At 74.8% G+C, this 51,125-nt stretch carries 49 protein-coding genes and 1 pseudogene; 26 read left to right on the plus strand and 24 right to left on the minus strand.

Annotated features, from left to right (window positions below):
* The coding region (locus tag IF73_RS0126385; protein ID WP_031012332.1) for a nitrate- and nitrite sensing domain-containing protein at nt 1-2,703 on the minus strand (2,703 nt) is incomplete at its 3' end.
* Nucleotides 2,704-2,856: 153 nt separating this feature from the next.
* A complete protein-coding gene (locus IF73_RS0126390; RefSeq protein ID WP_031012334.1) occupies nt 2,857-3,693 on the minus strand; it encodes an MHYT domain-containing protein in 837 nt (278 codons plus the stop codon).
* Between the two features lie 151 nt (nt 3,694-3,844).
* Between IF73_RS0126390 and IF73_RS0126395 the strand changes: the two genes are divergently transcribed.
* The 4 genes from IF73_RS0126395 to IF73_RS0126410 all read left to right on the plus strand — a co-directional run bounded on the left by IF73_RS0126395 (nt 3,845) and on the right by IF73_RS0126410 (nt 6,088).
* Nucleotides 3,845-4,453: a class I SAM-dependent methyltransferase gene (locus IF73_RS0126395; RefSeq protein WP_031012336.1), complete on the plus strand. Its 609-nt coding sequence runs from the start codon at nt 3,845-3,847 to the stop codon at nt 4,451-4,453.
* A gap of 41 nt (nt 4,454-4,494) precedes the next feature.
* On the plus strand, nt 4,495-4,644 hold the full coding sequence (locus IF73_RS42225; RefSeq protein WP_267883594.1) for an InlB B-repeat-containing protein: 150 nt from the start codon (nt 4,495-4,497) through the stop codon (nt 4,642-4,644).
* A 253-nt stretch (nt 4,645-4,897) separates the two neighbouring features.
* A complete protein-coding gene (locus IF73_RS0126405; RefSeq protein WP_234338346.1) occupies nt 4,898-5,191 on the plus strand; it encodes a hypothetical protein in 294 nt (97 codons plus the stop codon).
* Between the two features lie 90 nt (nt 5,192-5,281).
* Nucleotides 5,282-6,088, plus strand: coding sequence for a hypothetical protein (locus tag IF73_RS0126410; protein WP_031012339.1), 807 nt, complete (start codon nt 5,282-5,284; stop codon nt 6,086-6,088).
* Between the two features lie 18 nt (nt 6,089-6,106).
* On the opposite strand, the gene IF73_RS0126415 is transcribed toward IF73_RS0126410, so the two are convergent.
* Together IF73_RS0126415 and IF73_RS0126420 are read right to left on the minus strand one after the other, a co-directional pair.
* Nucleotides 6,107-6,652 carry an MOSC domain-containing protein gene (locus tag IF73_RS0126415; RefSeq protein WP_031012340.1) on the minus strand — a complete coding sequence of 182 codons (546 nt, stop codon included), beginning with the start codon at nt 6,650-6,652 and terminating at the stop codon, nt 6,107-6,109.
* 48 nt (nt 6,653-6,700) lie between these two features.
* Nucleotides 6,701-7,792, minus strand: coding sequence for a fatty acid desaturase family protein (locus tag IF73_RS0126420; RefSeq protein ID WP_031012342.1), 1,092 nt, complete (start codon nt 7,790-7,792; stop codon nt 6,701-6,703).
* A 324-nt stretch (nt 7,793-8,116) separates the two neighbouring features.
* Between IF73_RS0126420 and IF73_RS0126425 the strand changes: the two genes are divergently transcribed.
* From IF73_RS0126425 to IF73_RS0126455, 7 genes are all read left to right on the plus strand, one after another.
* On the plus strand, nt 8,117-11,017 hold the full coding sequence (locus IF73_RS0126425) for a DEAD/DEAH box helicase (RefSeq protein WP_031012345.1): 2,901 nt from the start codon (nt 8,117-8,119) through the stop codon (nt 11,015-11,017).
* Complete coding sequence (locus tag IF73_RS0126430) at nt 11,014-12,354, plus strand: SWF or SNF family helicase (RefSeq protein ID WP_051717317.1); 1,341 nt, start codon at nt 11,014-11,016, stop codon at nt 12,352-12,354. The genes IF73_RS0126425 and IF73_RS0126430 overlap by 4 nt, the downstream gene beginning before the upstream one ends.
* Nucleotides 12,355-12,807: 453 nt before the next feature.
* Complete coding sequence (locus IF73_RS0126435) at nt 12,808-14,319, plus strand: sensor histidine kinase (RefSeq protein WP_234338347.1); 1,512 nt, start codon at nt 12,808-12,810, stop codon at nt 14,317-14,319.
* Between the two features lies 1 nt (nt 14,320).
* Entirely contained in the window at nt 14,321-14,731 is a 411-nt protein-coding gene (locus IF73_RS0126440; protein ID WP_031012348.1) for a roadblock/LC7 domain-containing protein, read from the plus strand.
* A complete protein-coding gene (locus IF73_RS0126445) occupies nt 14,728-15,084 on the plus strand; it encodes a DUF742 domain-containing protein (RefSeq protein ID WP_031012350.1) in 357 nt (118 codons plus the stop codon). Before IF73_RS0126440 ends, IF73_RS0126445 begins: the two co-directional genes overlap by 4 nt.
* Nucleotides 15,065-15,685: a GTP-binding protein gene (locus IF73_RS0126450; protein ID WP_031012352.1), complete on the plus strand. Its 621-nt coding sequence runs from the start codon at nt 15,065-15,067 to the stop codon at nt 15,683-15,685. Before IF73_RS0126445 ends, IF73_RS0126450 begins: the two co-directional genes overlap by 20 nt.
* The gene (locus IF73_RS0126455) at nt 15,682-17,139 is read left to right on the plus strand and encodes a cytochrome P450 (RefSeq protein ID WP_051717321.1); all 1,458 of its coding nucleotides are present in this window, start codon (nt 15,682-15,684) and stop codon (nt 17,137-17,139) included. Before IF73_RS0126450 ends, IF73_RS0126455 begins: the two co-directional genes overlap by 4 nt.
* Nucleotides 17,140-17,144: 5 nt before the next feature.
* On the opposite strand, the gene IF73_RS0126460 is transcribed toward IF73_RS0126455, so the two are convergent.
* The 3 genes from IF73_RS0126460 to IF73_RS0126470 all read right to left on the minus strand — a co-directional run bounded on the left by IF73_RS0126460 (nt 17,145) and on the right by IF73_RS0126470 (nt 20,258).
* Complete coding sequence (locus IF73_RS0126460; protein WP_031012356.1) at nt 17,145-18,284, minus strand: terpene synthase family protein; 1,140 nt, start codon at nt 18,282-18,284, stop codon at nt 17,145-17,147.
* 332 nt (nt 18,285-18,616) lie between these two features.
* A complete protein-coding gene (locus IF73_RS0126465; RefSeq protein WP_031012358.1) occupies nt 18,617-19,264 on the minus strand; it encodes an alpha-ketoglutarate-dependent dioxygenase AlkB in 648 nt (215 codons plus the stop codon).
* A 61-nt stretch (nt 19,265-19,325) separates the two neighbouring features.
* Nucleotides 19,326-20,258 carry an LLM class F420-dependent oxidoreductase gene (locus IF73_RS0126470; RefSeq protein WP_031012360.1) on the minus strand — a complete coding sequence of 311 codons (933 nt, stop codon included), beginning with the start codon at nt 20,256-20,258 and terminating at the stop codon, nt 19,326-19,328.
* A gap of 116 nt (nt 20,259-20,374) precedes the next feature.
* On the opposite strand from IF73_RS0126470, the gene IF73_RS0126475 reads away from it, so the two are divergent.
* Nucleotides 20,375-20,887 (plus strand): HD domain-containing protein, encoded by a 513-nt coding sequence (locus IF73_RS0126475; RefSeq protein WP_031012362.1) that lies wholly within the window; start codon nt 20,375-20,377, stop codon nt 20,885-20,887.
* 162 nt (nt 20,888-21,049) lie between these two features.
* On the opposite strand, the gene IF73_RS0126480 is transcribed toward IF73_RS0126475, so the two are convergent.
* From IF73_RS0126480 to IF73_RS0126495, 4 genes are all read right to left on the minus strand, one after another.
* Nucleotides 21,050-21,409, minus strand: a complete 360-nt coding sequence (locus IF73_RS0126480) for an ArsR/SmtB family transcription factor (RefSeq protein ID WP_031012364.1) — start codon at nt 21,407-21,409, stop codon at nt 21,050-21,052.
* 7 nt (nt 21,410-21,416) lie between these two features.
* On the minus strand, nt 21,417-21,779 hold the full coding sequence (locus tag IF73_RS0126485; protein ID WP_031012366.1) for a zinc ribbon domain-containing protein YjdM: 363 nt from the start codon (nt 21,777-21,779) through the stop codon (nt 21,417-21,419).
* A gap of 69 nt (nt 21,780-21,848) precedes the next feature.
* The gene (locus IF73_RS0126490) at nt 21,849-23,708 is read right to left on the minus strand and encodes a CASTOR/POLLUX-related putative ion channel (RefSeq protein ID WP_078868268.1); all 1,860 of its coding nucleotides are present in this window, start codon (nt 23,706-23,708) and stop codon (nt 21,849-21,851) included.
* Nucleotides 23,709-23,841: 133 nt separating this feature from the next.
* Nucleotides 23,842-24,621: an SDR family NAD(P)-dependent oxidoreductase gene (locus tag IF73_RS0126495; RefSeq protein WP_031012370.1), complete on the minus strand. Its 780-nt coding sequence runs from the start codon at nt 24,619-24,621 to the stop codon at nt 23,842-23,844.
* Between the two features lie 237 nt (nt 24,622-24,858).
* Between IF73_RS0126495 and IF73_RS0126500 the strand changes: the two genes are divergently transcribed.
* The 5 genes from IF73_RS0126500 (at nt 24,859) to IF73_RS0126520 (ending at nt 28,748) form a co-directional block, all read left to right on the plus strand.
* Entirely contained in the window at nt 24,859-26,400 is a 1,542-nt protein-coding gene (locus IF73_RS0126500; RefSeq protein ID WP_063833484.1) for a sensor histidine kinase, read from the plus strand.
* Nucleotides 26,397-26,798: a roadblock/LC7 domain-containing protein gene (locus IF73_RS0126505; protein WP_031012374.1), complete on the plus strand. Its 402-nt coding sequence runs from the start codon at nt 26,397-26,399 to the stop codon at nt 26,796-26,798. The genes IF73_RS0126500 and IF73_RS0126505 overlap by 4 nt, the downstream gene beginning before the upstream one ends.
* Nucleotides 26,795-27,154: a DUF742 domain-containing protein gene (locus IF73_RS0126510; protein WP_031012376.1), complete on the plus strand. Its 360-nt coding sequence runs from the start codon at nt 26,795-26,797 to the stop codon at nt 27,152-27,154. Before IF73_RS0126505 ends, IF73_RS0126510 begins: the two co-directional genes overlap by 4 nt.
* Nucleotides 27,135-27,731 (plus strand): GTP-binding protein, encoded by a 597-nt coding sequence (locus IF73_RS0126515; RefSeq protein ID WP_031012378.1) that lies wholly within the window; start codon nt 27,135-27,137, stop codon nt 27,729-27,731. Before IF73_RS0126510 ends, IF73_RS0126515 begins: the two co-directional genes overlap by 20 nt.
* 105 nt (nt 27,732-27,836) lie before the next feature.
* Nucleotides 27,837-28,748 (plus strand): adenosine kinase, encoded by a 912-nt coding sequence (locus IF73_RS0126520; protein ID WP_031012381.1) that lies wholly within the window; start codon nt 27,837-27,839, stop codon nt 28,746-28,748.
* On the opposite strand, the gene IF73_RS0126525 is transcribed toward IF73_RS0126520, so the two are convergent.
* Together IF73_RS0126525 and IF73_RS0126530 are read right to left on the minus strand one after the other, a co-directional pair.
* On the minus strand, nt 28,741-29,427 hold the full coding sequence (locus IF73_RS0126525) for an adenosylcobinamide amidohydrolase (RefSeq protein WP_031012383.1): 687 nt from the start codon (nt 29,425-29,427) through the stop codon (nt 28,741-28,743). The genes IF73_RS0126520 and IF73_RS0126525 overlap by 8 nt on opposite strands.
* A 41-nt stretch (nt 29,428-29,468) precedes the next feature.
* Nucleotides 29,469-30,752 carry a threonine/serine exporter family protein gene (locus tag IF73_RS0126530; RefSeq protein ID WP_051717327.1) on the minus strand — a complete coding sequence of 428 codons (1,284 nt, stop codon included), beginning with the start codon at nt 30,750-30,752 and terminating at the stop codon, nt 29,469-29,471.
* Nucleotides 30,753-30,941: 189 nt separating this feature from the next.
* Between IF73_RS0126530 and IF73_RS0126535 the strand changes: the two genes are divergently transcribed.
* Together IF73_RS0126535 and IF73_RS0126540 are read left to right on the plus strand one after the other, a co-directional pair.
* Complete coding sequence (locus IF73_RS0126535; protein ID WP_031012385.1) at nt 30,942-32,408, plus strand: APC family permease; 1,467 nt, start codon at nt 30,942-30,944, stop codon at nt 32,406-32,408.
* A complete protein-coding gene (locus IF73_RS0126540) occupies nt 32,405-32,845 on the plus strand; it encodes a hypothetical protein (protein ID WP_031012386.1) in 441 nt (146 codons plus the stop codon). The genes IF73_RS0126535 and IF73_RS0126540 overlap by 4 nt, the downstream gene beginning before the upstream one ends.
* A gap of 21 nt (nt 32,846-32,866) precedes the next feature.
* On the opposite strand, the gene IF73_RS0126545 is transcribed toward IF73_RS0126540, so the two are convergent.
* Nucleotides 32,867-33,691: a polysaccharide deacetylase family protein gene (locus IF73_RS0126545; protein ID WP_037880516.1), complete on the minus strand. Its 825-nt coding sequence runs from the start codon at nt 33,689-33,691 to the stop codon at nt 32,867-32,869.
* A 221-nt stretch (nt 33,692-33,912) separates the two neighbouring features.
* On the opposite strand from IF73_RS0126545, the gene IF73_RS0126550 reads away from it, so the two are divergent.
* From IF73_RS0126550 to IF73_RS0126560, 3 genes are all read left to right on the plus strand, one after another.
* Nucleotides 33,913-35,715, plus strand: coding sequence for an ATP-binding SpoIIE family protein phosphatase (locus IF73_RS0126550; protein ID WP_037880519.1), 1,803 nt, complete (start codon nt 33,913-33,915; stop codon nt 35,713-35,715).
* Nucleotides 35,716-35,786: 71 nt separating this feature from the next.
* Complete coding sequence (locus IF73_RS41205; protein WP_031012392.1) at nt 35,787-36,185, plus strand: hypothetical protein; 399 nt, start codon at nt 35,787-35,789, stop codon at nt 36,183-36,185.
* 124 nt (nt 36,186-36,309) lie between these two features.
* Nucleotides 36,310-37,509 (plus strand): nitric oxide synthase oxygenase, encoded by a 1,200-nt coding sequence (locus tag IF73_RS0126560; RefSeq protein ID WP_031012394.1) that lies wholly within the window; start codon nt 36,310-36,312, stop codon nt 37,507-37,509.
* 18 nt (nt 37,510-37,527) lie between these two features.
* Here IF73_RS0126560 and IF73_RS0126565 read toward each other — a convergent pair whose 3' ends face one another.
* Nucleotides 37,528-38,082: a hypothetical protein gene (locus tag IF73_RS0126565; RefSeq protein WP_234338348.1), complete on the minus strand. Its 555-nt coding sequence runs from the start codon at nt 38,080-38,082 to the stop codon at nt 37,528-37,530.
* Nucleotides 38,083-38,189: 107 nt separating this feature from the next.
* Nucleotides 38,190-38,672, minus strand: coding sequence for a DUF1707 SHOCT-like domain-containing protein (locus IF73_RS0126570; protein WP_051717329.1), 483 nt, complete (start codon nt 38,670-38,672; stop codon nt 38,190-38,192).
* Between the two features lie 53 nt (nt 38,673-38,725).
* Between IF73_RS0126570 and IF73_RS0126575 the strand changes: the two genes are divergently transcribed.
* Nucleotides 38,726-39,295: a TetR/AcrR family transcriptional regulator gene (locus IF73_RS0126575; RefSeq protein ID WP_031012400.1), complete on the plus strand. Its 570-nt coding sequence runs from the start codon at nt 38,726-38,728 to the stop codon at nt 39,293-39,295.
* 19 nt (nt 39,296-39,314) lie between these two features.
* On the opposite strand, the gene IF73_RS0126580 is transcribed toward IF73_RS0126575, so the two are convergent.
* From IF73_RS0126580 to IF73_RS0126605, 6 genes are all read right to left on the minus strand, one after another.
* Nucleotides 39,315-39,932 (minus strand): TOPRIM nucleotidyl transferase/hydrolase domain-containing protein, encoded by a 618-nt coding sequence (locus IF73_RS0126580; protein ID WP_031012402.1) that lies wholly within the window; start codon nt 39,930-39,932, stop codon nt 39,315-39,317.
* Nucleotides 39,933-40,005: 73 nt separating this feature from the next.
* A complete protein-coding gene (locus IF73_RS0126585) occupies nt 40,006-40,494 on the minus strand; it encodes a hypothetical protein (protein ID WP_031012404.1) in 489 nt (162 codons plus the stop codon).
* An 80-nt stretch (nt 40,495-40,574) separates the two neighbouring features.
* Complete coding sequence (locus IF73_RS0126590; protein ID WP_031012406.1) at nt 40,575-41,546, minus strand: TIGR03557 family F420-dependent LLM class oxidoreductase; 972 nt, start codon at nt 41,544-41,546, stop codon at nt 40,575-40,577.
* 92 nt (nt 41,547-41,638) lie between these two features.
* Nucleotides 41,639-41,911 carry a hypothetical protein gene (locus IF73_RS0126595; RefSeq protein ID WP_031012408.1) on the minus strand — a complete coding sequence of 91 codons (273 nt, stop codon included), beginning with the start codon at nt 41,909-41,911 and terminating at the stop codon, nt 41,639-41,641.
* 186 nt (nt 41,912-42,097) lie between these two features.
* The gene (locus IF73_RS0126600; RefSeq protein ID WP_078868271.1) at nt 42,098-43,930 is read right to left on the minus strand and encodes an ABC transporter ATP-binding protein; all 1,833 of its coding nucleotides are present in this window, start codon (nt 43,928-43,930) and stop codon (nt 42,098-42,100) included.
* Between the two features lie 130 nt (nt 43,931-44,060).
* A complete protein-coding gene (locus IF73_RS0126605; RefSeq protein WP_031012414.1) occupies nt 44,061-44,873 on the minus strand; it encodes an alpha/beta fold hydrolase in 813 nt (270 codons plus the stop codon).
* Between the two features lie 280 nt (nt 44,874-45,153).
* Between IF73_RS0126605 and IF73_RS0126610 the strand changes: the two genes are divergently transcribed.
* Both IF73_RS0126610 and katG read left to right on the plus strand, forming a co-directional pair.
* A complete protein-coding gene (locus IF73_RS0126610; protein ID WP_078868274.1) occupies nt 45,154-46,194 on the plus strand; it encodes an amidinotransferase in 1,041 nt (346 codons plus the stop codon).
* 151 nt (nt 46,195-46,345) lie between these two features.
* Nucleotides 46,346-48,535, plus strand: coding sequence for a catalase/peroxidase HPI (gene katG / locus IF73_RS0126615; protein WP_031012417.1), 2,190 nt, complete (start codon nt 46,346-46,348; stop codon nt 48,533-48,535).
* Between the two features lie 105 nt (nt 48,536-48,640).
* On the opposite strand, the gene IF73_RS0126620 is transcribed toward katG, so the two are convergent.
* Nucleotides 48,641-48,940: a hypothetical protein gene (locus IF73_RS0126620; RefSeq protein WP_031012419.1), complete on the minus strand. Its 300-nt coding sequence runs from the start codon at nt 48,938-48,940 to the stop codon at nt 48,641-48,643.
* Nucleotides 48,941-49,096: 156 nt separating this feature from the next.
* Between IF73_RS0126620 and IF73_RS0126625 the strand changes: the two genes are divergently transcribed.
* Nucleotides 49,097-50,332, plus strand: coding sequence for an ROK family transcriptional regulator (locus IF73_RS0126625; RefSeq protein ID WP_051717331.1), 1,236 nt, complete (start codon nt 49,097-49,099; stop codon nt 50,330-50,332).
* Between the two features lie 7 nt (nt 50,333-50,339).
* On the opposite strand, the pseudogene IF73_RS0126630 reads toward IF73_RS0126625, so the two are convergent.
* A pseudogene (locus tag IF73_RS0126630) lies at nt 50,340-51,125 on the minus strand (resistance protein); the annotation flags it as partial.

Below are 51,125 nucleotides of genomic sequence, written 5' to 3' on the forward strand. Positions count from 1 at the left end.
GACGCCCGGAGCGGGGCCGCCGCCGCGCTGCCAGCCGTCGCGGTAGGCGGCCATCCGGTCGCGTACCTGCTCGGGCGTCCGCTCCGGCGCGCCGGGGGCGGGGGGCGCCGGGGCGGGGGCCGGGGCGGGCACCTCCCGCAGCTGCGGGACGAGGCTCGCCTGCCGGACGCGGCGGGGCAGTCCGGTGTCGGCGTCGACGCTTCGGGCGCGGTCGGGCGGCGACTGCGGCGGTACGGCGTGGCCTCCGCGCGGCCGCAGGGCGGTCACACCCGCCGGTACGGACTCCGGTACGGCCTCCGGTACGGGTACGGGCGCGGGCGCGGTGTCCGGAACGGGCGCGGGGACGGCCGCGGGGCGCGGCAGAGGCTGCGGTCTGCCCGGTGGCGGCGGGGTGAGGGGGGTACGCGCGGCCTCCGGTGCGGCGGCGGGGGCGCCGGCGAGGGCCTTCGGAGCGGTCGCGGGGGCACGGAGGGGGTCCGGTGGGCCGGCGAAGCGGCGTGCCTCCGCGCGGTGGGCCTCGGCCTGCTCGCGGGCGGCACGCTCCTCGCCCGGCGCGGCGGTCCCCGCGTCGGCGGTGTCCGCGACCGGCGGGAGGGCGCCCTGGAGGAGGTCGGTGGGCAGCAGGACGACGGCGGTGGTGCCGCCGTACGGGGAGGGCCGCAGATGGACCTTGATGCCGTGCCGGGAGGAGAGGCGGCTGACGACGAAGAGGCCGAGCCGGTCGCTGTCGAAGAGGTCGAGGGCCTCGGACCGGTCGATGCGGGCGTTGGCCTCGGCGAGGCTCTCCTTGCCCATGCCGAGTCCCCGGTCCTCGATCTCCAGGGCGTAGCCGTTGCCGACGGGTTCGCCGCTGACCCGGACCTTGGTGTGGGGCGGGGAGAACTGGGCGGCGTTCTCGATGAGTTCGGCGAGGAGGTGGGTGAGGTCGGCGACGGCGCCGCCCGCGACGGCGGTCTCAGGGAGCCGGCGCACCTCCACGCGCGTGTAGTCCTCGATCTCGGAGACGGCGGCGCGAACGACGTTGGTCAGCGGCACCGGCATGCGCCAGGCGCGTCCGGGGGCGGCGCCGGAGAGGATGATCAGGCTCTCAGCGTGCCGTCGCATCCGGGTGGTGAGGTGGTCGAGGCGGAAGAGGTCGCCGAGTTCGCCGGGGTCGTCGGCGCGCCGCTCCATGCTGTCCAGGAGGTTGAGCTGGCGGTGGACGAGGACCTGGCTGCGGCGGGCGAGGTTGACGAAGACGCCGGAGATGCCGCTGGCGAGTTCGGCGCGTTCGACGGCCGCGGAGAGGGCGGCCCGGTGGACGGTGGTGAGGGCTTCGCCGACCTGGCCGATCTCGTCCTGCGGCACGGGTCCCGGCGGGGCCTCGGCCTGGACGTCGATCTCCTCGCCCGCGCGGAGCCGGCTCATGGCGGCGGGGAGTTTGCGCCGGGCGATGCCGAGGGCGGTGTTGCGGAGGCTGACGAGTTCGACGACGAGGCCGCGGCCGATCCGGACCGAGATGACGAGGGAGGCGGCGACGGCGGCGAGGCCGAGGACGACGGCGGCGCCGGCCGGGCTGAGGATGCCGCCGGCGAAGGGGCCGGTGTCGTCGGCCGTGGCGGCGCGCGCGTCGCTCTCGACGGCGGCGAGCCCGGTGCGTACGGCGGCGAGGGCGGCGTCCCAGTCGGCGGAGGGCGCGGCCTGGGCGGCGGGCCGGCCGTCGGCGGCGGCGGCGACCCGGTCCTCGGCGGCGGTGAGCCGGGTGTGGTCGGTGCCGGCGGCGAGCCGGCGCCAGGCGTCCCGCCCGGCCGGCGGCAGGTCGGCCGTGGCGGAGGCGAGGAGGGTGCGGCGGGTCTCCACGGCGCCGGTGAAGGCGCGTTGGCGGGCGGCGGTCAGCCGGCCGGTGAGGTGGGCGGAGCCGAGGAGGGCGTCCTCGCGGGCGAGCATCTCGGAGGCGCGGGCGAGTTCGAGGAGCACGCGCGCGTGGGAGCCCTGGCCGGTGTCCTGGATGCCGCTGAGGGCTCCGCCGACGGCGAAGCCGGCCGAGACCGCGGTGGTGTACTCCGCGTAGACCCGGTCCCACTCACCGCGGCCGTCGGCGGCGGCAGTACGCATCCGGGTGAGGCCCTGCGCCTCGCGGACGAAGGCGCCGACGCGGTCGGCGACGTCGGGGGGCAGGTCTCCGGAGTCGCCGACGGTGTGGCCGTCGCCGAGCCGGAGCCGGGCGACGGCCTCGTCGGTGCGGCGGATCCGGTCCTTCAGTTCGGCGGCGCGGCCGGCGCCCGGGGCGGCGATCTGCCGCAGGGCGGCGCGGCGTTCCTCCTGGAGGGCGGCGACGGCGCCGGACACCGGACCGCGGATGTCGTCGTCGACGCGCTGGAGCTGGCGGATCCGGGCCATGTCCTGGGCGGTGGTGACGGTGGCGAAGCCCCAGAGGGCGAGGAGCGAGACGACGGGGACCATGAGGAGCGAGACGATCTTGGCGCGCACGGTACGGGGCCGCAGACCGCGTCGCCGGGAGCCCTCGGCGGGCGCGGCGCCGGTGTCGCTCCCGGGGTCCTCCGCCGGGGCGTCGGCGTCGGCGTCGGCCGGGGTGTCCGGTCCGGCGTCGGCGGGGCGCGGTTCCGGTTCGTCGGCGGGCGGCCCGGCGTGCGCGCGGCGCCCGCGTGCGGTCGCCGGCGGCGCGGGCGCCACGGCGTCCTGGTTCTTGCGGGGAGTTCGCATGGGCTCCTCGTTCCGGCTGGGTGGGGAGGGTCGGGGATCCGGAAGGCGGGTGGGGGGACGGAAGGGGGCGGCGGACGGGTGGTCAGGGGCCGGGTGGCCAAGGCCGGGTGGCCAAGGCGGGGCGGCCAGGGCCGGGTGGCCAGGGCGGAGTGGTCAGGGGGTCGGTGTGCGGAGGGGGTCCCGGCCGGCGCGGAAGCCGGGCGGGGCCACGTCGACCGCGCGCTCGTCCGGTTCGGTGAGGCGTTCGGCGGAGGCGTACGCGGCCCGTTCCCGGGCCGTCGGGGAGAGGGCCACGAAGGCCGAGGTGATGAAGAGGTACGAGCCGAGGCCGACGGCGAGCGGGAAGATGAACTGCATGACGGTGGCGCCGGGAAGGTCCGCCGAGGAGGGGACGACGTCGACGCGGACCGCGAACATGCCCGTGTAGTGCATGCTGCTGACGGCCGCTCCCATGACGAGGGAGGCGAGCGCGACCGCGATCGGGGCGTGGATGTTGAGGGCCGCCCAGAGGGCCGCGGTGGCCGCGACGACCGCGATGGCGACCGAGAGGGCGACGAGCAGGGGGTCGTAGTGGACGGTGCCGTGGAGACGGAGCGCGGCCATGCCCATGTAGTGCATGCTCGCGACGCCGATCCCGGTCGTCAGGCCGCCGATCAGAAGCGATCGCACGCGGTCGCGTCCGTACCCGACGGCGAACACGCCGACGCCCACGACGCCCATCGCGATGAGGAGGCTGAGGATGGTGAGCGGCACGTTGTAGCGGATGTCGGTGCCGGCGACGCCGAAGCCGAGCATCGCCACGAAGTGCATCGTCCAGATGCCGGTGCCGATCGCGGAGGCGGCGGTGAGCAGCCAGTTCCGACGCGACCGGCCGGTCGCGTCGAGCGCGCGCACGGTGCAGCGCAGCCCCAGGGCGGCGCCGATGCAGGCCATCGCGTACGACAGCACAGGTGTCAGCCAGCCGAAGGTGGCGTGGTCCAGGTGTCCCATGACCCGGGGACGCTAGTGCGCACGTGGGGGCGCACAGGGGGCGCATTTCGAAAGCTGCTGGAATATGACGGAGAGAAGTACCAGATCGATCGGACGACGTTCGAACGTGCACACAGAACGTTCACACCCCGGGGTGGGCGATCATGAGCGTATGAGCGATGACCCCACAGATGTCCGAGCGTTCTTCGCCACCCGCGCGGCCGACTGGGACAGCCGGTTCCCCGACGACGGCCCCGCCTACGCCGCCGCCGTCGCCGAGCTCGGGCTGCGCCCCGGCGACGCCGTGCTCGACGCGGGCTGCGGCACCGGCCGGGCGCTGCCCCCGCTGCGTACCGCCGTCGGCCCGTCGGGCACGGTCGTCGGCGCCGACCTCACCCCGGAGATGCTGGCCGAGGCGGTACGCGCCGGTCGGCGCGGCCCCGGGGGCGCCGGGGCCCTGCTCCTGGCCGACGTCGGCCGGCTGCCGCTCCGGGACGGCGGACTCGACGCGGTCTTCGGCGCGGGCCTCGTCTCCCACCTGGCCGACCCGGTCGCCGGCCTCCGCGAACTCGCCCGGGTGGTGCGGCCCGGCGGCCGCCTCGCGCTCTTCCACCCCATCGGGCGGGCCGCCCTCGCCGCCCGGCACGGCCGGCAGATCACCCCGGACGACCTGCGGGCCGAGCCCCGGCTGCGCCCGGCCCTCGCCGAGGCCGGCTGGCGGCTCGTCTCGTACGTGGACGAGGACGCCCGCTACCTCGCCCTGGCCGTCCGCGAGGGCTGAGCGCCGGGATCACCGCCCTCTTCGAGGAGCGGCGCCACGCGCTGACGGTCGAGCGCGGCCACGGCAGCGTGGAGCTCTCCCAGGACGGCCCCTCCTCCGACGGCGACACCGTCACCGCGACCGCCGTGCCCGCGCCCGGCTACGTCTTCACCGACTGGCTGGCCGACGGCGAGCCGGACGGCGGCGGCTAGGAGAACGCCGAGGGCGAGACCGCCGTCACCTTCGAGGAGACCGGCCACACCCAGACCGCCGTCCTCGCCCGCGTCGCCGGCCATCCGGACGCGGAGCCCGGCTACGGCTCCGGCGCCGCCGCCCGCTCCTTCCGCTCGCCGGACCGGCCCCCCAACGCCCCCTTCTGTCCCGGCACTTCACTGTCTACCGTGGAAGTGCCGGGCAGCCCTGCCCGGGGAAAGGCGGCCGGCCGTGGCACGGATAGCGGAACGCATGCGCAAGCTCCTCCCCTCCGCCCGACGCGCGTCCGGGAGCGAGGCCGCCCCACCCCCGGCCCGCTCCGGGCGCCAGGGCCGCAACCTCTTCGAGGCCGCGGCCGTCTATGTGGCCGCCTGCGCCGAGAACGACCAGGACCGGATGGACGAGGCCGTCACCTGGGTGGACCCGGGCCAGCTCACCTTCGGCGTCAACGAGCTGGCCTGCCGCGCCGTGCTCACCCTCGCCCGGGAGCGCAACCAGACGCCCGAGACCGTCGCCCGCTCCCTGCTCGGCGTCAAGGAGCGCTGAGTCTCACACGCCGGGGACCCTCGACGCGCGGGTTACTCACTGGTTAAGGTGCGCCGACGATCCGATGGGCAGCGAGATGGGGAGGGTGCCGTGGCGGCGACGGAACCGGCGGCGGGCGAGGACTCGCTCTACGTGCTGACCGCGTGCCTGCTCACGCCCGCGCAGTTCCCGAGCGTGCTCGGCGACGACTACCCGGCGGCCTGCGCCGCGCTCGGCCTCGAACCGTACGAGGCCGGGTACGGGCTCGTCTTCGGCCAGGACGGGCTCGGCGCCCGCTGGACGGTCGTCATCGACGACGTGTCGCTGGTCGCGGTCGCCATCGCCTCCTGGGACTGCGGCATGGCCTACGACCTCTCGCCCGACGAGGAGTCCGTCGTCGCCGGACTGCCCGGCTGGCCGCTCGCCGTCGCCACCCGGGCTCCCGGCCTCCCCGACCCGCACGACCCCGAGCCGGAGGACGGCGACCCCGCCCCGCTGGCACCGCCCAGCGGGGACGCCTGGGGCCCCGCGCAGCGGCGGCTCGGCGCCGACGAGGTGGCCCGGCACTGGCAGGAGTGGCGCGGGCAGATCGAGCCGGGACCCGCGGCCGACCGGCCGGCCGAGACCGCGCAGGGCGAGCCGACCGGCCCGTACGCGCAGGTGCGCCGCGCGCTGGACGAGCTGCGCGGCTATCTGAAGGAGCCGCCGCCGGTCGGCCGGGTGCGGTCCGGCTTCGCCGGGGAGGGCGCGCGGATGCTCCGCGCCGACGGCCCCGGCTGGTCACTCGTGGCCCGCACCGACGACATGGCCTTCGTCCTGCTCGACGACTATCCGCGCGAGGTGCTGCCGGTGGCCCGGGGTGCCCGGCTGCCCGCTCTCCTCGAAGGGCTCGACGCACTCGCCGTACGCCCCTCCTGAGGCGGTGCGCCGGCGGGCTCAGACCCGGTCGAGCGGGCGGTGTGGTTCGGCCGGCAGCTCGACGGCGACCGGGTCGCCGGGGCGGACCTCGCCGCCGGCCAGCACGATGCCCATGATCCCGGCCTTGCGGACGACCTCGCCGTCGGCGTCCCGGCCCACGACCTGCTTGAGCAGGCCGTGGCTGAAGTCGTCGATCTGGGCGCACGGGTTGCGCAGACCGGTGACCTCGACGACGGCCTCGGCGCCGAGGCGGAGGAGGGTGCCGGTGGGCAGGGCGAGCAGGTCGATGCCGCGGGTCGTGACGTTCTCGCCGAGGTCTCCCGGGGCCACCTCGAAGCCGGCCTCGGCGACCTCGTCGAAGAGCTCGGACTGGATGAGGTGGACCTGCCGCAGGTTCGGCTGGGTCGGGTCCTGGGCCACCCGGGAGCGGTGCTTGACGGTGACGCCGGCGTGGACGTCGCCCTCGACACCGAGCCCGGCGAGGAGCGTGATCGAGGCGCGGTTGGGCTTGCTGAAGGAGTAGGTGCCGTTGCTGCTGACCGTGGTGACGGTGCCGTCGCCCATGTGGGAGACCCCCCTGGTTCTCTGCGGTGCCGGCTGACTCGTTCGACCCTACTCCGGGCGTCGTGCCTGCTCCTCGCGGAGGGTGGCGCCCACCTCGTGGAGGTGACCGAGGGCCTGCCGGTAGGAGTCGACGAAGCCGGTCTCGGTGTACGGGATGCCCAGGGCCCGGCAGTGCGCGCGGACGGCGGGCTGGGCGAGCCGCAGGTGGGGGCGGGGCATCGACGGGAAGAGGTGGTGCTCGACCTGGTAGTTGAGGCCGCCGAGGAACCAGTCGGTGAGGGCGCCGCCCCGGATGTTCCGGGAGGTCAGCACCTGCCGGCGCAGATGGCCCCAGCTCTCGCCGTCCTCGTGCTGGTCGGGCCGGTCCATGCCCTTGTGGTTGGGGGCGAAGGCCATGCCGAGGTGGACGCCGAGCAGCATCTGGTGGACGAGCGCGAAGACCAGCGCCTGGAGCGGCGTGAGGGCGGTGAGGAGCAGCGCCGCGTACCCGGCGAAGTGGAGCAGCAGCAGGGCGCCCTCGGTGAGGCGCTCGCGCCGGGTGCGGTACGGGCCGTCCTTGGCGAGCAGGGCCTGGACGCCGTACAGCTTGAGCGCGAGGCCCTCCAGGGTGGTCAGCGGGAAGAACAGCAGGGCCTGGTGGCGGGTGAGGAAGCCGCGCAGGCCGGTGCGGCCGGCGGTCTGGTGCTCGGCGAAGACGAGGACGTCGGCGGCGACGTCCGGGTCCTTGTCGAGGTGGTTGGGGTGGGCGTGGTGCCGGTTGTGCTTGTCGTTCCACCACTCGCGGCTCATGCCGAGGAGCAGGTTGGCGTGGACGAGCTGGACGGCGCGCCCGGCCCGGCGGTCCGCGGTGACCTGGGAGTGCCCGGCGTCGTGGGCGGTGAAGGCGGCGCGGGCCGAGAGCACCGCGAGGGGCACCGCGAGCAGGACGGACCACCAGGTCGGGCCGGCCAGGAGGAGGCCGCCGACGACGGCGGCGATCCCGAGGAGGGTGAGGGCGATGTCCCGGGCGTACCAGCCGGGACGGTGGTCGAGCAGCCCCTGGTCCCTCACCGTGCGCAGGAGCGGGGAGAACTCGCTGCCGCCGCGCCGCGGCCGGGCGACGGGCGCCGGTGCGGGGGCGGGGGCGATGGCCTGGGACATGGAGGGGCTCCGGCTTCTGTGAGGCGGGGGCGGCTGCCGTCCGCACCGAGGGGGCGGCGGCGGTCTTCACGGTAGGGATCGGTGACGGTCCGGAACCATGGCGTCACCACCCGGCCCGCGGCGGGGGCGGGCCGGGGCCCGGGGGTGGGGCGTTCCCCACCCCCGATTCGGGGGCTGTGCACATGTGTCGGGCGTCACGCACGGATGGGCGTGGTCGGCGGCACGCGTGAGGTAGGGTCGGCCGCTCGGTCTCACCGGCAGTCATATGTGGGGAATGTGTTGACGTCGTCGTTCCGGTCCTCCGGCTCCGCTCCCGAAGCCTCCGTGCCGTGCTCCGGCCAGGCCGTACCGGCCGCCGTGTTCCTCCCCGCCGATCCGCCCCGGGCGGGCCGGATCGCCCTCTGGTCGCCCGACGGCGCACCCCTCACCGCCCCGCCGGGGGCGGTGGCGGGCGAGATCACGGTGGTGGACGCCGCGGAGCTCCAGCCCGTCCCCGTCCCCGCGTTCCTCCTGTCGGTACGGGACGCCCTGCCGCTGCTCGCCCGCGCCCGGCTCGCCGGGGGCGCCGACCCGGCGGCCGCCTTCTGGGGCGGTGCGGCCCTGCTCGCCCTGGACCTCACGGCGCGCGGACTGCTGCTGCCCGGTGTGACGGCGGCGGGTCACGACGGCTGGCGGGCGGGGCCGTTGGGGCCCGGGGAGCTGGACCGGCTGCGGACGCTCGCCGCGTCGATGCCGCCGACCGCGCACGCCGTCCCGCTGGGCCCGGCGGAGGAGCCGGACGGGCCGGAGGACTGGCTGCTGCCGGAGCCCGAGGCGCTGCTGCGCGCCTTCCTGGACGCCGTCGCCGACACCCTCCCCCGTACCCCGGCCGCGGAACTCGCCGCCGGCGGGCCCGCGTTCGCCGCCGAGGAGCCGCAGCCGGTCACCGAACTGCGCGCGTGGGCCGCCGACCTGGCGGCCGGTCACGACGCGGGGGTACGGCTGTCACTCCGGCTGGAACTGTCCGGATCCGGCGCCGGCTCCGGTGCGCCGGAGGTCCCTTCGTTCCGTGCCGTGCTCCAGCTGCACTCCGCCGCCGATCCGACGGTGGTCGTGGACGCGGCCGACGCCTGGTCGGGCGCCGGGCCGGCGGCGGCGTCGCTCGGGCCGCGCGCCCGGATGGACGCCCTGCTCGCGCTGCGGCGGGCCGCGCGCGCCTGGCCGGCGCTCGCCCCGCTGCTCGCGGCGGCCGTGCCGGACGCGATGGAGCTGGCCGACGAGGAGGTCGTCGAGCTGCTGGGGCCGGCGTCCCGCGCGCTCGCCGCGACCGGCATGCAGGTCCACTGGCCGCGCGAGCTGACGGACCGGCTGACCGCGCGGGCGGTCGTCGGACCGGTCGAGCCGGAGGTCGGGACGGAATCCGGGTGGAGCGACGGACCCGCCGAGCCCTGGGGGGCCGGTGGCGGTCTGCCGTCCTTCCTCTCCGCCGACGCGCTGCTCGCCTTCAACTGGCGCTTCTCCCTGGGCGACCAGGAGCTGACGCGGGCCGAACTGGACCGGCTCGCCGAGGCGGGGCGGCCGCTCGTCCGGCTGCGCGACCGGTGGGTCCTGGTGGATCCGGCGGAGGTGCTGCGCGCCCGGGAGCGGCAGGACCGCAAGCTGTCGCCCGTCGACGCGCTCGCCGCCGTCCTCACCGGCAGCACGGAGGTCGACGGCCGCCCGTTCGAGGTGGTCGCGACCGGGCCGCTGGAGCGGCTGCGCGAGCGGCTCGCCGACCCCGAGGGCGGGGCCCGCGAGGTCCCGCAGCCCGCCGCGCTCGCCGCCACCCTCCGCGACTACCAGCTGCGCGGGCTCAACTGGCTGCACCGGATGACCTCGCTCGGTCTCGGCGGCTGTCTCGCCGACGACATGGGCCTGGGCAAGACCATCACCCTCATCGCGCTCCACCTGCACCGGCAGGGCGAGCCGGCCACCGCGGGCCCGACGCTCGTCGTCTGCCCGACCTCGCTGATGGGCAACTGGCAGCGGGAGTTCGAACGGTTCGCGCCCGGCACGCGCGTGCGCCGCTTCCACGGCACCACGCGCGACCTCGACGGGCTCGCGGACGGGGACGTCGTCCTCACCACGTACGGCACCATGCGGCTCGACGCCGAGCGGCTCGCCGCCCGTCCGTGGGGGCTGCTCGTGGCGGACGAGGCGCAGCACGTGAAGAACCCGTACTCGGCGACGGCCCGCCGGCTGCGCACGATCGGCGCACGCGCGCGCGTGGCGCTGTCCGGCACGCCGGTGGAGAACAACCTCTCCGAGCTGTGGGCCATCCTCGACTGGACGACCCCCGGGCTGCTCGGCGGGCTCGGCGCCTTCCGCCGCCGGTACGCCGCCGCCGTCGAGGGCGGTACGGACCCGGCCGCGGCGGAGCGGCTCGGCGCGCTGGTCCGTCCCTTCCTGCTGCGCCGCCGCAAGTCCGATCCGGGGATCGCGCCGGAGCTGCCGCCCAAGACCGAGACCGACCGGGCCGTCTCGCTGACACCGGAACAGGCCGGTCTCTACGAGGCGGTGGTGCGGGAGAACCTGCTGCAGATCGCGGCGGCCGAGGGCATGGCGCGGCGCGGGCTCGTGGTGAAGCTGCTGACCTCGCTGAAGCAGATCTGCAACCACCCGGCGCAGTACCTGAAGGAGGAGCGGCCCCGGATCGCGGGCCGTTCGGGGAAGCTGGAGCTCCTCGACGAACTCCTCGACACGATCCTCGCCGAGGGGGCGAGCACCCTGGTCTTCACCCAGTACGTGGGGATGGCCAGGCTGCTGGAGGCGCATCTGGCGGAGCGCGGGGTGCGGACGCAGTTCCTGCACGGCGGTACCCCGGTCGCCGAGCGGGAGGCGATGGTCGCCCGCTTCCAGGACGGCGAGGTGCCGGTCTTCCTGCTGTCGCTGAAGGCGGCGGGGACGGGGCTCAACCTGACCCGGGCCGAGCACGTGGTGCACTACGACCGCTGGTGGAACCCGGCCGTGGAGGCGCAGGCCACCGACCGGGCGTACCGGATCGGGCAGACGCGTCCGGTGCAGGTGCACCGGATCGTCGCCGAGGGGACCGTCGAGGACCGGATCGCCGCGATGCTCGACCGCAAGCGCGAGCTGGCGGACGCGGTGCTGGGCACCTCGGGGGACACGCCGGCGGAGCTGACCGAACTGACCGACGCGGAACTGGCGGAGCTGGTCCGGCTGCGCGGGGACGGGGACGGACGATGAGCGAGTACGGGACGGGCCACGAGGCCGAGGAACTGACCATCGCGGCGCCGCCGCCGGTGCGCGGCGGGGCGTTCACCCGCACCTGGTGGGGCCGGGCGTGGCTGAAGGCGCTGGAGGACACGGCGCTCGACGGCCGGCAGGTGAAGGCGGGGCGGGCGCACGCGCGGGCGGGGGCCGTCGGCGCGGTGTCGGTGCGGCCGGGGCGGATCACCGCCGTCGTGCAGGACCGCGACGGCACGGCGTACCGCAGCGACGTGCTGGTGCGCACGCTGACGGACGAGGAGTGGGACCGGCTGCTCGACCTCGCCGTCGACAGCGCCGGGCACATCGCCGCGCTGCTCGACCACGAGATGCCGCCGCACCTGGTGGAGGACGCGGCGGCGGTCGGCGTCGAACTGCTGCCCGGCATCGGCGACCTGGAGCCGGAGTGCGGCTGCGAGGCGTGGGACCACTGCCCGCACACGGTGGCGCTCTGCCATCAGATGGCGCGGATCCTGGACGAGGACCCGTTCGCGCTGCTGCTGATGCGGGGGCGGGGGCAGCGGGCGGTCGTGGACGCGCTCCAGGAGCGCAGCGCCGCCCGCGCGGGCGGCGGGGCCCCGTCGCCGGACGCGCCGCCGGCCGCCGGGGCGGGGGACGGGCCGGCCGGGGTGTCGGCGGCGGAGGCGTACGCGCTGCGGGACATCCTGCCGCCGCTGCCGGCCGTGCCGGTGCCGGAGGCCGGGCCCGGGGAGCCGCCGTCGCTGGACACGGAGACGGATCCGGAGCCGGGTGTGGAGCCGGCCGCGCTGGAGTTCCTGGCGGCCGACACGGCGGCCCGGGCCCATCGGCTGCTGACGGAGCTGCTGGCCGGGCGGGCGGCCCCGGCGGGCGGGCCGGCGGGGGACCTGACGGTCTCCGAGGACGCGGTCCGGCTCGCGGCCGGGGGTCCGCCGGCGTGGGTGGCGGCGCGTCTGGCGTCCCGTACCGGGCGGTCGCGGGCGGGGCTCGACGCCGCCACGCGCGCGTGGCGGTGGGGCGGGGCCGCGGCCCTCGCCGTACTGGAGGAGTCCTGGACCCCCGACGAGGAGGCCCTGGCGCGGGCCGCGGCGCGGCTCGCCGACGCGTGGGAGGACGGCGAACGCCCGGAGCTGAGCCGGTCGGGGGCGCGCTGGACGGCGGCGGGCGCGCGGGCGCAGCTGCGGCTCGGCGAGGACGGCCGCTGGTGGCCCTTCCGGCGGGACGGGGACGGCTGGTCCCCGGCGGGTCCGGCCGACCGGGATCCGGCGGCGGCGCTGTCGACGGCGACGGGCGAGATCGAGAGCGAGGGCGAGGGCGAGGGCGAGCGGAAGGAGTAGCGGAAGGGCGCGCGGGGGGCGCGCGCTCCGGCTCCGGCCGCCTTTCGGAATGACCGGTAAAAAGCCCTGCCCTGATCAGTTGTTGTCATTTTTGAGATGCATTTCCGCCCTGTTATAGGGCCAGTTTGATTGATAGAACCCTTCCTTCCATCGAGGTCACACGCCAATCCCGAACTGACTATGCTCCGCAGATGTGTTGCGCCGCGCTCACAGCGAGTCATGAACGCTGGGAGCGGGCGCCTAGACGGAGCACGGCCACAGGGAGACGCGGGCATCGACGCGTGGGCGAAGGAACCCCGAAGCGGTCCCGTTCGAGCACGCGTGCGTGATCGATCGCATGTTCACTTTTTCCTGCCGGTACGTCGCGCCACTTCAGTCCTCTCCTATTCCAGACGCTGAGGGAAACCGTTGATGGTTCGCGCAGGTTCAACATCCAGAGCCAGGCCCGGTGCGGTGGCTCCGGTGTGGCTCGTCCCGCCGGGGGTCCTGGCCGCACTCTTCGCCATAGGGCTGCTCTTCGCGCCTGCGCAGATACGGACGCCGGTGGCCTGGTACGGCTTCGCGGCGGTCTCCCTCACCGTCGGCAGCACCGCGCTGACCGTGCGCCTGGCGCGGGCGGCCGAGGCGGCCCGGCACACCCGCACGGTGCAGGCCGCGCAGCAGGCCCACGCGGAGCGCGAGAACGCGCTGCTCGCGCGTCTCGCCGACCAGCGGACCACCACCGTCTGGCTGGCCGAGGAGCTGCTGCCGGCCGCCGTCGCCCGGCTCCAGAAGGGCGACGCGGCCTCGGAGATCGTGAACTCCGTCCGGTTCGGCGACCACCTCGACGACGGGTTCACCGACGCGCTCAGGGGAGCGCTGCGGACCCTGCTGGAGGCGGTGGAGGCCGAGGAGAACACCCGGGACTCGTCCCAGCGGGCGCTCGTGGCCGTCGCGCGCCGCGTCCAGGCGATCGTGCACCAGCTCGCCAAGGACCTGCGGGAGATGCAGATCGTGCACGGCACGGACCTCGTGCTCGCGCGCGGTCTCCAGGACGTCGACCACCGCAACGCCCTCATCGGCCGCCTCGCGGCCAGCATCGCCGTCCTCGGCGACGCCCGCCCCGGCCGCCAGTGGTCGAAGCCCATCCCGCTCTACGACGTGCTGCGTGGCGCCATGTCGCGCATCGTGGACTACCCGCGGGTCAAGCTCCAGTCGGTCACGGAGGCGGCGGTCATCGGCCCCGGCGCCGAGCCGCTGATCCACCTGCTCGCCGAACTCCTCGACAACGCCACGTCGTTCTCGCCGCCGCACACCCCCGTGGAGGTGAGCGCCGTCGAGGTGCCCTCGGGCATCGCGATCGAGATCGAGGACCGCGGCGTCGGCCTCACCGAGGAGGTCCGGCACCGCATCAACCGCGTGATGACGGAGTCGGCGTCGGGCATGTTCCTGGCCGGTCTGGGCGAGGTGACGCAGCTCGGCCTGCCGGTGGTCAGCCGGCTGGCCCGCGAGCACGGCTGCGACGTCGACCTGCGTCCCTCCGCCTACGGAGGCGTACGGGCCGTGATCCTCGTACCCCGGCGCCTGATCACCACGGTGGAGAAGCCCGTCGTGAGAACCCCTGAGCCCGCCCGGAAGCGCGCGGCCGGACCGATCCGGCCGCTGCCGAAGCGCGGCACCCCGTCCGTCCCGCCGCCGGCCCCCGCACCCCTGCCCGTGCCGCCGCCGGCGCCCGCCCCCCTCCTTCCGTCGCTGGACGACGGAGCGGACCCGTTCATCGACGGGAAGACCCTCAACGGTCTGCCGCGCCGCCGCCGCGACACCCCCGTACCGACCCCGGTCGTCCGCACCGGCCCCGAGCCGGCCCCCGCCCCCCGCGCGTCCGCCCGCGAACCCGGGCTGATGTGGGAGGCGTTCAACGCCGACAAGCACGCGGGCACCGACTCCCCCACTCCGCACAGCAAGCCGTCTGATGAGGTCGAATAACATGCAGCCACTGCCCAACATCGACTGGATGCTCACCGAGCTCGTGGGCGGCGTTCCGCACGTACGGCACGTGGTCGTCCTCTCCTCGGACGGCCTGTGCATCGGCCAGGCCAACACCGCGTCCGACACCGCCGACGCGATCGCCGCCGCCTGTTCCGGCATCCAGAGCCTGGCCCGGGCCATCGCGCAGATGTTCCCGCACGGCAACGGCACGACCCACATGGTCGGGATCGAGGCCGACGGGGGCTACTTCTCCCTGATGGCGGCCGGCCCCGGCGCCTACCTCGCCGTCCTCGCCGACGAGGAGGTGGACGCGGGTCTGCTCGGCGCGCGCATGCGCGCGCTCGTGGTCAGGATCGGCCGGCACATGACCAGTCCGCCCCGTGAAGACGTCGTCCGGCAGGCGATGTGACCTCGGACAACCCCCATCCCTGGGACGAGGGCACCCCCGTACCGCTGTACGTCATCACCGGCGGCGAGGGCTCCTCGGCCAAGACCTTCGACCTCGTCACGCTCATCGCGACCAGGTCCGCACCGGAACCCTCGATGCAGCCCGAACAGGCGGCCATCCTCTCCATGTGCGAGTACCCGCTGTCGGTGGCCGAGGTGTCGGCCTACCTCAGCCTTCCGTTCAGCGTCGTCACCGTGCTGCTGTCCCAGCTCGTGGACGACGAACGCGTGGAGGCGATTGCACCCGTGCCCGTCGCGGCCTTCCCCGACCGCGGCCTATTGGAGGCGGTGATCCATGGACTACGGAGACTCTGACACGCTCAGGGCAGGACCGCGCGACACCGACCTGCTGCTGCCGCACGGCGCCAGGGGCGTCAAGGTCGTCGTCGTCGGCGGCTTCGGCGTCGGCAAGACGACGATGGTCGGAGCGGTCAGCGAGATCCCTCCGCTGACCACCGAGGAACAGATGACGCAGGCCGGCGTCGGGATCGACCACAATCCCGGCGCCTCCGGCAAGAGCACCACGACCGTCGCGATGGACTTCGGCCGGATCAGCATCAACGAGGAGCTGATCCTCTACCTGTTCGGGACCCCGGGGCAGGAGCGGTTCTGGTTCCTGTGGAACGGGATCTTCGAGGGCGCGCTCGGCGCCGTCGTCCTCGTCGACACCCGCAGGATCGAGGTCTGCTTCGAGGTCATCACGCGTCTGGAGGACCGCCGCGTCCCCTTCGTCGTGGCCGTCAACACCTTCCCCGAGGCCCCGCAGTACCCGCTACCAGAATTGCGCACGGCCCTGGCCCTCAGCGAGTCCGTCCCCCTCGTCACCTGTGACGCACGCGACCGGGCGTCCTGCCGGGACGCCCTGCTCTCGCTGATGGTCTACCTGTGCTCCATCGCCGCCCAGGAGACCGTATGACCCTCCCCGCCCACGAGCACGCCCCGCACGAGAGCGGGCTCGTCCCGCCACCCGGCTGCCCGGCCCACGCGGCCACCGGACCCGGCGGAGCGGCCCGTCTCTACGGCCCCGCCGCCGAGACGGACCCCATGGGCCTGTACGAGGAACTGCGCGCCGCCCACGGCCCGGTGGCGCCCGTCCTGCTCGACGGCGACGTCCGCGCCTGGCTGGTCCTCGGCTACAACGAGAACCGTGACGTGGCCACCCGCTCCACCCAGTTCTCCCGCGACCCGCGGGTCTGGCACGGCTGGAGCACCGGGGAGATCGACCCGGCCACCTCCCCGCTGATGCCGATGATCGGCTGGCGTCCCGACTGCGTCTGCGCGGACGGCGAGGAGCACCAGCGGCTGCGCAGCGCGGTCACCGCCTCGCTCGACCAGTTCGACCACCGGGGGATCCGGCGGCGCATCAACCGGTTCGCCCACGAGCTGATCGACACGTTCTGCGAGGACGGCGAGGCCGAGCTGGTCGACCGGTTCACCGAGCATCTGCCGATGCTCACCCTGATCCATCTGCTCGGCATGTCCGACGAGGCGGCGCCGAAGCTGGTCCAGGCGGCCCGGGACCTCTTCAAGGCCACCGAGACCTCGCTGGCGAGCAACGCGTTCGTGGTGGAGAGCCTGGAACAGCTCGTCCGGGACAAGCGCGACAAGCCGGGGCAGGACATCGCCTCCGCGCTGATGTCCCATCCGGCGGGCCTCACCGACGAGGAGGTGGTGCAGCACCTGCGGCTGATCCTGCTCGCCGGCTACGAGACCACCGCCAACCTGATGTCGAACGTGCTGCGGATGGTGGTGACCGATCCCCGGTTCCGCGGTTCGCTGGCCGGCGGGCAGATGACGCTGCCGGAGGCCGTCGAGCAGGTGCTGTGGGACGAGCCGCCGCTGATGGTCTGCCCGTCCCGGTACGCCAACGGGGACACCACGCTCGGCGGGCAGCGGATCATGGCGGGCGACATGCTGCTGCTCGGCCTGGCCGCGGGCAACATGGACCGGGCGGTCCGCCCGGACCCGGCGGCGCCCGTCCACCACAACCGCGCGCACCTGTCGTTCAGCGCGGGCAGTCACGAGTGTCCCGGTCAGGACGTCGGCCGCATCATCGCCGACACCGGCATCGACATCCTCCTCACCCGGCTGCCCGACATCGTGCTCGCGATCCCGGAGGAGGAGCTGAGCTGGCGCTCCTCCACCTGGGCGCGGCATCTGACGGCGCTGCCGGTCACCTTCGCCCCCCGCGCGCCGCGGACCCACCAGTTCGAGGCGCCGCTGCCGTCGGCCCCGCCGTCGCAGCTCCCCGGGATCCCCGCGCCGGCCCCGGCCCCGGTGGCGGTTCCGGAGGCGGTTCCGGCCGCCGTGCCCGGGCCGCGGTCGTCGTCGTGGTGGGACGGGCTGCTGCGGCTGCTGCGGCTGCGGTAGGCGGGTCATGGCTCGGCGTCGAGGCCGAGTCCCACGGCGGAGGGGGGTGTCGGCGTGTGCCGGCCGGCCCCCCTTCCGAACCAGTCGTCCGCGGTGGCGGGGGCCGGCAGGCGCTGTTCCGGGAAGGGCTGCTCGGTGGGGACGTACCGGGGGGCGCCGGTGTACCAGGCGTGCAGGCCGGAGAGGAAGCTGCACGCCCCGCCCAGCCAGGTGTCCAGCTCGGCCCGTTCGTCGTGGCTCAGCGCGGCGCGGCGGGCGAGCAGCGGGATGTCCTCCTCGCGGAGCTGTTCGAAGTCGCGCATGCGGGAGTTGACGAGGTGGACGGAGGCCGGCACCGCCTCGCGGAGGGGGATGCCGAGGGAGGTGCCGAGGACCACGACGAGGTTGTTCACGTCGTGTTCCTCGTGGACCTCCCGCTCGTAGGAGGCGATGTCGTTCGCCAGGCCCATGACGTCCATGAACGCGGCGGTGAGGCCGCGGACGGTCCGGCTGTGCCGGATCCGTTCGGGTATTCGGGCTCCGGTGGCGAGTTCGACGGAGTAGGGGGCGGTGTGGGCGGCGAAGCTCTCCCGCCGGAAGGGCGCGTAGTCGATGAGGTGGGGGACGCGGCCGGTGCGGCTGTTGGACAGCTCCTCCACGCCCGCGTCGATGTAGCGGGCCAGTGCCCGGCAGAACTCCTGGCGCCAGTGGTTCAGCCGGGGCGGGAAGAGGTGCCGCATGAGATCGGCGATGCCCCGCTCGACGGCGTTGACGGGCTCGGGCAGGCGGGCGCCCTCCTCGGGGCGCAGGAAGGCGTGGAGCCGGGCGGTGAAGTCGTGGGCGCCCTGGAGGTCGCTGGTCCGCTTGAAGGCGTGGGCGAAGTAGTCGTCCCAGGCGAGCGCCCAGATGTTGAACCGGTGGTTGAGCTGGAGGGCGGCGGGGCCGGCGTCGGGCAGCGTCCAGGCGGTGAGGAGGTCCACGGTCATCGCCCGGAACTGGGTCTGGGTCCAGATCGGACGGCGGTCGGACCGTCCGTCGCCGGCGTCCAGCATGCCCATCTCGCGGGCCCACGTCTCGCTCTCGGCCCGCAGGCCCGGCAGATGCGGGTTGACCCTGAGTGGGTGTGGCATCCACAACTCGGGGATTTCGACGGCATGCAGGGGCATGGTCGCTCCACCTCCTTCAGTCCTCGGAATCCGTTCGTATGTTGCCGCTGTCACGGGCGGCCGACAATTCCCGCCACGCGACGCTGCAAACCTGCCCGCCCGAACCGGCCCACAACCCCCGGATTCAACGACTCCGGATTCCGGTAACCCTGGCGTCTTGCTGGGCAGTTGTGTTCTCCTGAAGCGACGGAGCCCTCCGTGGAGGGCCGTTGGACGGCCTCCCGCGGGCGGGACGACCATGGCCTGTTCCGGCCGACAACGGCGGCCGCCGCCGGGCCCGTTCGGGCCGGGGCGTTCCCGGCCCTTCCATGATCCGGACGGTGCGGACCGGGTCAGCGTACGCCGCGCGGGCGGAACTGGACGCTGATCCGGGGACCGACGGCGCGGCTCGTCTTGGGCACGGCGTGGTCCCAGGTGCGCTGGCACGACCCGCCCATCACGACCAGGTCGCCGTGGCCGAGCGGAAGGCGGAGGGCGACCGGGCCGCCGCCGCGGGGGCGGAGCGCGAGGTCGCGGGGGTCGCCCAGGGAGAGGATGGCGACCAGGGTGTCGCGGGTCGAGGAGCGTCCGGTGCGGTCGCCGTGCCAGGCGACGCTGTCCCGGCCGTCGCGGTAGAGGCAGAGCCCCGCGGTGACGAACCCCTCCCCGAGCTCGTCCGCGTAGTGCGCGCCGAGGACCGCGCGGGCCTCGGCGAGGGCGGGGTGCGGCAGGGTCTCGCCCTCGCGGTAGGAGGCGAGGAGGCGGGGCACGGCGACGACGTCGTCGTACATCCGGCGCTCCTCGGCGCGCCACGGCACCCGTCCGACCAGCTCGCCGAAGAGCGCGTCCGCCCCCTGGAACCAGCCGGGCAGGTGGTCCACCCAGGCCCCGCCGGCCAGCGGGATCCGCCGCAGCCCGTCCAGGGGCCCCGGCCGGGGCTCGTCGCCCTGGTCGAAGAGGGACCCCTGGAAGCCGGGGAGGTCGGGTGGTGCGGCGGTCATGGTCTCAGCATACCCACACAACCGAACACGTGCTCGAATACGGCAGCGGGGGTGGCCCGGGTCATCCCGAGGTCCCGGAGAGCGCCCCGAGGAGCTTCCAGGTGCGGGCGCGGGCGTCCTCGCCGCCGAGGTCGGTGGCCGTGAGAACGACCTCGGTGGCGCCGGCCTCGAAGTAGCGGCGGACCTCGGCGGCGACGGTCTCCTCGTCGCCCAGCACCGCCAGGTCGGCGGCGCGGTCGGCGCCCGAGAGGTCGAGGACGCGGCGGTACGAGGGGATCCGCTCGTAGAGGGAGAGGGCGTCGGCGGCCCGCCGGCGCAGGCCGTCGGGGTCGGCCGTCACCACGCCGGGCACCAGGGCGACGATCCGGGGCGCGGGGCGGCCCGCCGCCTCCGCCGCCGAGGTCACGGCGGGGACGATGTGCTCGGCGAGGGCGCGCGGTCCGGCGAGGAACGGCAGGATGCCGTCCGCGAGCTCGCCGCTGACCCGCAGGGCCTGCGGACCCATCGCCGCCACCAGGACCGGCACCGGCGGCCGGGCGCCGGGCACGGCCCCCGGGTACGGGGTCGTCGCGGTGAGCAGCTCGCCGTGGAAGTCGGCCTCGCCGGTGTCCAGGAGCGGCCGCAGGGCGGTGAGGAACTCCCTGAGCAGGCCGATCGGCCGCTCGTACGCGAGGCCGAAGGCGGTCTCGGTGAGGTGCCGGGTGCCGAGGGCGAGCCCGAGGTGGTAGCGGCCGCCGGTGGCGGCCTGCGCCGTCTGGGCCTGGCTGGAGACGAGCAGCGGGTGGCGGCCGAAGACGGGGAGGGCGGCCGTCCCCACGTGCAGTCCGGGCACCTCGCGGCCGACGAGCGCGGCCAACATGGGCGAGTCGTACGCGAAGGACTGGCCGAACCACGCGGAGTGCAGTCCGGCGTCCCGGGCCTCGCGCGCGAGCCGTAAAGTCTCGTCGAGGGGGAGCTGCCGGCCGGTCGAGCTGAGTGTTACGCCAAGGGTCATGCAGTCGGCAACAGGCCGCACGTGTACGGGAATTCCCGGGTCCGGGCGGGCGCTGCGCGGCGACGCGCGCACGGCCCGGCCTCCCGCACGCGCGCGCGTGCCGGGATGATGGGGCCATGATGACCCTCTCCGAAGTGGACGCCCTGGCCGACCGCGCGCACGCCGGTCAGCTCGACAAGATCGGTGTCCCGTACGTGGAACACGTCCGGGCCGTCGCGGCGGGGCTCGCGCCGTTCGGGCCCGAGCTGACCATGGCCGGGCTCCTCCACGACGTCGTCGAGGACACGGCGTGGACGCCCGAGGGGCTGCGGGCCGCCGGGGTCCCCGACCGGGTCGTCCGGATCGTCGAGGCCGTCACCAACGAGCCGGACGGCTCGCCCACGACGTACGAGGAGAAGATCCGGCGGGTGGCGCGGGACCCCGACGCCACCCTGGTGAAGATCGCCGACAACGCGCACAACAGCCGCGCCGACCGCGCGGCGGGGCTGCCGCCGGAACAGCGGGAGCGGCTCGCCGCCAAGTACCGGGCGGCGCGGCGGGTGCTGTGGGCGGCGGCCGACCCCGCCCGGGTGGCGACCGTCCTCCGGATCGTCAACCCGGACCTGCTGCCCGAACTGACGGGGGCCTGAGCGGGGCCCGACCGGGTCTTGTGCCCGGGGGCTTCGCGGGGTCGGGCGCGGCAGCGGAGCAGCTCCGGCGGCGGGTGGGCGAGGAGGCCGGCCCAGAACTCCTCGCCGTACGGGCGCCCTTCCTCGGCGCCCTTCCTCGGCGGGCTTGGTGAGGCGGCTTCGTCAGGCGGCGGGGGGTGCCTCCGGTCCGGCCGTCGCCTGGAGGTCGGCGAGGAGCTCGGCCTGCCCGGCGAGGACGCCGGACAGGATGCCCCGGGCGACCGCGAGGAGCTCCGTCATGCGCGGGTCGGTCAGCGAGTAGTGGACGGCCGAGCCCTCGCGGCGGGCGACGACCAGGTTCGCGCGCCGCAGCACCGCGAGCTGCTGCGAGAGGTGGGCGGGCTCGACGGCGACCTCGGCGAGCAGCTCCGACACGGCGTGCTCGCGCAGGCTCAGCAGCTCCATGACGCGGATGCGTACGGGGTGGCCGAGCGTCTTGAAGAACTCGGCCTTCAGTTGGTAGAGCGGCGCGGTCCTGGTCATGGCGCGGTCAGACCTTCTTGACCACGCTCGACTTGAGCTGCATGGGTCCGAAGCCGTCGACCTTGCAGTCGATGTCGTGGCCGTCGACGCCGTCCACGAGCCGGATGTTGCGGACCTTGGTGCCGGCCTTGATGCCGGTGGGGCTGCCCTTGACCTTGAGGGTCTTGACGACGGTGACCGTGTCGCCGTCGGAGAGCACGTTGCCGACGGCGTCCTTGATCACCTTCGCGCCGCCGGTGTCGCCCTCGGCGGCCGCGGCCTCACCGGCGGCCGGCCACTCGTGGCCGCATTCGGGGCAGACCAGCAGGGCGCCCATCTCGTAGGTGTAGACGCCGGAGCATTCGGGGCAGGGAGGCAGGTTCTCGTTCACCCCTCGATCCTATGAGCGATGTGACCACTTGCGAAATTCGGCAACCCGGCGGGTCGGGGGCGGTCCGGGTCAGGCCGGGCCGACCACGATCAGCACATCCCCCTCGGTCCAGCGTCTGGTCTCGGTCTTCGGCGGGTTGAGACGGGGGCGGCGGGCGTCGCGGGGGCGGTAGCCGAGGGCGGCGGCGCCGTGGCGGGCGGCGGCGGTGACGAGGGCGGCGAAGGTGGCCTCGGTGCCGGGCGGGACGAAGTCGGTGGCGGGGCGGAGGCGGACGCCGTCGCCGGTGGGGGCGAAGAGGGTGTCGAAGGCGGCCGCGAGGTGCGGGTTCTGGGAGACCTGGGCCAGGAGGAGGGCGGCGAGCCGGCCGGTGACCACGAGGTCGGTGCGGGGCCCGGCGGGGGCCAGGGGGCGGTTGCGGGCGTCGGTGAGCTCGGCCACCGTGGCCAGGGACCGGCCCCGCTCCCGTTCCCGCGCCCGGAGGTGGAGGAGGGTGACGAGCGTGGGGGCGTCGGGGTGTCCGTCGTCGTCCGGACCGGCGAGGACGAGCACCTGGTCGTACGCCTCCGGTTCCGCCGGCCGCCCGGTGGTGTCGTCCCGCACCGCTGCCACGCCGGCCGCCGCGAGGCCCTCCGTCACGCGCTCGCCCCGGCGGTTCCAGCCCAGGACGAGCACCCGGCGCGCGGCGGCCGGCGACGGGGGCCGGGCGGGCCAGGCGGCCGCGGGGACGGCGGGCGCGGCGGGCAGGACGGTCGCCCGGTGGTCCTCGGCCAGGACCAGGAGGCCGTCGCCGGGGGCCAGCACGGTCCGCGCGGGCGGGTTGAGGTGCGGGGTGCCGTCCGCCCGTACGATCCCGACCGCGCAGGCGTCCGGGCAGGCGGCGGCCAGCTCGCCGTAGCGGCGGCCGGGCAGGCCGGGCGGCCGGAGGGTGTGGAGTTCGGCGCCCGCGAAGTCGAGCAGGTCCTCCAGGACGAGCGCGAGGCCGGGCTCCAGGACGCACTGGACGAGCAGCCGGGCCGCGAGGTCGTCGACGTCCAGGACGGTCGCGCCGGGCCCGGCGGCCAGCCGGGCGGCCGGGAGGTGGGCGCCGTCGCGGACCGCCGCCACGACCGGGACGGGGCAGCCCTCGCCCACCGTCGCCCGGAGCGCCAGGAGCGTCCTGACGACCTGGGCGTCGGCGCCGGGGCCGTCCGGCGGGAGGACGACCACCGCCCCGGCGGCGGCGGGGGTCACGCGGGCCAGCGCGGCCGGGTCGGCGGGACGGCCCCGGCGGCACACCAGCCGTACGCGCGTGCGGGACGGCAGCGCGTCGCGCGACTCCCGCTCCAGCTCCGCCTTGTCGCGGTCGGCGAGGACCACGACGGCGCCGTGCCCCCGCTGGGCGTGGGCGGCGAGGAGTTCCGCGACGACCGTGGGGGCCTGCTCGGACCAGCCGAGGACCAGGGTGTGGCCGCGTTCGACGACCGTGGTCTGGCCGCGTTCCAGTTCGGCGAGCCGGTCGGTGAGGGCGGTCGTGACGATCCCGACCAGGAAGGAGACGTACAGCAGGGAGACCAGGGCCAGGAAGACCGTGAGCGCGATCCGCAGCGGCGGCCCGACCTCGCCGCCGAGCCGGAGGGTCTGGCCGACCGTCCGCCAGACGGTGGCGGCCTTGCCCTGGAGGGTGTCCGGGGCCTTGCTGTCGGTCCACACCAGGAGGGCGCTGGCGGGGGCCACCAGGACCAGGCAGGCCACGGCCAGCCAGGCGACGAGGGCCGTCACCCCGCGCACCACGGTGCGGTCGACCCAGTACCGGGCCCTGGCCCGCGCCCCTGGCCATGCCGCCGGGCCGGGCCGGGGCGGTCCGGCCGCCCGGACGGCCGGTGCCGGACCGGGCCGGGTCCGGCGGGGCGCTCGCTGGGACGGGACCGTGGACTCGCGCTCCTTACGCACGGCAGCAGGGTGGCGGCGGTCCCGGCGCGAAACGCCGCCGACGCCCGGCGTTCATCCTTTCGGGCAGGCGCGCGGGAGGCACGCGTTCGATTCGTTCACCCGGCGCGCGCCGCGGTCGGAGGCACGGCGTGGGTCAACTGCGGAGGTAGGAGGCCCCGTTGAGGTCGAGGATGGTGCCGGAGGCCCATTCGGCGGCCGGGGAGGCGAGCCAGAGGACCGCCGCCGCGATCTCGTCGGCGTCCGCGACGCGGCCGAAGGGGCTCTGCGCACGGATCGCCTCGCCCTCGGGCCCCTCCAGGCGGGGCGCGACCCGTTCGGTGGCGAAGAAGCCGGGGGCGACCGAGGCTACGCCGATGCCGTGCGGGGCGAGGGAGACGGCGAGGGACTGGCCGAGCGCGTGGACGGCGGCCTTGGTGGCGCCGTAGGCGGGATGGTCCGGCTCGCCGCGGAAGGCGCCCCGGGAGCCGATGTTGACGATCCGTCCGCCCGTGCCCCGGTCGATCATCCGGCGGGCCACGAGGTGGCTGAGGTTGGCGGCGGCGAGCAGGTTCACGGCGACGTGCCGCTGCCAGAGCGCCGCCCACTCCTCGTACGGGGTCTCCGCGAGAGGGTGCGGGAGGTTCACGGCGGCGTTGTTCACGAGGACGTCGATGCCGCCGCCGGCGTCGCCGAGGGCCTCCGCCGCCTCGTCGACGACCCGGGCCGCACCGGCGGGGTCCGCGAGGTCGCCGGCGACCAGGACGTGTCCGGTGCCGTCGAGGGAGGCGAGGGTGGCCCGGGCCTCCTCGGCGCGCGTGCCGTAGTGGACGGCGACCCGGTCGCCGTTGGCCGCGAACGCGCGGGCGACCGCCCGGCCGAGCCCTCGCGAGGCGCCGCTGACGAGGACACGCCTTCCTGTGTCGGGCAGCTTCACCGCTGTGCCTTCCGGTCGGGGACGTACCGTACGGTCCGTCATTCTGCCCGCCGGAAGAGGGCGTTGGGCCCACGCGGGTCATCGCGCCGGGATGGCCGGAACCAGTGCCATCCTTTGGAAGGTTTTGTATCACTCCGGATATCGATCCGATCAGGGTGAGTTCCAGACCGATCAAGAACGCCTCTATAGTGCGGTCGTTCCGAACCTCCCTGTGCCTGCCTCACGAGAGTCCGGTAGATGTCGGCGTCGCCCACCCCGTTCCGCCCCGCCCTGATCGCCTCCGTGCTGACCGTCGCCGCGGGCGGTGCCCTCGTGGGCGCCGCGACGAGCGCCGCGCCGGCCGAAGTCCGCACCACACTCGCCTGGTTCGCGGTCTGCGGGGTACTCCTCCTGGCCGCGGCCGCCTTCGCCGTCACCTGGTACGCGCGCACCGCCCGCGGCCTCGCCAAGCGGGCCGAACGGCTCGCCGCCCAGGTCGCCTCCCAGGACACGTACGCCGCACAGCGCCAGGCCGCCTTCGAGCGCGAGGCCGCGGCCCTGAAGGAGCGCCACGAGGCCCAGGCCGCCGCCGAGGCCGCCGCGCACGCGGCCCGCGCCGACGAACTGGTCCGCACCCACCGCGCCGAGGCCGAGCGGATCGCCGCCGGCCACGCGGCCGCCGTCGCCGGACTGGAACAGCGGCTGCGCCGCGCCGAGTCCGCCCGCTCCGCCGCCCTCGCCGCCGCCGCCAACGCGGCCGGCCGGATGCAGGCCCTGGCGACGAGCATGATGGCCGACCTGCGCGAGATGGAACACCGGCACGCCGACGAGGACGTCCTCGCCGACCTCCTCCACCTCGACCACCGCACCGCCCAGGCGGGCCGGCTCGCCGACTCCGTCGCCGTCCTCACCGGCGCCCGCTCCGGCCGCCGCTGGGGCCGGCCCATCGTCATGGAGTCGATCCTGCGCGGCGCCATGGGCCGTATCTCCGGCTACCAGCGGGTCCGGCTGCACTCCGCCTGCGAGGCGGCCGTCGCCGGCCACGCCGCCGAGGGCGTCATGCACGCGCTGGCCGAACTCCTCGACAACGCCGCCAACTTCTCCCCGCCCAGCGCCGAGGTCCACGTCTACGTGGAGGAGGTCCCGGCGGGCGTCGTCATCACCGTCGAGGACAGCGGGCTGACCATGAGCGACGTCCAGCTGCGGCGCGCCGAGGCCGCCGTCGACGCGGCCACCCAGGACCTGGCCGGCCTCTCCGGCACCCGCCTCGGCCTCCACGTGGTCGGCCGGCTGGCCCGCAAGCACAACCTGTCCGTCTCCTTCCGGCCCTCCGCGCGCGGCGGCACCGGCGTCGTCATGATGATCCCCCAGGAGCTCGTCACCCGCGGCACCGAGGCGACCGCCGCGCCTGCCCCCGCGCGGGCCGCCGCCCCGCGCACCCCGCTCGCCCCGGCCGCCGCGCCCCGCCCCGTACCGGCGGCCGAGCCGGAGACCACCCACGAGACCGCGGCCGAGCCCACGGCGGAGGGCACGGCGGCCGGGATCCCGCTGCCGCGCCGGCGGCGCGGCCGGACCCTCGCCGCGCACCAGGAGGCCGGCGGCCGGGCACCCGCCGACCCGGCCCGCAAGGCCACGCCCCGCACCGGCGAAGCGGCCCGCGCCCGCTTCGGCGGCTTCCAGAGCGCCCTGCGCGGCACCGAGGGCAAGCCCGCCGAACCCCCCGCCACCCCCTCCTCCCCCGGGGCGGAACCGACCACGCCGTCCTCGAACGACCCCCATTCGGAAGGCAATCCGCGATGACCGGCACGACCACCGACGACAAGCTCAGCTGGCTCCTGGAGGGCCTGCTGGAACGGACCCCGGGCACCCGGCACGCGCTGGTGCTCTCCCGGGACGGCCTCAAGCTCTGCCGCACCTCCGGGCTCTCCGTCGACCAGGCCGACCAGCTCGCCGCCATCGCGGCGGGCATCCAGAGCCTGTCGCACGGGGCCTCGGTGGAGTTCGGCGACGGCACCGGCGGGGTCCGCTCCGCGATGGCCGAGTTCTACGGCGGCATCCTCTTCATCGTCGAGGCCGGGGAGGGCGCCCACCTCGCGCTCGTCGCCGACGAGGACGCCGACGCCGGGCTCGTCGGGCACAACATGACGGAGCTGGTCGAGCAGCTGGGTGAGCACCTCGTCGCGAGGCCGCGGGGATGAGCCGCCTCAGGCCGGGTCGCGACGACTCCCCCGACCGCCTCTACACGCTGACCGGCGGCCGCAGCCGCACCGGGTCCACCGCCTTCGACGTGGTGACCCTGGTGGTGGCCGAGAGCGATCCGGTGCCCGGCATGCAGTCCGAGCACGCCGCCATCCTGCGCATGTGCCGCTTCCCCACCGCCGTGGTGGAGGTCGCCGCCGGGCTCGGGCTGCCGGTGTCGATCACCAGGATCCTCCTGGCCGACCTGCACGACACCGGCCGGATCAGCGCGCGGCACCCGCGCCCCACCACCTCGTACCGCCTTCCCGATCACGACATCCTGGAGCAGGTGCTCGTTGGACTCCGCAATCTCTGAGCAGCGCCAGACCCTGAGCAGCACCGCCGACAACGGGCTGAAGATCGTCGTCGTCGGCGGTTTCGGGGTCGGCAAGACCACCCTGGTCCGCTCGGTCAGCGAGATCCGTCCGCTGAACACTGAGGAGACGATGTCGCAGGCCGGCGAGGGCATCGACGACACCGGGGGCGTGGCCGCCAAGACCGCCACCACCGTCGCCTTCGACTTCGGCCGGATCTCGCTCGACGCGCACAACGTGCTCTACCTGTTCGGCGCGCCCGGCCAGGAGCGGTTCTGGTTCCTGTGGGACCGGCTGTTCTCCGGGACGCTGGGCGCGGTCGTCCTCGTCGACACCCGCCGGATCGCGGACTCCTGGTACGCGGTCGACCGGCTGGAGCACCACGGCACCCCGTTCGTCGTCGCCTGCAACGACTTCGGCGGGACCGCGCACCCCGCCGCCGAGGTCCGCGACGCCCTGGACCTCCCCGACGAGGTCCCGCTGGTCTTCTGCGACGCCCGGTCCCGGGAGTCCAGCAAGCAGGTCCTCATCACGCTCGTCGAGCACCTGCGGGACGTCGTGGCCGCCGCCGCCCGCTGACCGCAAGTTCTTGCTGAAAGCCGTCGCAAGATCTTGCCGGTGTCCGAGCGGGCCTGGTTGACTCCTCACACGTTCCACGACGGTGTGCCCGTGTGAGGAGAACCGATGAGCAGCGACTACGACGTCCTCGTCCTGGGAGGGTCCGGCGTCGACACGATCGTGTACGTCCCCGAGCTCCCGCTGCCGTACGCCGACAGCTACATGATCCGCCCCGGCATCGAGGCCCGCGCGGGCCAGACCGGGGACTTCGTCGCGCTGGGGACCACCGCGCTGGGGCTGCGCACCCACCACGTCGACCTGATCGGCGACGACGCCTTCGGCGATCTGGTGCGCGCCCTCCACCGCGACCGCGGCATCGACTTCACCGAGGTCCCGCAGGCCGGCGGCACCAAGCGGGCCGTCAACCTCGTGGGGCCGGACGGCCGTCGGCTCTCGCTCTACGACGACAGCCGCTCCCAGGAGTCGGACCGGCTCCCCGAGGACCTGGTGCGCAAGCTCGCGGCCGTCTCCCGGCACGCGCACGTCTCGATCACGTACCCCTGCGCCTTCGCGCTGCCGCAGCTCCACGAGGCGGGCCTCACCGTCTCGACGGACCTGCACAACTGGGACGGCGAGAACCCGTACCACGAGCCGTTCGCGTACGGCTCCGACATCGTCTTCGTGTCGGCCACGGCCCTGCCGGACCCGGTGGCGACCCTGCGCCGGGTGCTGGAGCGCGGCCGGGCGGAGGTGGCCGTCGCCACCGCCGGCGCGGAGGGCTCGTACCTGCTCACCCGCGACCGCAGGGACCCGCTGCACGTCCCGGCGGTCGCGCCGCGCGGGGCGGTCGTGGACTCCAACGGCGCGGGCGACGCCTACGCGGCCGGTTTCCTCTTCGGGCGGCTGACCGGCGAGCCGCCGGAGCGCTGCGCCCTGTACGGCGCGGTGGCCGGCGCCTTCGCCTGTACGGTGCCCGCCACCGGCAGCGACGCCATCGGCCGGGAGGCGCTGCTCGCCGAGGTCGCCGCGCTCAGCTGACGCCGGGCGCGGACAGCGCGCCGCCGACCGCCGCGTGGACGGCCCTCGCCAGGCGGGCGCCCCAGAGCGAGCGGGGTCCGGCGAAGGGTTCGGCGGGGCCGCCGGGCGCGGGGCGGAGGGCGAGGACGCAGACCGCGTCGGTCGGGGTGCCCGAGCAGTCGTGGCCCGCTTCGAGGAGCGCCTGCGTCTTGGCCTCGGTGGCGGTCGCCACGGCGTTGACGAGCGCGGCGTCGGTGAGCGGCGCGGGCACGGTGACGACGATGTTGATGGTGCCGGGGGCCTGGGGTCCGGGCACGGCCGGGCCGGGTGCCGCCGCCCAGCCCCGGACCTCGATCCCGGCGGTGGCCACCGCGTCGACGCCGCCGTCGCGGGCGGCTCCGCGTGCGGCGACCCGGGCGGCGGTCATCAGCCCCACGCCGGGGCCGTGGAGGCCGGCCCGCCGGGCGAGCCCGGCGAGGTGCGCCTCGGGGTCGGTGCGGGTGTAGCCGTGCGCGACCTGGACGTTCATCACCCAGGACCGCTCGCCGATCCCGCCGCCGAGCACCGCGCTGCTGACGGCCCGCCAGCCGGGCCCGTGGCGCCAGACCAGCGCCCCGAGCAGCTGACCGTCCTCGTCCCGCTCCCACAGCTCCGGAGCGTCCGGAAGGACCGGCAGGCCCGGTTCCACCACGGCGGTCACCGCTACGCGCTCCTCGCTCTCGGCCGTACGTCCCGGCGATCCTACAAACCGGTCGGCGGCGGAGGGGCGGCCGGGCTCCGTTCCGGTACGAGGGTGGCACCGAGGACCAGGCCCACCGCGATGGCGGTGACGACGAGGACGAGTTCCAGCAGGTCCGTGAAGCCGTCCACGACGTGCCCGCCGGCCAGCGTGGTCAGTCCGCGCATGCCGAGCGAGCCGACGGTGAGCGTGAAGAAGCCGGGCAGGACGAGCAGGAGCCGGGGTGGGCGCTCCGGGCCCCGGGACAGCAGCGTCGCCGCCGCCGCGAGCACCACCGCGGCGACGAAGGTGCCGCCGGTCTCCCCGATCAGCACGGTGGCCGCGGACAGCACGCCGACCGTCAGGTAGACGAGTGCCAGCAGGGGCCAGAGGAAGTGGCGGGGGATCGCGAAGGCGAGCACGGTTCCGGCGGTGAAGACCGTCCACGAGGCGAAGAGCACCCAGCGCGGCAGGTCGGCCTCGGCCGCCGTGTCGAACAGCGCCTCGGTGGAGGTCCCGGTGACGTACACCCCGATCAGCACGCCGACGCTCAGCTGGACCAGCAGGAAGCCCGCGTACACCAGCCGGATCGCGCCCGTCGAGATCAGCCCGGCGCCGAGTTCGGCGGCGGCGGCGCTCAGGTAGTCGCCGGGCACGAAGAAGAAGAGGGCGGGCAGCATCAGCAGCACCGGCCCGCCGTGCGCCGGATCGCCGGCGAACAGCCCGAGCGTGACGACCGAAACGGCCACTGAGGCGACCAGCGGCAGCACCCGGGCCAGCCGCGGGACCCGGTCGGACGCCACCACGAGGACGGCGGCGAGCGTCGCCAGGACGGCCGTGGTGCCCACCTCGTACCAGGTGGGCTGCATCAGCGGGGCGAAGCCCAGCGAGAAGAGCACGATCCCGAGCAGCTTCAGCCACCACGGGTACGGGGCCGGTGCCGCCTCGATCCGGTCCAGCCGGGCGCTCGCCTCCGCCGCTCCGGCCCGCCCGGCGCACACGTCGGCCACCAGCGGCTTCAGCGCCGCGATCCGGTCCAGCCGGGCCACCTCGGGAGCGGCTCGCACGATCACGGTCCGCGCCGGCGCGCCCGGCACCGCGACGGTCAGGGTGACGGCGTCCATGACGAGAAGCACGGACACGTCGGCGCCGAGCGCCCGACCGACCGCCGGGACCTCGCGCGCGATCAGCTCGGCGCCCTCGCCGGAGGTGCGCAGCAGCAGTCCGGTGAGCCGGGCCAGGAAGCCGGTGACCGGCTCGGTGCCGTCCGCCGCCGGCTCCTCCGGTGCGCCCTCGGGTCGCGCCACGGCCGCCTCCTCGGATACAGGGTGACGAGCGATCAGCATCCCCCACCCGGCGGCACCCGGCATCCGGCGCCTGCGCCGCGGCCCCCCGCCCCGCGGCCCCTTCACCCGAACGGCCGTCCCGGCCTGCGGCGCCGTCCCCCGTCGCACAGCGTGGTCCGCATCACGTCGATTCCCCCTGGAGGAGGGCCCATGGCATCGATGGACGTCCCGGCCGATCTGCCGAAACCGCGCGCGGAGGCGCGGCCGGTCGCCCCGCCCACGATCACGTGGGTGACGCTGGCCCTGATGACCACCGCGTCGGTGGCGAGCCTGCGCGCCGCGCCGACGATGGCCGTCTACGGCCTGGCCTGCGTCTTCCTCTACCTGGTGCCGGCCATCGTGTTCCTGCTGCCGACGGCCCTGGTCTCCGCCGAGCTGGCCTCCGGCTGGTCGGGCGGTGTCTACCGCTGGGTGGCCGAGGGGCTGTCGAAGCCGCTCGGCTTCCTCGCGGTGTGGTGCCAGTTCGCGATGACGATCTTCTACTATCCGAGCCTGCTGGCCTTCGTGGCCTCGACGATCGCCTTCGTGATCGATCCCTCGCTCGCCTCGAACGGCGTCTACACGGCGATCGTCATCATGGTCCTGTACTGGACCGGCGTCTGGGTCTCCTCGCGCGGCACCAAGGCCCTCGCCGGACTCTCCTCCTGGGGCCTGATCATCGGCACGCTGGTGCCCGGCACCATCCTCGTCGTGCTCGGCATGGTCTTCCTCGGGCAGGGCAACCCGTCGGCGGCGCCGATGGACGCCGACCACCTGCTGCCGCAGTGGACCGGCCTCGCGAGCCTCGTCCTGATCGTGAACAACTTCCTGTCGTACTCGGGGATGGAGATGAACGCGGTGCACGTCTCCTCGCTGAAGAACCCGGCGAAGGAGTACCCCAAGTCGATGTTCCTGGCCATGGGCCTGGTGCTGCTGATCTTCATCCTGCCGGCGCTGGCGATCAGCTGGGTCGTCCCGGCGGACCAGCTCAGCCTCACGGCCGGCGTCATGCAGGCGTTCGACGCGTTCTTCTCGTACTTCCACGTGGGGTGGATGACCCCGATCGCGGCCGTCATGCTGATCTCCGCCTCCCTCGGCGGCATGCTGACCTGGCTGGCCGGCCCGTCCAAGGGCCTCCTGGAGATCTCCCGCAGCGAGGGCTACCTGCCGCCGTTCCTGCAGAAGCTCAACAAGTACGGCATCCAGCAGAACATCCTCGTCACCCAGGGCATCGTCACCTCGGTCATCGCCCTCGGCTACGCGCTGATCCCGAACGTCTCCAGCGTGTACTGGATCTTCTCGACCATCACCACGCAGGTCTACCTCATCGTGTACCTGCTGATGTTCGTCGCCGCGATGCGCCTGCGGAAGCTCCAGCCGGACCACCCGCGCGGCTACCGGGCGCCCGCCCTCGGCCTCATCTGCTCGGTCGGACTGCTCGCCTCGCTCGCCGCCCTGTTCATCGGCTTCGTCCCGCCCTCGCAGTTCGGCAGCGGCAGCGTCCTGTCGTACGTCGTCATCGTCGGCGGCGGCCTGGTGATCCTCGGACTGCTCATCCCCTGGGCGTTCCTGAAACTGCGCAAGCCCAGCTGGCGCACGGCCGAGGCCGCCGCCACGGACGAGGGAGACGCCGCATGAGCCCGACCCGCTTCGCCTCGGAGCACAAGGTGATCTACTGGGGCGCGATCGTGATCCTGGTCGGCCTGCTGATCGCCGGTCTCGTCCGGTACAGCAGCTTCAAGCGGACCGAGGAGACCAGCCAGAAGGCCCAGCAGCTCAGCGAGGAGCTGGTGAAGGCGGGCTACCCCGCCCCCGACCAGGAGACCGTCGAGCGGCTGCTCGGCACCGACGGCGGCCCGGTCTGCGAGAACCCCGGCGAAGCCCTCAAGAAGGCGCTGTACCGGCTCCAGCAGCTCACCACCGGAGCCCCCGGCCCGGGCAACCGTCCGGTCATCGCCGACTCCAAGGCCGTCGACGTCGAGCGGATCGTCCTCCAGGTCTACTGCCCCGACGAGGTGGACGAGTTCGACGAGGCCGTCGACGACCTCAAGACCGACGACACCGTCAAGCGCTGACGGAGCGCGCGGCCCCGGCGCTCAGGGGGTGTCGGGGGCCGTGCGGACCGGGAAGCTGAAGGTGCGGCCCTGCTCCTTCAGCCACGGCAGCACCTCCCGCAGCGCCGTCACGCTCTGCGAGCGGTCGCCGCCGCCGTCGTGGAAGAGGATGGTCGGACCGTTGGACAGCTCGTTCTTGACGGTCGCCACGATGGCGGCGGCGCCGGGCCGTTCGAAGTCCTTGGTGTCCACGTTCCACCCCAGCGGCCGCATCCCGGCGGCCGCGGCTATCTTCCGGCTGTCCGGGGTGAACGCCCCGCCCGGGGCGCGGTAGTACTGCACCTCCACCCCGCCGGCGGCCTCCTCGATCAGCTTCCGCGCGTCGAGGATCTGCTGCTTCTGGTACGCGACGGGCTTGCGGTCCATCGTCGTGTCGTGGGTCATGGTGTGGTCGCAGAGCCGGTGTCCCTCGGCCACCACGCGCTTGACCAGGTCGGGGTGCTGCTTCGCCTGCGGGCCGATCATGCAGAACACGGCCTTGACGTCGTTCTCCTTCAGGATGTCGAGCATCTTCGGCGTCCACCGCGGGTCGGGACCGTCGTCGATGGTGATGTTGACGGCCCGTCCGCCCGCCTCGGCCGCGTGGGCGATCCCCTCCGGCACCCGGACCGCGGGCTTCGCCGGCCGGGCGGGCTCCGCGTTCCGCTGGGCCGGCACCCCCGGCCGGGCCGCGGCCCCTCCGCCCGGGGCGGCGGCGCTCTCGCCGTCCCCGCCCACCAGCGCCGTCGCGCCCCACGCGGCCAGGCTGATGCCGACCGCCGATGCCAACACGGCCACGTGCGCGGTGTACTTGCCCATCCGGCGCATGCGCCCTCCGATCCTCGCGTTCCCGATGCGGCCCCGCGTCCTCCGACGCGCTCCCGGGGGAGAGGACGAAACATGCCCCGAACAGGTTTCACTCATTCGGCGGATGTGACAGAGGTACCGTTCGGTTGCGATTCCGCTGCCGTTCGGATGGTGCGCCGGACGGGCTTCCGGTGCAGACTGTGCATCACACCTGGTCGAGATCCCCCCTGGAGGCCGGAAGAGTGAGCGGCGGCAGCGGCGGACGACGCCTGACCGGCAGGGTCTCGCCCGTGCGCACCTCGACCGTGTTCCGGTCCGCGGAGCTCCGCGCCCGGCGCCGGCGCGCGGACGGCGCGATTCCGCTCGACGCCCCCGGCGCCGAGGAACGGCTCGCCTGGCTCAACGCCGCGACCACCCGCATCGGCACCACCCTGGACCTGGAGAGCACCGCCCGGGAGCTGGCCGAGTTCACCGTCCCGGGCTTCGCCGACGGCGCCGCCGTCGACATCCTGGAGAGCGTCCTGCACGGCGAGGAGGGCTCCCGCTGGACCGGCACGGGAGTCCCCCCGATGCGGGCGGTGGCGCTCTCCGCCGTCGACACCATGAGCACCCTGGAGGCCGTCCCGGTCGGCGAGACCTATGTGCGCGACCAGAAGCGGCACGAGACCCTGCTCCACCGGTACTGCCTGCGGCGCGGCGAGCCCGTCATGGTCGCCCGGATGCGCGAGGAGGACTTCGCCCGCGTCGCCCCCACCGCGAGCGGCGCGGCGAAGATGCGCGCGCTGGGCGTGCACAGCTATCTCGCGGTGCCGCTGATCGCCCGCGGGCTGCTGCTCGGCAGCGCCGACTTCGTCCGCGGCGCGGGCAGCCCGCCCTTCTCCCCCACCGACCTGGTCCTCGCCGAGCAGCTGGCCTCGCGCGCCGCCGTCTTCATCGACAACGCCCGGCTGTACGGCCGGGAGCGCGAGCACGTCGTGTCGCTCCAGCGCACGCTGCTGCCCCGGGCCACCCCGGTCACCCCGGGCCTGCGGGTGCGCGGCGAGTACGCGCCCTCGGCGGCCCGTCACACGGTCGGCGGAGACTGGTACGACGTGATGTCGCTGCCCGGCGGCCGTACGGCGCTGATGGCGGGCGACGTGATGGGCCAGGGGCTGCCCGCCGCCGCCACCATGGGGCGGCTCCGGGCCGTCGCCCGCACCCTGATGACCCTGGACATGGCGCCCGAGCGGGTCCTGGCCCGGCTCGACCTCGCCACCCGCGACCTGGAGGACGACCAGGTCGCCACCTTCCTCTGCGCGGTCTACGACCCTGCGGACTCCTCCGTCACGCTGGCCGGTGCGGGCCATCTGCCGCCGCTGCTGCTCGACGGGCGCGGCGGGGCCGGGTTCGTCGGGCTGCCGGCCGGGGCGCCGCTGGGCGCCGGGGTGATCCCGTACGACCCGGTCACGGTCACCGTGCCGGACGGCGGCGCGCTCGTGCTGTTCACCGACGGGCTGGTGAAGGCGCGCGGCGCCGACCTGGAGGAGCAGCTGGACCGGCTGCGGACGGCGGCGCTCGCGCTGCCGCCGGCCGCGCTGGAGGACGGCGGGCTGATCGCGGCGGCGCCGGCGGGGCCCGGCCGGTTCGACGAGGCGGTGCTGCTGACCGCGCGGGCGGTACCGCTCGGCACGGAGACCGGGCTGCGGGTGTGGCCGCTCTCCGGCGACGGCAGGGCCGCCTCCGAGGCCCGCCGCCTCGTCACCCGCCAGCTCGCGGAATGGGGCCTGGACGACCTCGCCGACGTGTGCGAGCTGGTCGTCTCGGAGCTGGTCGGCAACGCCCTGCGGTACGGGAACGGGCCGGGCGAGCTGCGGCTGCTGCGCGGCGAGCGGCTGGTCGTCGAGGTGTCGGACACCGGCCCCGACCTGCCGCAGATCCAGCACGCCGACCTCAGCGACGAGGGCGGCCGCGGTCTCCAGCTGGTCAACATGCTGTGCCGCCGCTGGGGCTCCTGCCGCACCCCCGGCGGCAAGGTCGTCTGGGCCGAGCAGAACCTTCCCTCCTGAGCCGTGCGCCGGGGCCGCCCGGTCCGCCCGCGGCCGGGTGGGGAGGATCTTCGTCGTGCTAAGAAGGCCGGATGACGCTCACACAGGGCCGGCGGGTGCGCCTCGCGGTCGATCTGAGGGTGGCCGGGACGGTCACGGTGGCCGGCGACCCGGCCGAGGAGCCGGCGGCGGTGGCCGGGGCGCTGCTGGTCGGGGCGGGGACGGAGGGGGTCGTCGAGCGGGTCGACGAGCCGGAGGAGTCCCGGCCGGACCCCGAGGCGGCGGAGTACGAGCGCCTGGTCTCGCTGCTCGACGCGTTCGGCGCCCAGATGCCGCCGGCGAGCCGGGAGCGGGCGGAGGAGCAGGCGCGGGCGCTGGAGCCGGCGTGGGAGGCGTACCGGAACCGGCGGCCGGTCGTCACGGCGCGGGTCCGGCTGGACGGCGGGCTGGTCCTGGAGCGGGTCCACGCCTCCGTGCTGACCGTCGTCTGAGGCGCGTCCCGGCCGGCGGAGCCGGGCACCATAGCAGGACGGACCGTCCTTCCTGACGAAGTTCGAACACTCTCCACAGTCGGACGAATCCGTACGGTAGTCATGGGGCCAGGGAGGAAACACCTTGGTCTTCAGTCTGATCCGTCGCCGCGCGGCCGCCCCCGCCGGCGCCGCATGCCCCTACTCGGCCGCCGCCGCGGCCCCCGCCGTCGTCCCGCCGCCGGCCGTTCCGCGCGAGCCGGAGCGGGTGGACCGGCGGCAGGCGGAGGAGTTCGTCCGGCAGTTCCACGACGAGTCCCCGGGCGCGGGGGACGCGGACGCCCGGGTCCGCCGGGTGCGGGCCGAGATCGCCCGTACCGGCACCTACGAGCACACGCCCGAGGAGCTGGCCTACGGCGCCCGGGTCGCCTGGCGCAACGCGGCCCGGTGCATCGGACGGCTCTACTGGAGCAGTCTCGTCGTGCGGGACCTGCGCGGGGTGTCGTCCGCCGACGGCATCGCGGCCGCCTGCGCCGAGCACCTGCGGGCGGCGGAGAACGGCGGGCGGATCCGCCCGGTCCTCACCGTCTTCGCCCCGGACCGGCCCGGCCGCCCCGCGCCCCGGATCGTCAACGACCAGCTGGTCCGGTACGCGGGCCACCGCACTCCGTCCGGCCGCTGGATCGGCGATCCGCGCGCGGCGGCGACCACGGCGCTCGCCCGCGAACTGGGCTGGAAGCGGGAGGAGGAGCCCTTCCAGGTGCTGCCGCTGATGGTGCGGGAGCGGCCCGACGCCCGCCCGGAGTGGTACGAGCTGCCGGACGGCGCCGTGCGGGAGGTGCCGCTGCGCCACCCCGAGCACGCCTGGTTCGCGGGGCTCGGGCTGCGCTGGTACGCGGTGCCGGCGATCAGCGACATGGTCCTGGAGATCGGCGGGGTGCGGTATCCGGCGGCGCCGTTCAACGGCTGGTACATGGGCACCGAGATAGGCGCCCGGAACCTGGCCGACGCGGACCGGTACGACCTGCTGCCGCTGGTCGCGGAGAAACTGGGCCTGGACCGCTCCTCGGAGCGGACGCTGTGGCGGGACCGGGCGCTGGTGGAGCTGAACGTGGCGGTGCTGCACTCCTTCCAGGAGGCCGGGGTGACCATGGCGGACCACCACACCGAGTCCGAGCGGTTCCTGAAGCACATCGCGCGGGAGCGGCGGCACGGCCGGGCGACGCCGGCCGACTGGAGCTGGATCGTCCCGCCCCTGTCGGGCGCGGCCACGCCGGTCTTCCACCGCTACTACGACCCGGTCGACCCGTCGCTGCGCCCGGCGTTCGTCCCCCGGCAGGGGTAGGCCGGGAGGGGGACGGGGTCAGTACCGTCCGCCGCCCGTACGGTTCCCGCGGCCGCCCCGGCGGGGGCGGCGGCCCTGGCGGGGGCCTTCGGAGTCGGTGGCGCCGCCGGCGGCCTCCGGCGAGGAGAACAGCACCGGGACGGCCGGACCGGAGGCGGCCTGGGCCGCGGTCCGCGGCTCGGGCACGCGCTCCGGTCTCCGGGTCTCGGCGGGGCTCGCCGCCCGCGCCACGATCCGGGCGTGGGTGATCAGCGGGGCGCACGCCTCGCAGATCTCGGCGAGCGTCCAGACCTCGCCGACGGCCGGGTTGTGGATGAGGACGAGCAGGGTGCGGCCGGAGCACAGGGCCCGGGCCTGGTGGTGGCGGCAGCCGGCTCCGCCGCAGGCGCACGAGGCGTTCGGCCGCGGGGTCGCCAGCCGGGCGTGGGCCCGCACGTGCTCGGCGGCGAAGGCGCGCAGCGCGCGCACGTCCTTGGAGCGGTCCGGCATGCGGCAGCCCGCGGTGGTGCAGCTGACCCGCGCCGAGTGGTCGTGGTGGCCGGTGAGGCGAATCGTCCAGGTCCTGCCTGGCACACGGGATCCGAGTGGCATGCTCAACGCACACAAGTCCGTTCGGGAGAGGAGGCGTTCGGTCTCTGTTTACCCCGAAGACCGGGGCTCGACGCGTCCTCCCCGGCGTGTCAGACGGTGTCGTCACCCTTCCCGTCCCGTGGCCGCAGGGCCGCGGCGCCGAGGACCGCCGCCCAGATGGCGAGCGGGGTCACCGGCCAGTAGAACCTCAGCTCGCCGTCGCTGACGCAGCTGACCCCCCAGATCACGGTCATGACCAGGAGGCCGCCCAGCCAGTGGCGCCACTCCGCGTACCACTCGGCGCGCTCCTCGCGCTCGCGCTCCTCGCGGCCGGGCACGGGTGCGGGCAGGTCGGCGGTGAGGACCTCGAGTTCGCCGGCGGTACGGGCGCGCAGGGCGGCCTCGACGCGGGCGGCGTGCTCGTGCGGCTGGAGCCGTCCCTCGGCGAGGGCGGCGGCGAGGATGTCGACGGCGGCGTCGCGCTCCCGGTCGGAGACGCGCCGTTCGGAGGGGCGCGACTCCGGACCGCGTTTCTCCGGGGCGGCGTCCCGCTTCCGCAGCGGGTCGGCGGGGCGGTCGGGCTGGTGGTCCATGTGCTCCCCCATTCGTTAGAATACGACCGTATCCTAAAGTGCGGAGCGTGACGATGCCCAGGACCGTCGACCGGTCGGAACAGCGCCGCCAGATCGGCGCGGCCCTGCTGCGCCTGGCCGGCGAGGAAGGGCTCGACCAGGTGAGCGTGCGGACGGTGGCGGCGGCGAGCGGCCGCTCCCCCGGCGCGGTCCAGAAGTACTTCCGCAGCAAGGAGGAGCTGCTCCTGTTCGCCTCCGAGCTGGCCGGGGAGCGGATCGAGCGGCGGATGGGCACGGTCGACCCGGCGCTGCCGCTGCGGTCGGCGCTGCGCGAACTGATCCTGGCCACCCTGCCACTGGACCAGGAGCGCCGCGCCGAGGCGGCCGCGCAGCTGGCCTTCGCGGTCCACGCCGCGCACCACCCCCGGCTGGCCGAGGTCCGGCAGCGCGTCGACCAGGCGCTCCGCGACGCCCTCACCCACCGGCTCGCCGACGCCGGCAGCCCGCTGCCCGGGCCGGCCGCCGACGCCCTCATCGCCGTCTCCGACGGCCTGGCGCTGCGCCTGCTGTACTCGCCCGACGAGGCCCCACCCCTGCTCGCCGCGCTCGACCGGGCCCTCGAAGCCCTGGCGCCGGCCGGCTGACCCTCCGGGCGCCCACCGCTCAGAGGGAGGCCAGCAGGCCGTCCAGCGGGGCCGGTACGCGGGCGAGGTCGAGGGCCTCGACCAGCACGCGTCCGTAGCGGATCTTCCGGCCCGAGGTGGTGCCGAGGAAGCGGCGCATCCGCAGCAGCGGGCTGCGGTCGCGCTGGGCGGGCTGGTTCAGGAAGGTGCGCAGGGCACGCCCCTCGCCCTCGGCGTCGACCAGCTCGCCGACCCGGTCCACGCCGAGGGCGCGGATCAGCTCGTCCTCCAGGTCGGCGACGCAGACGAAGAAGGCGTCCGGGTCGGCCCCGGCGGCGGCCAGGCCGCGCGCGTAGTGGGAGCGTTCGGCGTCGTCGCAGAGGCCGGTGAGGCGCAGCCCGAGGCCGGACGGGCCGAGCAGGCGGGCGTGGCGGGCGGCGTTGGTGGCCCCGTTCATGGACAGCACGCAGACGCCCTCGGCGGCGAGGTCACGGCCGCGGCGTTCGGCCAGCGCCTCGACGGCCGCGACGTCGCTGCGGCCTTCGAGGAGCACCACGGTGCGGACGGGGAGGCGGGCGGCGAGGTCGCGCGCGGCGTCGCCGGGTCCGCCGGCCGCCCAGGCGGCGACCTCGGCCCGGAAGGCGTCCATGTCGGTCATGACAGGAGTCTCGGCGCTCGGCGGCCGGGACGGTACCGGTTTTCGGGGCGCGACGGCGCGGCTCCCCGCCGGGTCAGTAGCGCAGGGCGGTGGGGACCGAGGCGGTGACGGTGCCGGAGAGCTTGTGGGTGCTGCGGGCGGTGCCGTCGCCCGGTTTGCCGGCCGGCACGTCGGAGATGGTGACGACGACCGTGTCGACCAGCTTGCCGTCGCCGTCCTTGAACTCCACCTGCACCGCGAACGAGCGGGTCTTGTCGTCGGTGTTGTTCACGGTGACCGGGACGGTGGTGCGGCCGTCGGCGTCGGTGCCGGGGTCGCCGAGCGTCACCGCGTCCTTGGCGTCGACGCCGTCCTTGACCTCGGACAGCTGCTGCTTGGCCTGGTCGGCGGCCTTCCGGGCGGCGTCCGAGAGTCCCTCGGCGGCGGACTCGACCGCGGAGGCGGCCTCGCTGACCGCCCCCGAGACGGGGTTGTCGACCTCGTCCGAGCAGGCCGCCGTGCCCATCAGGACGGCTCCCGCCAGCAGGCCGCCGGCGGCGCCCCGTACCCAGCGTCCGGTCATGTCGTGGTCTCCCTCGGCTCGCATGCGGTCGTCGGCCCCAGTCAACGGCAGCGCCCGGCGACCCGCATCCCGGGGGCGTGTCACACGGCGTCGCCCCGCAGGGCGGGCAGCAGGGTGGTGCGGGCCCATTCCAGGAAGGGGCCCTGGTGGGCGCCGCCGATCTGGACGAGCGCGAGGTCGGTGAAGCCTGCCTCGCGGTAGGCGTCGGCGGCCTTCACCACCGCGCCGGGGTCGTCGCCGCAGGGGATCGCTTCGGCCACGTCCTCGGGTTCGATGTGGGCGGACGCCTGGGCGAAGCTCGCCGGCAGCGGCAGCTCGGGGTTGACCCGCCAGCCGCCGAGCGCCCAGCGGAACTGCTCGTACGCGCGGGCGACGGCGGCGTCGCGGTCGGTGTCGTAGCAGAGGGCGAGCTGTCCGATCCTGGGCTTGCCCGCGCCGCCGTGGCGGTCGAAGTCCTCGGTCAGCTCCCGGCGCGGTTCGACGGCGACGAGGAGGTCGGCGCGGCGGCCGGCGAGCGCGCTGGAGCGGGGGCCGGAGGCGGCGATGCCGATCGGCGGCGGCCGGTCGGGCAGGTCCCAGAGGCGGGCGGCGGTCACGTCGAAGTGCCGCCCGTGGTGGTTCACGTACTCCCCGGTGAAGAGGGCGCGGATGATGTCCACGGCCTCCTCCAGGCGCTCCAGGCGGACGCGGGCGGTGGGCCAGCCCGTGCCGGTGACGTGCTCGTTGAGGTTCTCGCCGGAGCCGAGGCCCAGCCGGAAGCGGCCCTCGGAGAGGAGCTGGAGCGTCGCCGCCTTCTGCGCGACGACGGCCGGGTGGTAGCGGAAGGTCGGGCAGGTCACGAAGGTCATCAGCGGGATGCGGGAGGTGGCCTGGGCCGCGGCGCCGAGCACGCTCCACGCGTACGGGGCGTGTCCCTGGGCATCGAGCCAGGGGAAGGAGTGGTCGGAGATCACGGAGAAGTCGAAACCGACGCGTTCGGCCTCGACCACGTGGTCGACCAGCTCACGCGGGCCCGCCTGCTCGGTCATCATCGTGTAGCCGAAGTTCGTCATGCGCGGCGCCTTGCCGGGGGCGCCGGTTCGTAAACGGGTTCCGGCCGGCGGGCGGCGGAGAGCCCCCGGCGGCGGGCCGCCGGGGGCTCGGGTCACTCCTGGAGGGGTGTCGCGGCGACCGTGACGGGGCCGACGACGGTGAGGGGTATCCGGACGTTCTCGCAGAAGCGGCGCACCTTGGACAGCACGCTGAGCGAGGCGGGGGTGGGGTCGGCGGTGGAGAGCTGGACCCGGACGTGCCGGGGCCGGTGGGCGTGGGCCAGTGCCTGGGCCTCCAGGTCGGCCGCGGAGCGGCTGGTGTGGGCGAGGTCGCCGGGGAGCGACAGGTGCAGGACGCCTTCCTCGAAGGCGTGGCCGATGAGCATGACCGCCTCCTTCCGTCGTACGCCGTCCCACCGCCCGGAGGCGGCGGGACGGACGGTTTCCGTCAAGGCGTTGTGCCGGCACGCAAGCACCAGGCTGGCAGACGCGGACCGTGTCCGCACCCGCACCGCCCGCAGCCACCGGACCGGCGGGGCGGGCGAACCCGCTGGTCGGGGCGGGTCCGCGGGTCAGTGGGACACGGTGGCCTCCGGTCCGGTCCGGCCGGTCGGGGTGTCGTCGAGGAAGCCGCCCGACTGGTGCTGCCAGAGCTTGGCGTACGCGCCGTCGGCGGCGAGGAGTTCGTGGTGGTCGCCCTGCTCGACGATCCGGCCGCGGTCGAGGACGACGAGCCGGTCCATGCCGGCGACGGTGGAGAGCCGGTGGGCCACGACGAGCGCGGTCCGGCCCTCCATGAGGCGCCACAGCGCGTCCTGGACGAGGAGTTCGCTCTCGGAGTCGAGGGCGCTGGTCGCCTCGTCGAGGAGGAGGATCGGCGCGTCGCGGAGGATCGCCCGGGCGAGCGCGACGCGCTGCCGCTGCCCGCCGGAGAGCTTCACCCCGCGCTCCCCGACCAGGGTGTCGAAGCCGTCGGGCAGCGCGTCGGCGAACTCGGTGACGTGGGCGGCCTCGGCGGCCCGGCGGATCTCGGCGTCGGTGGCCCCGGGGCGCGCGAAGGCGATGTTCTCCCTGAGGGTGCGGTGGAACATCGCCGGATCCTGCGGTACGGAGGCGATGAGGCCGCGGAGGTCGGACTGGCGCATGCGGCTGATGTCCTGACCGCCGATCAGGATCCGGCCGCCGTCGACGTCGGTCATCCGCAGCAGCAGCCGGGTGAGGGTGGTCTTGCCGCCGCCGGAGCGGCCGACGAAGCCGACCTTGGTGCCGCCGGGCACGTCCAGGTCGAGCCCCTCGAACAGCGGCTTCGCGCCCCGGTGGGCGAAGTGCACTCCCTCGAAGCGGACGTGTCCGGCCGGGCCGGCGAGCGGCTCGGGGGCGGGCGGGTCCACGACGGTCGGCGGTTCGAGGAGGAGTTCGGTGAACTGGGCGGCCTCCGTCATGGAGCTCTCCAGCCGCCGGTAGATCTGGTTGAACTCGAACATGATGCGGGTGGCGTTGGCGTAGTACGTGAACGCCACGATGATCGCCTCCACGCCTTGCTCCCCCGCCCCGAGCATCAGGGCGAGCACCAGCCCGAGGACGTTGGTGACGACGGAGAGCGGCGCGACGAGGGTGTCGATGCGCAGGTTGCCGTAGTCCCAGGAGCGCAGGGTGATCCGGCGCGACTCCGCGACGCGGGACCGGTGTTCGACGGCCTCCCGCTCCTCGGCGGCGAAGGAGCGGACGGTGTCCATGTTCATCAGCACGTCGGCGACGTGCCCCGACACCCGGGCGATAGCCTCCTCGCGCTCGGCGACGATGACCTGCCGGCGGCGGATCAGCGGCACCACGCACACGGCGGTGAGCGCGATCATGACCAGCAGGCCGACGACGAGCAGCGGGTCGTACTGCCACAGCACGACCGAGGCGAACAGGAGCGGGACGAGGCTGCCCATGATCTGGAAGGTCAGGGTGTCGACGAAGTCCTCGAAGCGGGAGGCGAAGCTGATGACCCGCTTGGTGAGGGAGCCCGCGAAGTTGTCGTGGAAGAACGCCGCGTCCTTGGCGAAGAGTTCGTCCATGCCGACGACGTAGAGGTGCTCGATGCCGCGGGCGTCGAGCCGGTTGAGGCAGTGGAGTCCGACCCGCCACAGCGCCTCGCCGAGGAGCAGCACGGCGGCGAAGGCGAGGGCGTAGGGCAGGACCGAGTCGAGGGTGGTGGGGCCGCCGTCGGCGACCCGGCCGACGAGCTTGGCGACCACGAGGGGCGCGAGGTAGTTGATGCCGATGTTCCCGAGGGCCGGGAGCAGCAGCGCGGGCACGGCCACCCGTCGCAGCCGCAGCAGTTCTCCCCCGTAATGGCGGAGCGCGAGGCGGACGGGGCCTTCGCCCGGCCCGCCGCCGCGTTGTTCTGACGTTCCCATCACGACCTTCCGTCGTCGTTCCGACACATACGGTGACGGAGTGTGGCGGAGGACGGACCGGGCGGTCCACGGATTTTCCGGGCGACCCGGGAGCGGACGGGCCGCGTGCGGGGGGCGCGGGCCGCGGGGCTCAGCCGCGCAGCGCGGCGGTGAAGGCGGCGAGCTCGCGCACGACCCGGTCCGGGTCCTCCCAGTACACGACGTGCCCGGCGCCCTCGTGGACGAGGAACCGGGAGTCGGGGATCGCGTCGAGGATCAGCTGCTGGTCCGAACGGGTGAGCACCGGGTCGCGGTCGCCCCAGACGACGAGGGTCGGGACGAGGATCCCGGTGAGCGTGGCCGCGAGGTCGGTCTCCAGGAGTCCGCGCAGGACCTCGCGCCAGACCCGGGCCGGGGCCTTCAGGCTCTCGTCGACGATGGTCTCCAGGAAGCCGGGCGCCACCCGGCCGGCGAGCCCGCGGGTGAACTCGGCGGCGAAGGCGCGGTCCACCGGGTCCCGCAGGGCCTGGACGGTCTCCCACAGGCCGGTGACGCCGGGCTTGTCCGCGAGCAGGGCCGGGACGCCGAGGAGGACGAGCCCGGCGACCCGGTCGGGCCGCCGGCCGGCGACGATCCGGGCCTGGACCCCGCCGCTGGAGCCGCCGACGAGGACGGCCCGCTCGATGCCGAGGTGGTCGAGGAAGGCGACGAGGTCGTCGGCGAAGTCCTCCGGGAGGTACCCCTCCGCCGGCTTGTCCGCGTCGCCGTGGCCGCGCTGGGTCGGCGCGTAGGCGTGCAGGGCGGACGGCATGGCCCGCAGCATCGGCTCGAAGGTCCACCAGGAGTCGGCGTAGCCGTGGACGAGGACGAGCGGCGGCCCGCTCCCTGGACGCCCGGCCTCCGCGTAGGGGAGCGTCGGGCGCCCGTCGCCGAGGACGGCGCGGTGCACGGCGACGGCGGCCATCGGCGCCCTCCTGTCTCTCCCGACCCAGCGTAGGAACGCTTGCCCTGGCCCTCAACACGGGACCGGCCCCGGCAGGCATGCGGCGGGCCGTTCCGGGGCAGCCGCGCTGTGCGCCCGGCACCCGATGCCGCGCCGCCGCCCCCAGGAGGCAGCCGTGACGCCCTTCCGGATCCGCTCCAGGGAACTTCCCCCGCCCGGACCGCCGGCCACCCCGCCGACGGTCTCCCCCGCCGGCACCGTCGAGGGCTCGCCGGTCCGCTCGTACACCGAGTGGGATCCCCTGGAGGAGGTCGTGGTGGGCCGGGTCGACGGCGCCACGATCCCCTCCCGCCATCCGGCGGTCCAGTGCAACCTCCCGCCGTGGGCGGCCCGGCTCCAGGGTGCCGCCGCCGGGTTCCGCTACCCGCGGGCGCTCGTCGGGAGGGCCGAGGAGGAGGTCGAGGGCTTCGTCGCCCTCCTGGAGTCCCTCGGGGTGACGGTCCGGCGGCCGGACCCCGTCCCCCACCGGCGGCGGTTCGCCACCCCGGAGTGGTCCTCCCGCGGCTTCAGCAGCGCCTGCCCCCGGGACGGCCTGCTCGTCGTCGGCGACGAGATCATCGAGACCCCCATGGCGTGGCCCTGCCGGTACTTCGAGACGCACGCGTACCGCAGGCTGTTGAAGGAGTACTTCCGCCGCGGGGCCCGCTGGACGGCGGCGCCCCGGCCGCAGCTGACGGACGAGCTCTTCGACCCGTCGTACCGGGTGCCCGGGCCCGACGAGCCGGTGCGTCACCTGGTGACGGAGTTCGAGCCGGTGTTCGACGCCGCCGACTTCGTCCGGGCGGGACGGGACCTGTTCGTGACGCGCAGCAACGTCACCAACCGCATGGGCATCGACTGGCTGCGCCGGCACCTGGGTCCGGAGTACCGCATCCACGAGATCGAGAGCCGCTGCCGGACCCCGATGCACATCGACACCACGTTCCTGCCGCTCGCCCCGGGCCGTGCCCTGGTGAACCCGGAGTACGTCGACCCCGACCGGCTGCCGCCGGTGCTGGACTCCTGGGAGATCCTGACGGCGCCCGAGCCCGACCCCCTGCCGGAACGGCTGCTGCGGCTCACGTCGATGTGCGGCACCTGGCTGAGCATGAACGTGCTGATGCTGGACGAGACGAGGGTCGTCGCGGAACGGCACCACACGCGGACCCTGCGCGCCCTGGAAAGCTGGGGATTCGAGCCGGTCCCCTGCGACCTCATGCATTACGCGCCGTTCGGCGGCTCCTTCCACTGCGCCACGCTCGACGTCCGGCGGAAAGGCCCGGAACCGCCCGGTGCCTTGTGATGCCTTTTCGGTCCGCTTTCTTCCGGGCCGCCGTGCCCTGCGTGTTCACATGGCCGCGAGGACGCGCGTGCGCGACCATACGGACGCGCCGTCGTGCGGAATTCCGGCCGGCGGCGGGAAAGACAGCGAGCACACAGGAAGAAGGCCGTACGTGACCGGCAGCGAGAGCGAGAACCCGGCAATCTCCTCCCCCACCCCCAAGGACACCCGGCCCCGGACCAACCGGGACTGGTGGCCGAACCAGCTGGACCTCTCCGTACTCCATCGGAACGATCCGCAGGCCGACCCCCTCGACAAGGACTTCGACTACGCGAAGGAGTTCGCGGGCCTCGACGTCGAGGCGCTGAAGCGGGACGTCATCGCCCTGATGACGGATTCGCAGGAATGGTGGCCCGCCGACTACGGCCACTACGGTCCTTTCTTCATCCGGATGAGCTGGCACGCGGCGGGCACCTACCGCATCGCCGACGGCCGGGGCGGCGGCGGAAGCGGCGCGCAGCGATTCGCGCCGCTGAACAGCTGGCCGGACAACGCGAGCCTGGACAAGGCGCGCCGTCTTCTCTGGCCGGTCAAGCAGAAGTACGGACAGAAGATCTCCTGGGCCGATCTTCTGGTCTTCGCCGGTAACTGCGCGATGGAATCCATGGGATTCAGGACCTTCGGTTTCGGATTCGGCCGCGAGGACATCTGGGAGCCGGAGGAGATCTTCTGGGGCCCCGAGGACACCTGGCTGGGCGACGAGCGCTACGCCGGCGACCGGGAGCTGACGGGGCCGCTCGGGGCGGTCCAGATGGGCCTCATCTACGTCAACCCGGAGGGCCCGAACGGGAACCCCGACCCGCTGGCCGCCGCCCGCGACATCCGGGAGACCTTCGGCCGGATGGCGATGAACGACGAGGAGACCGTCGCGCTCATCGTCGGCGGCCACACCTTCGGCAAGTGCCACGGGGCCGTGAGCCCCGAGTTCATCGGCCCGGAGCCGGAGGCGGCGCCGATCGAGCAGATGGGCCTCGGCTGGAAGAACGCGTCCGGCACGGGCGTCGGCGGCGACGCCCTCACCAGCGGTCTGGAGGGCGCCTGGACGAACCAGCCGACCCGGTGGGACAACGGCTACCTCGACAACCTCTTCCGGTACGAGTGGGAGCTGACCACCAGCCCCGCCGGCGCGCAGCAGTGGAAGCCCACCGACCCGGCCGCCCAGGACACCGTCCCGGACGCGCACGACCCGTCGAAGCGGCACGCGCCGATGATGCTGACGACCGATCTGTCGCTGCGGATGGACCCGGTGTACGAGCCGATCGCCCGCCGCTTCCACGAGAACCCGGAGCAGCTCGCGGAGGCGTACGCCAAAGCCTGGTACAAGCTGCTGCACCGCGACATGGGGCCGCTGTCGCGGTACCTCGGCCCGTGGATCCCGGAGCCGCAGCTGTGGCAGGACCCGGTGCCGCCGGTCGACCACGGGCTGGTCTCGGACGAGGACATCGCCGCCCTCAAGGAGCGGATCCTCTCCTCGGGGCTGAGCGTGCCCCAGCTGGTCACCACCGCCTGGGCGTCGGCGGCGAGCTTCCGGGGCACCGACAAGCGGGGCGGCGCCAACGGGGCGCGGATCCGGCTCGCGCCGCAGAAGGACTGGGCGGTCAACGACCTGCCGGAGGTGGCCGAGACGCTCAGCACCCTGGAGACGATCCAGCGGGAGTTCGCGGCCGGCCGGAGCGACGACACCCGGATCTCGCTGGCCGACCTGATCGTGCTGGGCGGCTGCGCGGCGGTCGAGCGGGCCGCGACGGACGCCGGGCACCCGGTGACCGTGCCGTTCGCGCCCGGTCGCACGGACGCCTCCCAGGAGCAGACCGACGTGGAGTCGTTCGCGGTCCTCGAACCGCGCGCCGACGGCTTCCGCAACTACGTGCGGCCGGGCGAGAAGCTGTCGCCGGAGACGCTGCTGCTCGACCGGGCCGCCATGCTGACGCTGACGGCTCCGGAGATGACGGCGCTGATCGGCGGCATGCGGGCGCTCGACACCGGGCACGGCGGGGTGCGCCACGGCGTGTTCACCGACCGTCCGGGCAGCCTGACCACCGACTTCTTCGTCAACGTGCTGGACATGGGGACGGAGTGGAAGGTCTCGGAGTCCGACGAGAACGTCTACGAGGGCCGGGACCGGGCCACCGGCGAGCTGAGGTGGACGGGCACCGCCGTGGACCTGGTCTTCGGCTCCCACGCCCAGCTGCGGGCCCTGTCGGAGGTGTACGCCGCCCGGGACGCGGGCGCGAAGTTCGTCCGCGACTTCGTCGCCGCCTGGTCGAAGGTGATGGAGCTGGACCGCTTCGACCTGCGCTGAGGCACGCCGCCCGCGCCGGGTCCGTCCGGGCACGGGCCGGCGCCCGGACGGTCGTGCTGCGGCCGTCCGGGCGCCGGAGTCCTGCGGAGTGCGGTGGAGGTGACGTCAGGTGGAGATCTCGGGGAGCAGCCCGGTGACCGGCGCGGCCTGGTCGGTGAGCTGGTGGAGCTGGTGGAGTTCGTTGATCCGGCTCAGCCCGCCGAGCTGCTCGCCGACGCCGGGGTAGGTGGCGCGGGCCTCCTCCGTCATGCCGGTGGTGGCGAGGTTGTCGAGTTCGGCGATGGGGCTGATCGGCGGTCCGAGCGGGCTCGCGGGGGCCGCGACGGCCTGTGTGGCGGCACCGCCGAGGCAGGAGAACGCGGCGGCGACGGCGAGGACCGAGGAGATGCGTCGAGGTGAGGTCACACCCTCACAACGGAACGTTCCGCCGGGGGACACGCGGCGGGCCGCGGCGTCCTCCGAACGGGCCACCGCTCCCCCGGCCGCCGGACCGGCCCACCGGCCGGGGACCGCGCTGTAGGCTGGCCGCCCGAACCAGGCCGACCCGCGTGCGGAGGGCAGTTGACCGAGCTCGTGCGCGGCACCCCCGGACTCGTACGGGCGGTCAACGACCGCGCCGCCCTCCATCTGCTGCTCCGTCAGGGGCCGCTCACCCGCCCCGAGATCAGCCGGCTCACCGGCCTGTCCAAGCCGACCGCCTCGCAGGTCCTGGCGCGCCTCGAAGGCGCGGGTCTGGTGGTGGGCAACGGGCTGCGCACCGGGCTGCCGGGCCGGGTGCCGGAGACGTACCGGGTCAATCCGGCGGCGGCCTACGCGACGGCCGTGGACGTGACGCCGGAGTGGATCGCGGTGCGGGCCGCGGACATCACCGGCACGGTGCTCGGCGAGGCGGAGGCGCCCGCGCCGGCCGGGGGCGGCCGGGAGGCGCTGGTGGCGGCGCTGCGCGGGGCGCTGGCCCGGGTGCCGACGCCGGAGCCGCCGAGGCGGGTGGTGGTCGGGGTGCAGGGCGCGGTGGACCCGACGACCGGCCGGCTCGCCCACGCCAGCGAGGAGGACATGGCGGCCTGGTTCTTCCCGGACGTGGAGCGGACGCTCGGCGCGGAGCTCGGGGTGCCGGTCCGGATCGAGAACGACGTCAATCTCGCGGCGGTCGCCGAGCGGACGCACGCGGCGGCCGGCTGCCCCGACTTCGTCCTGCTGTGGGCGGACGAGGGCCTGGGCGCGGCGCTCGTCCTGGACGGGCGGCTGCACCGCGGCCACTTCGGCGGCGCGGGCGAGGTCGGCTATCTGCCGCTGCCCGGCGCGCCGACCGCCCGCGAGGCCGGCGGCCCCTACGGGCGCCACGGCTACCAGGAGCTGGCGGGCGGGGACGCCGTACGGGAGCTGCTGCACGCGCACGGGGTGCCGGGCGCGGACTTCGCGGAGGCGGTCACGGAGGCGGTGCGCCGGGCCGGGTACGGGGCGGACGCGCCGCCCGTGGGCGAGGAGGCCGAGGCGGCGCGGGCCGGGCTCGGGCGGGTGGCGGCCCGGCTCGCGGCCGGTCTCGCGTCGATCGTCACCGTCGTGGACCCCGGGCTCGTCGTCCTCGCGGGCCGGCTCTGCGCGGCGGGCGGTGAGCCGCTGCGCGCGCTGGTCGAGCGCGAGCTGCGGGTCCTCGCCCACTCCCGGGCCCGGATCCGGCTGTCGGGGGTGCCCGGGAACCCGGTGCTGGCGGGGGCGCTCGACCTGGCGCTGACGGCCGCCCGCGAGGAGGTCTTCGGCGGGCCGCCGCCGGTCGGCGGCGGCCCGGTCCTCTGACGCCGGCTCAGCGGCGGGGGAACCAGCCCTTGCGGTCGGGTGCCGCGGCGGGCGCCTGCCAGGGGCTCGCGGGGACGGCCCCGGGGAAGAGGGGGCCCGTGCGCGGCTGCACCCGCTTGAGGCGGGCGGTCCACGGTCCGTCCGCCATCTCGAACTGGACGACGAGCGGGCCCTCGGGCAGCGGCACCTTCTCGCGCCGCCGGCCGATCTCGTTGACCACGTTCTCGTCGCGCGGGAGCACGGCGGGGTCCTCGTGCCCGGCCAGTTCGAAGACGTTGACGATGAGGTTGTCGTCGCCCCGGTAGTGGATCGCGAGGTCGGCGACGCCCCCGGTGTGCAGCACCACGTCGGGGCCCCGGAACTCCGCCTCCTGCTCGGTCAGCCGCCGGGCCGAGGCGAGCGGCACGACCTCCACCCGCCACGAGCCCTCGGCCTCCAGCCGGAGCCGCAGGGTGCCGCTGGCGGGGACGGTGGTGAGCACCCGGCCGAAGTAGCGGTCCTCGGTGCTGTTGACCAGGTTGTCCGTCTCCTTGTTGCGCTTGTCGAGGACGTTCAGACCCGTGTAGCCCGCGTGGGGCACGTCCAGCTGGACGATGACGGGGCCGGGCGGCAGCCCGTCCACCGTGATCACGTCGTTGTCGCGTCCGGTCTCGACGTACGGGGCGAACACCGGCCCGTACGCCCACACGTCGTCCTGGGCGGGCGCCACGGGCGGTACGTATGCGGCGGGCGCGGGAGCGGCAGGCGCCGGCGCGGGCGGCGGGGGCGCGAAGCCCGGTGCGGGGGCCGGGGC

The sequence above is a fragment of the Streptomyces sp. NRRL F-5727 genome (assembly GCF_000719555.1).
Lineage (GTDB): Bacteria > Actinomycetota > Actinomycetes > Streptomycetales > Streptomycetaceae > Streptomyces.

Excerpts from the sequence above, each read along its gene's own strand:
- IF73_RS0126390 (WP_031012334.1), bottom strand. The coding sequence starts at position 3,693 with ATGGGACACCTGGACCACGCCACCTTCGGCTGGCTGACACCTGTGCTG.
- IF73_RS0126395 (WP_031012336.1), top strand. The coding sequence starts at position 3,845 with ATGAGCGATGACCCCACAGATGTCCGAGCGTTCTTCGCCACCCGCGCG.
- IF73_RS0126405 (WP_234338346.1), top strand. The coding sequence starts at position 4,898 with ATGCGCAAGCTCCTCCCCTCCGCCCGACGCGCGTCCGGGAGCGAGGCC.
- IF73_RS0126415 (WP_031012340.1), bottom strand. The coding sequence starts at position 6,652 with ATGGGCGACGGCACCGTCACCACGGTCAGCAGCAACGGCACCTACTCC.
- IF73_RS0126420 (WP_031012342.1), bottom strand. The coding sequence starts at position 7,792 with ATGTCCCAGGCCATCGCCCCCGCCCCCGCACCGGCGCCCGTCGCCCGG.
- IF73_RS0126430 (WP_051717317.1), top strand. The coding sequence starts at position 11,014 with ATGAGCGAGTACGGGACGGGCCACGAGGCCGAGGAACTGACCATCGCG.
- IF73_RS0126440 (WP_031012348.1), top strand. The coding sequence starts at position 14,321 with ATGCAGCCACTGCCCAACATCGACTGGATGCTCACCGAGCTCGTGGGC.
- IF73_RS0126450 (WP_031012352.1), top strand. The coding sequence starts at position 15,065 with ATGGACTACGGAGACTCTGACACGCTCAGGGCAGGACCGCGCGACACC.
- IF73_RS0126455 (WP_051717321.1), top strand. The coding sequence starts at position 15,682 with ATGACCCTCCCCGCCCACGAGCACGCCCCGCACGAGAGCGGGCTCGTC.
- IF73_RS0126460 (WP_031012356.1), bottom strand. The coding sequence starts at position 18,284 with ATGCCCCTGCATGCCGTCGAAATCCCCGAGTTGTGGATGCCACACCCA.
- IF73_RS0126465 (WP_031012358.1), bottom strand. The coding sequence starts at position 19,264 with ATGACCGCCGCACCACCCGACCTCCCCGGCTTCCAGGGGTCCCTCTTC.
- IF73_RS0126470 (WP_031012360.1), bottom strand. The coding sequence starts at position 20,258 with ATGACCCTTGGCGTAACACTCAGCTCGACCGGCCGGCAGCTCCCCCTC.
- IF73_RS0126475 (WP_031012362.1), top strand. The coding sequence starts at position 20,375 with ATGATGACCCTCTCCGAAGTGGACGCCCTGGCCGACCGCGCGCACGCC.
- IF73_RS0126480 (WP_031012364.1), bottom strand. The coding sequence starts at position 21,409 with ATGACCAGGACCGCGCCGCTCTACCAACTGAAGGCCGAGTTCTTCAAG.
- IF73_RS0126500 (WP_063833484.1), top strand. The coding sequence starts at position 24,859 with ATGTCGGCGTCGCCCACCCCGTTCCGCCCCGCCCTGATCGCCTCCGTG.
- IF73_RS0126505 (WP_031012374.1), top strand. The coding sequence starts at position 26,397 with ATGACCGGCACGACCACCGACGACAAGCTCAGCTGGCTCCTGGAGGGC.
- IF73_RS0126510 (WP_031012376.1), top strand. The coding sequence starts at position 26,795 with ATGAGCCGCCTCAGGCCGGGTCGCGACGACTCCCCCGACCGCCTCTAC.
- IF73_RS0126520 (WP_031012381.1), top strand. The coding sequence starts at position 27,837 with ATGAGCAGCGACTACGACGTCCTCGTCCTGGGAGGGTCCGGCGTCGAC.
- IF73_RS0126535 (WP_031012385.1), top strand. The coding sequence starts at position 30,942 with ATGGCATCGATGGACGTCCCGGCCGATCTGCCGAAACCGCGCGCGGAG.
- IF73_RS0126540 (WP_031012386.1), top strand. The coding sequence starts at position 32,405 with ATGAGCCCGACCCGCTTCGCCTCGGAGCACAAGGTGATCTACTGGGGC.
- IF73_RS0126545 (WP_037880516.1), bottom strand. The coding sequence starts at position 33,691 with ATGCGCCGGATGGGCAAGTACACCGCGCACGTGGCCGTGTTGGCATCG.
- IF73_RS41205 (WP_031012392.1), top strand. The coding sequence starts at position 35,787 with ATGACGCTCACACAGGGCCGGCGGGTGCGCCTCGCGGTCGATCTGAGG.
- IF73_RS0126570 (WP_051717329.1), bottom strand. The coding sequence starts at position 38,672 with ATGGACCACCAGCCCGACCGCCCCGCCGACCCGCTGCGGAAGCGGGAC.
- IF73_RS0126575 (WP_031012400.1), top strand. The coding sequence starts at position 38,726 with ATGCCCAGGACCGTCGACCGGTCGGAACAGCGCCGCCAGATCGGCGCG.
- IF73_RS0126580 (WP_031012402.1), bottom strand. The coding sequence starts at position 39,932 with ATGACCGACATGGACGCCTTCCGGGCCGAGGTCGCCGCCTGGGCGGCC.
- IF73_RS0126585 (WP_031012404.1), bottom strand. The coding sequence starts at position 40,494 with ATGACCGGACGCTGGGTACGGGGCGCCGCCGGCGGCCTGCTGGCGGGA.
- IF73_RS0126590 (WP_031012406.1), bottom strand. The coding sequence starts at position 41,546 with ATGACGAACTTCGGCTACACGATGATGACCGAGCAGGCGGGCCCGCGT.
- IF73_RS0126595 (WP_031012408.1), bottom strand. The coding sequence starts at position 41,911 with ATGCTCATCGGCCACGCCTTCGAGGAAGGCGTCCTGCACCTGTCGCTC.
- IF73_RS0126600 (WP_078868271.1), bottom strand. The coding sequence starts at position 43,930 with ATGGGAACGTCAGAACAACGCGGCGGCGGGCCGGGCGAAGGCCCCGTC.
- IF73_RS0126605 (WP_031012414.1), bottom strand. The coding sequence starts at position 44,873 with ATGGCCGCCGTCGCCGTGCACCGCGCCGTCCTCGGCGACGGGCGCCCG.